This window comes from Catonella sp., assembly GCF_052169795.1.
In the GTDB taxonomy this organism is placed as follows: domain Bacteria; phylum Bacillota; class Clostridia; order Lachnospirales; family Lachnospiraceae; genus Catonella.
On the sequence record NZ_JBQNBU010000009.1, the window covers coordinates 1 to 50,063 of the forward strand.

Below are 50,063 nucleotides of genomic sequence, written 5' to 3' on the forward strand. Positions count from 1 at the left end.
TATTCTGCTTTTTAAATCCCCAAGCAACATGGACTGAAATCTCTGTATCAGGATATAAGGCATATACCATAAATCTATTGCCGGCATAAATTGTCTCTTCATTTCTAAGGTCAATAACTGCAACCTTTCCCTCAACCTTAACAAGCCTTTTAAGCTGTGCCTTAAAAAGTTCCTGCTGTTCAAAGTAAAGATCCACTCTTTCCTTTACATCCGGAAGTGCCAATATATCATTGATTGGGTGAATAAGGCAGTAATCAATAAGTTCCATCATTAAGTCATAGTTTGAAATCTTAAAGTCATGGAATCTTCCAAGACCTGTCCTTGCATCCATCACATAGTTAAGCAGAGTCCAACCCTCAGGCTCCAAAATATCATCCACTGTAAAATCAGCACTATCACCCTTATCTACAGCTTCCATTATTTCCTCTGATACTCTGGTTATTCTCTCAGCTCCACCATAATAATCGTATACAACTCTAGCTGCAGACTTTGCATATCCATCTATGATGAACTTTGTACTTGCTTCGCCTGCATCTACACGACTTAGCTCACTTTCATGGTGATCAAAAGCAAGACCTACCCTTGGGTCATATGGTAAGTTTGTAGTTATATCATTTTCGGTAATATCTACCTTGCCATCCTGTACATCTTTGGGATGTACAAATTTTATGTCATCAATTATATCAAGTTCTTTAAGTATCATAGCACATACAAGGCCATCGAAATCACTTCTTGTGACTAATCTCATTTTTCCCATAATATCCTCCAGATATTTTATAAACTAACCTATGTTAGTGTAGTATACCATAAATCAAACCTTTGTTCAATCCTAACTACTCTTTTATTTATCAAACTATAAAATTTGATACTTACTTTTATCTCAAATTCCCATAACCCTTTATCTTAAATGATTTAACTTATCCTTCACTATATCCAAAGCTTTTTCTAACTGATTATCCTCATTTCTCTCAAGTTTTCCATCCTTTAATGCTTCCTTATCAAGCTCTTCTACAATATCCGGTTCAATGCCTCTTCCATGAATATTTATACCATTTGGAGTGTAATATTTAGATACGGTTACCTTCATTGCCGTTCCGTCTCCAAAAGGAACTATGGACTGGACTATTCCCTTACCGAAGGTCTTGGTACCAACTAAGGTTGCCGCCTTATAATCCTTCATAGCCCCTGAGAAAACCTCCGAGGCCGATGCGGAATTTCCATTTACAAGGATAACTACAGGCTTGTCAAAGCTCAAATCATCTGTAGCTTCTTCATCAATCCTCTTCCCACTCTTGTCCACTGTATAGACAAGAAGGCCTTTTTTTATCATCCTGTCAAGCATTTCACAGGTTACATCTAATAATCCTCCCGGATTATCTCTCAAATCTACTACCAAGCCCTGCATTCCATCTTTTTCTAAGCTATCTATAGCCTCTTTAAACTGGGATGCAGTCACTTCATCAAACTCTGTAACAGCTATATATCCTATTTTCTTTCCTTCTTTTTCTTCCATTCTGTAATTAACTGTGTCTATCTCAAGCTTTCTTCTCTCTAAGTTAAACTCTATTTCCTTTCCGTTTCTTAAAACAGTTACCTTCACAAGGGTACCTTCTTCTCCCTTTATCTTAGCCACCACCTTAGAAAGTTCAAGTCCTGCTATCTTTTCTCCGCCAACCTTGTAGATTATATCTCCTGCAAGCATCCCCTCTTCTTCACCGGAGCCTTTTTTAAAAGTTTTTACTACGGTTATCGCTCCTGTACTTGCATTTTGGCTCACTACTACACCTATTCCACAGTAAGTTCCACTGGATGAAGTATTAAATTCCTCAAACTCCTCAGCATTATAGTATACAGTATACGGATCTCCCAAGCTGTCTGTCAGTCCCTTATACATTCCGTCTTTCAGCTTGTTATTATCTATCTCATTAAGATAGTAATGATCTATGGCATCATATATTTCAGCAGACTTCTTTTCTACCTCATTCCAGTCGATGGCAGCTCCGGTAGTGGTGTCCTTTCTTCTTACTACAGCTTCATCTGTAATCAACGATACCTTTTTCACTGTATCAAACAACAATCCCCTTACAAGCCTACTCTCAAAGGCAAGCTTAACAAAGCCTGCTACAAAAACTGCAGTTACAATTATTCCTACCAATACTCCTATAAAAAACTTTTTATTCTCTTTCATCAATCATCTCCATTATCTGATGCGTATCATTGTATTAAGGTGATACATAATTCATCGGATTCACATACTGTCCATTAAGCTTCACTCCAAAATGCAGGTGAGGGCCTGTCGACATCCCCGTACTGCCCACCAAGGCTATGTTCTGCCCCTGACTCACATCCTGTCCCACCGAAACTAAAAGTTTAGAAGCATGCATATACACAGTATAAAGTCCGCCACCGTGGTCTATAATCACATGGTTACCCATAGAATAATTATAAGCGGCAGCTATAACTCTTCCTTCCTTTGCCGCCACTATCGGTGCTCCTGCATTTACAGCTATATCTATGCCATAGTGAAAATTTCCCGAGCCGGGCATCACCACTCCCCTATAGCCATAACCGGAACTGATGTACCTGCTTGAGGGCATAGGCCAAATCATTCCCGAGGAAGAAGCCTTACCGGCTACAAAGCTATTATCTGTCATTTTTGCCGCCTGTGCCCTTCTTGCCGCTTCTCTCGCTGCCTCTCTAGCCCTTCTTTCTCTCTCCGCCCTCTCTGCTTCAGCAATGAGCCTGTCAATATATTTCTCTTTTTTTACTATTTCAAGTTCATATTTGCTTACTTTTTTGCCGGCTTCTTTAATAAGGGCTGCAAATTCCTCTATCTGAACATTTTTAGCCTCTGCAAGCCTCTCATTCTCGAGCTTTTGCTCTTTCAACTCATCCAACACAGCCGTCAGTTCAGTCAGCTTCTTCTCTTTTTCAGCTTTTTTAGCTTTAGAATACTCCTTTGCCTGCTTATACCTTGCCAACAGGGTATTGTCATAATCTGAAATTTTTGAAATATATTCACCTTGGTTAAGTAAATCTTCTACCGAAGAGGAACCCAGTATAATATCTAAATAATCAGACTCTCCATTCTCATACATGTATCTGATTCTTTTTTTCATAATATCATACTGTTCATCTTCTACCTTTTTTGCAGCCTTAACTTCTATTTCAAGCTTTTTTATTTTTTCCTCTGTTTTTTCAGCTTTTTCAGAATAATCTGCAATTTTAAGCTCTATACTCTGTTTTTTTTCATCCAAATCTCTTATTGCATTCTCAATCTTATCCCGCTTTTCCTTTAACTCTCCTACCCTTTCTTCCTGCCTTGCCTTCTCCGCTTCAAGCTTTTTCTTAGCAGCTTTCTGGTTGCTTATGGTATCCGCCAGAGGCATTGATATATTTTTAACAAATATTATTGAAAATATAAAGACTACTGCAAGGGCAAGTATTTTTTTCTTAAACATCTATATGCCTCCTCACAGTGAAAAAGCTTCCTACAAAGCCTATTCCTATACCTATCACAAGAGAAACCGGAACAAGTACCCTAAATTCATCCCTTATATCTATGAATACAAGGATGTTTACAAGGGTATTAAATCTCTCTGAAAGTACCTTTACAGCACTGTTGTAAATAAAGTACAAGAGTCCAAGCGGCAAAACGGCACCTATGATACCAATTACTACTCCTTCTATTATAAATGGAGCACTGATGAAAAAATCTGTCGCCCCCACCATCCTCATAATAAATATCTCTTCTTTTCTCACCGAAATTCCCATCGCAATAGTAGTGCTTATAAGAAAGACGGCAACAGCCAGCAGGAGGGTTATTATGGTCATAGATATTATGCCTATCAGTGAATTAATAGCCGAAAAACCGGAAGCAGTATTTCCATTACTGTTTACCTTTCTCACTCCCTCCAAGGTCTCAATGTAGCTTACAAGCTCTGCCTGCTTTTCTATCTTTTTTACATAAACTGTATAAGAATCACTCCCCTCCAGAGGATTGTCTTCTCCAAAGGTCTCTATTAGTTCCGGTTTTAGAGAAGTTTGCTTATATCTCTCCCATGCTTCGTCTGCAGAAATATAGACTGCATCCTTAACTTCCGTCCTTGCCAAAATTTTATTTCCAATTTCCTTTTTTTCCTCTTCAGTCAGCCCCTCATCAAAAAACACAGTGACGCCGACTCCTGTCTCTGCCGACCTCATCATATTGCTAAAATTACTTATAACAAAGAAAAAAAGTCCAAAAATAAATAGGCAGGCAGCTATGGTACCCACTGATGCCAAAGAAAACATCCTGTTTCTGTGAATACCCTTAAACCCCTCCCTAAAACTATAAATCAAAGTCCGAATCTTCATCATCTGCACCGTTCATCCAATCACTTACAATTTCGCCGTCTTTCAGTTCTATAACCCTTTTATCCATCGACTTTACTATTTCGATATTATGAGTAACAACCACCACCGTTGTCCCCCGTCTGTTTACCTCCTCAAGTAAATTCATAATCTCTCTGGAATTTTTGGGATCAAGATTTCCTGTAGGCTCATCCGCAAGCAAAATAATAGGCTCATTTACAAGTGCTCTAGCCAGGGCAACTCGCTGCTGTTCTCCTCCGGAGAGCTCCTTCGGATAGGACTTAGCCTTATCATTTAGTCCCACTATTTCAAGCATTCTTGGGACTGTATCGTTAATTTGCTTCCGTGGTTTTTCTATTATCTGCATTGCAAATGCAACATTTTCAAACACGGATCTGTCCTTTAAAAGCCTGAAATCCTGAAACACCATACCTATGTTTCGCCTATGTTTTGCTATCTGGCTATGCCTGAGCCTTTTTAAGTTTTTACCATTCACATAGACCTTACCCTCTGTTGGGCTTATCTCTCTCATCAAAAGCTTGAGCAGGGTTGATTTGCCGGCACCGCTGTCCCCTATAATAAAAACAAATTCACCCCGTCTAATCCTGATGTTAACATTTTTAAGTGAATTTGTTTCTATATTATTTTTGCTTTTATAATCTTTAGAAACATTGTCAAGCATTATAGCCGGAATATCATCCCTGTCTCTGCCATCATTTTCTGAAAATAGCTTCCTTTTCTCAGCAAGCCTCTTTTTTCTATCATCTTTGTCCATTAATACTCTAAACTCTCCATATACTTCATGTACTTAACTACCATAAGTGCAATCTTAAAAGTAATAGCATCGTCAAATACTCTTATGTCAAGATTAGTAGTTTTCTGCAGCTTGTCAAGACGATACACAAGGGTATTCCTATGAATGTAGAGCTGTCTTGAAGTTTCAGAAACATTCAGACTGTTCTCAAAAAACTTATTGATAGTTGACAAAGTCTCCTCATCAAACTCATCCGGCGACTTGCCGTCAAATATTTCCCTTATAAACATCTTACAAAGAGGCATAGGGAGCTGGTAAATAAGCCTTCCAATACCAAGGTTGTTATAACCTACTATATTCTGATCCGCATAGAAAATCTTACCTACATCAAGAGCCATCTTCGCTTCCTTATAAGACCTTGACACATCCTTAATCTCAGGAACTATTGTGCCGTAAGAAATGCTTACTGCCGACATAGCCTCTGAATTAAGCATATCAAGCATGGTCTTGGCAACCTTAGCCATTTCATCATAACCTTCACCCGGCTTAAGCTCTTTTACAATAATAATATCTTTTTCATCTACAGCAGTTATAAAGTCTTTTGACTTTCCGGTGAAAAGGCTGCGTACCGTCTCAAGTGCATTGGAATCCTTTTCATTTTTAGTCTCAATAAGAAATACTATCCTTCTGGCTTCTATATCAATATGAAGCTTCTTAGACCTGTTATAAATATCAACCAAAAGAAGGTTATCTAACAACAGATTTTTAATGAAATTATCTTTGTCATATCTCTCCTTGTAAGCAATAAGGAGATTTTGAATCTGAAAACTTGCAATCTTTCCAACCATGTATACATCATCATTATCGCCTCTTGCAATAATAATATACTCAAGCTGCTGCTCATCAAGGACTTTAAAAAACTGGTTGCCCGAAAGCACCTGACTCTCAGCCGGAGAATCCACAAAGTTAACTACAGCCTCTTCATACTGTTCAGCCTCTTCAAAGGTTGAAGCTAAGTTCTTTCCTTCAGTATCTGTAACGCAGAGATCAACTCTTGTAATACTTTTAAGACCTTCTATGGTGCTTTGTAAAATTTGATTTGATATCATTTAATTCACCCCACCTATTCATTTTTATAACCTTACTGTAATTTTACCATTCATTTATAGAAAAGTAAAGAAAAGCCGACCCTGTATTAAAAATTTCTCTAACCATACAACATTTATTATTACCATGTATAGTCGCAAATTTTTAACGGAATCGGCTAAATACTTATTATTTTATATTATAATGTAATTGCAAGACCTGATTCTTTATCAAATATATGCATCTTTGAAAGGTCAAGAGCAAACTTAACAGTATCTCCTACTCTTGCTGTTGTACGAGGATTTACTCTTGCTGTAAATTCTACATCACCAACCGGGAAGTAAAGGAATACTTCTGCACCAAGAAGCTCATATACCTTGATTGTTGCATCAAAGGTAGTATCAGGTGAGTTGTTGATGAATACTTCTTCATCATGTATATCTTCAGGACGGATACCGAATTCAACAGTCTTTCCATCATAACCGCCATTAAGAAGATTCTTAGCCTTCTCTTTAGGAAGCTTAATCTTAAATCCTGCAAATTCAAGAGTTGCACCCTCTCCATCCTTCTTCACTGTTGCATCTATGAAGTTCATCTCAGGAGAACCGATGAAGCCTGCAACGAACTTATTAACAGGATGCTCGTAAAGGTTCTGAGGAGTATCTACCTGCTGAATATATCCGTCTTTCATAACTACGATTCTGGTTCCGAGGGTCATAGCCTCTGTCTGATCGTGTGTTACATAGATGATGGTTGTCTCAAGTCTCTGATGGAGCTTACTAATCTCAATACGCATCTGTACACGAAGCTTAGCATCAAGGTTTGAAAGAGGCTCATCCATAAGGAATACCTTAGGATTACGAACTATGGCACGACCCATAGCTACACGCTGTCTCTGTCCACCTGAAAGAGCAGCAGGCTTACGATCAAGAAGTTTCTCAAGGTCAAGGATTCTGGCAGCATCTTTAACAAGTCTGTCTATCTCTTCCTTAGGAGTCTTTCTAAGCTTAAGACCGAATGCCATATTGTCAAATACTGACATATGTGGGTAAAGAGCATAGTTCTGGAATACCATCGCAATATCTCTATCCTTAGGCTCAACATCATTAACTCTCTTATCTCCAATCAAAAGATCTCCGCCTGAAATCTCTTCGAGACCGGCAATCATACGGAGTGTAGTAGACTTACCACAGCCTGAAGGTCCTACAAAAATAATAAATTCCTTGTCTGCAATCTCAAGATTGAACTCCTTAACTGCCTCAAAACCATTTGGATACTTTTTGGTAACATTTCTTAAAGATAAACTTGCCATAATGTCCTCCCTTATTTAAATATTTTCTTTTTAGATTTTAATCTATGTAAGATAATACTATCACTACAAAATCTATGTATAAATAATACACTATTGATACAAACTAAACTATTCTTTTTTTACACAAAATAAAGAGATGTTTTTTGTTACTTTTGTCATAAAAACATTAAAAGTATACAGAATACAGAAAACTTGCACAATTTTTTTCGTATTTATTGGGCAATATTTACTTCACTGCACTGTCATGTTTATATTCAATAAATCCCTCTCCAAATGCCTCCCTTACATCACTTACTATGATTAATGCCTTTGGATCCGTAATCGCAGCTATCTCTTTAAGCTTTACAATCTCCTTTTTGCCCACTACGCAAAAAAGCATGCTCTTATCTCTGTTAGTATACATTCCCCTTGCAGATATGGCTGTAACTCCCCTGTCCATCTCACTCATAATGAGCTTCGCTATCTTTTCATACTCATCTGAAATTATGTAAACTAATTTTGCAAATTTCACACCCTCTAACATAGTATCTGAAATTTTTGTAAGTACATAGATGGTTAAAATGCCGTACATAGCATTTCTAAATCCAAGTACGAAGGCACCTAAAACTACTATTAGACCATCCACCGCAAAGAGGATGCTTGGAACTGAATAATGCTTAAAAAACTTATGTAAAATTGCACTCACCATGTCTGTGCCGCCACTGGTTGAATTGGTAAGGAAAATAAGCCCTATACCCACACCGTCTAAAAGACCGCCTACAGCTATTGCCAAAAGATAATCTCCTCCGCATATATCATAGGTAGGGATGACATAGAGCCATACAGCAAAAGATACTGCCCCAAGAAATGTCTTTGCCACGAAGTCTTTTCCAAGCACTATGAGTGCTATAATAAATACCGGAATATTTAATACTGCATTACTGAGCCATACGGGAATATCAAGTCCAAAGCCTTCTGCAAAATATTTTATCACTATCGCAAAGCCTCCAAAACCTCCCATAACCATCTTCATAGGCTCGTAAATCAGCTTAACCGGAGCAGACATACAAAGTGTACCTACAAGAATCAGGATTATATCAAAAAGCCTCCTGTATTTTGAATTTTGTAATTGTGTAATTGTTTGAATCATTTTAATAACAACCTCTCTGTTTATTTTATTATTTTTCCGAGGACAGTATCTGAGATAATACATCCTTATTTACAATAGTTCCATTATCAAGCCTTTCCCCTTTAATTGTTATAAATTTAACATTCTCAGTCTTAACCTCATTTAGCTTCTTTAATAGATTTACATAAGTCTTCTTTTTAATATCTGTATACTTGTCATTATAAACAGCATTTACAAAGTCGGTCTTATCTTGATCGCTTCCATTTATAACTGTTGTTACAAATTCCTGTAAAAATACAGATTCACCTTGTTCATTAAAGTAAAATATTTTGTCTGCATCCTCTGCCCTTAAAAAGAGATAGTGCGACAGTCCCAGCTCAAAATAATTATCAAGCATAAGCATTCCGGCCTTTAATCCCTGCTTGTTTTTGCTATATTTGTAAAGGTGCGAAAGCCTTAGAACCTGTGGAAGATCTGCTATGGAAGTTGACAGTTCTTTGTATAACTCATTTGACACTTCAATCATTAAATCTCCTGCAAAATTGTAGAATCCGATTTTATTTTCCTGCTTGTCAAAATTAACAAAATACGCAGAACTTATCAGGTTTGCATCCTTCCTGTCACCAATGAAAATTATTCCACGCAATACTTCTTCCACCTCAGCATCCGGAAGAGCCTTGGTTAAAATTCCCGTCTGCCCGTTATTCTCTACTTTAGCCCTGCTTTTTATCGAATTATCAGGCTGATAATCTGCTTCCTTAAACTTGAAAATATATAAAGCAAGCACCGCTATCACTACCAGCATAATAATTATTGTTGTGAATATAAATACCTTTATTAACTTTTTAACCATCTATATCACTGCCTCTTTTTGCCAACCGATATAGGTATCTTTCTCTCAAACGCAGGTCCATAATCTTTGAGCAATGTTATTTCATCTATACCGAAGTCCATAACAGTATTGCCGTTTATAAGTACATTGGAATTCGGCGTGTAGTGAATTTCAGCCTCTTTGGTAGTAGCATTTCTTTTAATAACAAAACTTGAACCTTTGGAGGAAGATATGACTTTAGAATCAAACGGCAGATTAACAATACCTGTATTAAACTGATCGGTAAGTCCCAAATAATAAAGCACTTCACCATATTCTTTTATATCTCTGCCCATGGATGTGTATAAAACATACGGGAGAATATTATCCTCTCCGATATATGCCGAAGCCCCCTGCAGGTAGAAGCCCGTAAGTGTGCTTCCATCCGTAATTCTCTTTTGTATTACCTCCCTTACCGCTCCTCCTTGGATAGTAATATTCATGTCTCCTGCCTGAACTTTTCCTGCTTTTAAAGGATAGGTAAGATAGCTCACCCCATCTATTGATACAGGTCTGATGGACTGTTTAACCTTATTTCCATTATAAGATACCGTGTCGATGCTCACTATCGCACTGCCCGTAACATCTACATTCAAATTCGGCTCCTTCATCCCCTCTGCCGTTATATTATTACCATACCCATCCTTTACCTTAAGCAAAAGATAATAAGTACCGGGCAGGTTGTTGACCATAGGAGAACCCCCAAAATCTTTTATTTCATCATCTTTTTTCAGTTTTGTGATATTTTTATCAACTACCGGCTCATATATTAAAGCTGATGCAGTTACACTGTAAGTACATTTATAAATTCCCTTAAACTCTATTGATGTAATAATTGCAGGCGGTGCAATACTCACATTCTGAACTGCACTAATCTGATTGTTATAAACATCTTTATAGGTGAGTTTCATTTCTCCGGAAGTACCTAACGGTGTTGGGACATTCGGCATATTTGCAGGAAAGATTAAACTTATTTTTCCTGATTCAATAACCGGTATATTTACATTATTCCAAGTTGCCGTAAAACCGGTAACTGTTATATCGTCCCTGTTAGTAATCTCTTTACCGTTTCCATCAAAAATCTTAAAATACGCAGTTGCAAAAAACAATCCGTTTTTCTGCGTTATATCAGTCATAGTTGCATTTGACGATATTTCAATTTTTGCCGGTTTTGATTTATCGGCAGTCTGAGCAGGCTTATTATTCTCTTCTTTTTTAGGCTCTTCCTTTTTTGGCTCTTCTTTTTTAGGTGCTTCCTTCTTTGACTCTTCCTTTTTCGGCTCTTCCTCCTTAGGCTCCGTAATATTTATTTTAATCACATCACTTACTACATCATCTTCCGCCTTCTTCTTTTTCTTAGCTGAAGCCCTCACATACAAAACTCCTGCCTTATCACCGGCAGTAAATTCACCTTCTTCATCAATCTCGCCAAGTTTTGTTTTCTTCGTACAATCTTCATCTGCAAACAGCTGATAAAAAACCTTATCTGTTGTCCTTATCTTACTGTTTACCTCAACTGCTTCTTCAGCAGGCTCAATCTTCGCCCTAAATTTATGCGTGCCTCCAACTTCCAAGTTTACTTCATCGGTATTCTTTTTTTCATTAAAAATATTTACCTCTCCTGCCTGAGTTTCTGCTGTAAACCTGCATTTAAGGGTATAAGATTTATTTCCTTTTTTATAAGTGAAGCTTACAACGGCTTTTCCATTTCCCACTGCAGTACAGAGACCGTTTTTACTTACTTTTACCTTTTTAGAATTATCAGACTTCCAAGTACCTTTTATTCCTTTTTTTACTCCATTTATATTGTATTTTAACTTAATACCCTCTTCGCCGACATAAATTATTTTCTTAGAAACAGGCTTCTTAGAAATATACAGATAACTCTTAACTGCAGCCTGTGTATTCAGACTAAATATTGACGATATACATACTGCCACAGTCAAAACAACTGAAAAGACTTTATTTTTCATCTCATCTTCCTCCTATATCATTTTTTTATCACATAAAAATATGACGATGCTAATGCTTAGTATATCATAAATTAAAACTATTTACACTATTATATAAAATAGTTATAATGACTTTTATTATACACTAAAACTAAGGAGCATCATCATGAATAAAACAGTATTGGTAAGCGGTTCAAGCAGAGGGATAGGAAGAGCCATAGCCCTGTATTTTGCCCAAAAAGGCTGTAGAATTGCAATAAATTCAAGAAAGTCAAGTGACGAACTTAAGGAAACTGAAAATGAACTTCTTTCTTATAATGTTCCTGTATTCTCAATGCTCGGAGATGTAGGCAACTATGAATTTTGCCAAAATTTTATAGCTGAAACTAAAAAAATCTTAGGCTCTGTAGATATATTAATAAATAATGCCGGCATTTCCCACATCGGTCTTTTTTCAGAAATGACTCCTAATGAGTGGAACGAAGTTATAAGCTCAAACCTTACTTCCGTCTACAATCTTTCCTCCCTCGTAATTCCCGATATGGTACATAAAAAATCAGGCAAAATACTCAACATCTCCTCTGTATGGGGAAATACAGGTGCTTCTATGGAAGTTGCCTATTCTGCAAGCAAGGGCGGAATGAATTCACTTACAAAGGCACTTGCCAAAGAACTTGCCCCAAGCGGCATTCAGGTAAACGCAATAGCCTGTGGAGCTTTTGCCACTGAAATGAACAATTTTTTAGACGAAGAAGAGCTTAACCGCCTAATAGATGAAATTCCCTCTTCAAGACTTGGTAAGCCTCACGAGGTAGCCAAACTCGCCTTCGACCTCTGCAACGAAAATACTTATCTCACCGGTCAGATTATCGGCTTGGACGGCGGATGGTGCTAATTTTATTTAGCATTATTTAAATGATGTGGGTGTCAAAAGTATTTGACACCCAATGATACAGGATTGCTTCGGCTTCACCTCTCGCAATCCTTGCAAAAATATTCGTAATCCGCTCATTTTTTTGCAAAAAATGGCTACTTACTCATATTTTTTGCGTGTCAAAAGATAATAAATTCTCTTGCAAGCAAGCTTGCATCGAATTTTTATACTTTTGCCACTTGTATCATTAAATCATAATAAAACATATACTGCTGCATTACCGCTGCATAACCCTTGTACCTATCAAAGGGAAAACCATCTTCATAGTGTGCGGCAAGTATCTGTTTTACATGGGTATCTATAGGAAATGCATCTAACTGATGCAATCCGAATACGCAGATACAGTCCGCCACCTTTTTGCCTATCCCAAGTTCCTTCATAAGCAGTTTTTTCGCTTCTTCGTAAGGAAGTCCTATCAGGCTTTCAGGCATAAACTCTCCGGCAGCTGTTTTAACCGCCATTTTATGTATATACTCATCTCTATAGCCTAAACCGTATGAGTGTAATTCTTCTACGGATACCTTACTTAAAATCTCCGCAGACGGAAAACTTCCATCCTCAGTTAAGGCACAGAGTTTTGCTATACTGTTTTTTATGCGTGGAATGTTGTTGTTTTGAGAAATCATAAAAGAAATTATCATTTCCCATAAATCCTGTCTTAATATCCTTATTCCAAAGCCGTAATCTATTGCCGCCTTTAAGTATTCATCCTCCTCATCCGCCAGTGCCTTGATAGCGGCATAATCCGTTCCCAAGTCAAAATAATCGTACCAAACTGAATTAAATTCAGCTTCATTACAGTGGAAGGTAAACTCTCCATCATTTTCTTCTACGAGTGTAGTATGTTTCCTGAACCAAACTCTATAAACGCCTTCCGCTTCTTCCTTCATCCTGAAAATCTGACCTGAATCAGCTATCTGCTTAAGATTCAAATCAGTTAAATGTATTTTAAATATGTCACTCATAACTTCTCCTACTTCTCGCTATCTATAACCTGCTTAAACTTAGCTTTAATCCTTACCAGAGCATTGTCTATGGACTTCGGACTTCTTTCTAACAAATCTGCAATCTCTTTATAATCTTTACCCGAAAGAAATAAATCAAGTACATCTTCTTCCAGTTTTGAAAGAGATTTACTGAGCTTTTCTAATAAAAACAGAGTGTTTTCTTTGTCAATAACAAAGTCCTCAGGCTCAAACAGACTACTTGCACGAAGATTATTTATCAGTTTCATCTCCTCACTGTCTTCACTCGCATATAAGGAAACATAGGTATTAAGCGGTCTGTTTTTTCCTGCCTGTCCCGCCTTTATCGCATTATACATTCTACGCTCGCATACTAAACCGGCAAATGTAGAAAAACCCGCATTTTTACTACAGTCAAAATCCCTTACAGCCACAAAAAGTCCTATCATTCCTTCTTGAATAAGGTCTTCTCTGTCGCCCCCGAGGAGGTATAAGGTCTTTGCCTTATCCCTTACCAAATTTTTATACTTGTTTAAGAGATAGTCTTCCGCCTCCTTATCTCCTTTTTTAGCCCTTTCACACAGGTCTTCATCTGAAATTTTTTCATAATTCATACAGCTTCCATTTCCTTATTTTTGCATCATCCTCTGCCTTACAATCTCGTAGGAAAGTACTCCTGCAGCTACAGAAGCATTTAAGGAGTCAATCTGCCCAAACATAGGTATCTTTACTACAAAGTCGCATTTTTCTTTAACAAGCCTGCCGACTCCGCTTCCTTCTGAGCCGATTACCAAGCCTATTGCCCCTGTAAGATTGCAATTATACATCACATCCCCCGACATATCTGCACAGGCAAACCAAATTCCCTTTTCTTTAAGTTCTTCTATGGTACGGCTTATATTGGTAACTTTTGCAACCGGAGTGTAGTTAATCGCCCCGGCAGATGTCCTGGCTACAGTAGCAGTAAGCCCTACTGCGTGTCTTTTAGGAATAATTACCCCATGTGCTCCCGCCTGATTTGCCGTCCTTATAATAGCTCCAAGATTATGCGGGTCTTCTATATCGTCAAGGACTATAATAAAAGGAGGTTCTCCTTTTTCTTTTGCAGCATTTAAAATATCATCAACTTCTGCATAATTGTAGGCTGCCGCCATGGCAACAGCTCCCTGATGTTTGTCACCCTCGGCATATTTATTAAGTCTTTCTCTGCTTACAAAATTGATGATAATATTCATCTTTTTAGCAGTTCTGATTATTGACTGCAATGTACCGTCAGGATTCCCCTCCTGTATATAAAGTCTGTCTATATCTCTTTCCGACCTCAACGCCTCCAATACAGCATTTCTTCCGTATATTACAAGGCTCTCCTCTTCATTACCCTCAAATTTATCTCCCATATTTCTCCTCGTTTAATATAATTCATACTCTGATACTTATAACTTTGTCTTTACAGCCTGCTTAACAAGTTCTAAGATTCTTTCATTTTTTCCCTTTAAATAGAGAAATCCTATCAAAGCCTCAAACCCCGTAGCTATCCTATAGTCTATAATATCGGCATTTTTAGCTGAAGTATATGATTTTGCATTTCTGCCACGCTTATACACTGCTTCTTCTTCCTCTGTTAAAAGCGGCATAATTTTTTCCATAGCTTCCCTCTGTGCTGAAGCCTTGACCAGAGAACTTGCCTTATGATGAAGTTTATTTACCGGAGCATTCCCTTTTTCTACAATAATAGTACGAATTACAATTTCATAAACCGCATCTCCTATATATGCAAGCGTAAGGGGCGAAAAACTCCTTATATCCTTATCCGTGATTTCAAAAAAACTATCTATGCCACCTGCGGAAAGTCCCGATAAAGCTATATTCTCTTCCACTTAACTCCCTCTCTGGTATCTTCTAAGACTATTCCTTTTGATGTAAGAATTTCTCTTATCTCATCAGCCCTTGCAAAATTCTTAGCCTTTCTCGACTCAGTTCTTTCTTTTATAAGTGCCTCTATTTCCTCGTCTAAGATTTCTTTCTCTTTTACTACCTTAACTCCAAGCACATCAGATAAAAGCACTATAATCTCTCTTACCTTTTTAACAAGTTCCTTAGAACTCTCCGCACTTATCTCGGAGTTTGCCAGTTTCACAAGATTAAACACTGCAGATACTGCATCTGCCGTATTAAAATCTGCTTCCATAGCTGCTTCAAAATCTGTTTTATAGGCTAATGCCTTGTCATACACTTCTTTTTCAGTTTCTGTTAAATTTTTATCAATTGCATTTTCAAGCAGGAAATCCAGGTTTGCCACAGCATTTATAATTCTTTCAAGTCCTGTTTTAGCCGCTTCCATCAGCTCATGACTAAAGTTTATTGGTCCTCTGTAATGAGCACCTAGCATGAAAAACCTCAGTATGCCAAGGTCATATTCCTTACTCACATCCCTGATAGTTATAAAATTGCCAAGGGACTTACTCATCTTCTCATTATTTATCCTAAGATAACCATTATGCATCCAGTATCTTGCAAAATTTTTTCCGTTAGCAGCTTCACTCTGTGCTATCTCATTTTCATGGTGTGGAAAAATAAGGTCTTCCCCACCGGCATGGATGTCTATCTGCTCTCCAAGATACTTTTTGCTCATAACCGAACACTCTATATGCCAGCCGGGTCTTCCCTCTCCCCAAGGAGACATCCAAAAAGGCTCACCCTCTTTTTTAGGCTTCCAAAGTACAAAATCAAGCGGATCATCCTTTTCATCATTTATGGCAATTCTCGCCCCTGACTCAAGGTCATCAATATTTTTATTGGAAAGCTTTCCATAGCTGTCAAAGCTTCTTGTTTTGAAATACACACTTCCGTTCTTAGCATAGGCATGACCCTTTTTTATAAGTTCCTCTATCATTTCAATCATGCCCTCAATTTCTTCAGTCGCCTTTGGATTTTTGGTAGCCGGAAGAACATTTAAGCCTTCCATGTCCTTCTTTGCTTCTTCAATGTATTTCTCAGATATTTCTACAGCCGGTACTCCCTCTTCATTCGCTCTTTTTATTATCTTATCATCCACATCCGTAAAATTGGATACATAGTTAACATCATAACCCTTGTATTCAAAATATCTTCGAACAGTATCAAATATAATTATCGGTCTTGCATTTCCTATATGCATAAAATTGTAAACAGTAGGGCCACACACATACATCTTTACTTTACCCTCTTCTAAAGGTATGAACTCTTCTTCTCTATTTGTAAGTGTATTATGTATTTTCATTATTCTTCCCCTTCTTAAATTCTTCAAAACTCTGTGCTAATTTTTCTATCTTCTTTCTTAACTTACAATTTTCTTCCCTTAGTTCATTTATGTCTCCGGATACAGGATCAGGAAAATGAACCTGATCTAAATCTATCTGTTCACACTTAATATTGTTGCGTTTTACTATTCTTCCGGGTACACCTACAACTGTAGAATTAGGCGGAATGTCTTTAAGAACCACACTGCCCGCACCTATCTTAGTGTTGTCACCGATGGTAATATTGCCAAGCACCTTCGCTCCTGCACTTATCATCACATTATTACCTATGGTAGGATGCCTCTTTCCTGTCTGCTTTCCCGTACCTCCAAGGGTCACACCCTGATATATGGTACAGTTGTCACCAATTATTGCCGTCTCTCCTATAATAACTCCTATGCCATGGTCAATAAAAAAGTTATTCCCTATGGTTGCTCCCGGATGTATATCTATACCCACCTTATCCGCACCTTTTTGCATAATCTTTCTTGCAAGAAGATAATGCCCCTTTAAATACAGTTTATGTGCAATACGGTATCTTAACATTATTCGAAAACCGGGATACAGTAAAACCTCAAGCTTAGATTTAATAGCAGGGTCTCTTTGGATAATGGCAGCAGACTCTTCTTTAAAAAATTTAATAAATCCCATCCTTAGTGACAACCTCCACAGCCACCGCAGCTTCCACAACCGCCCATTATATAATCATCTTCATTTATCATTTCCTTAAGAAGGCATACAGCCTGTGCCTTCATTCCCTCACCGCTTCCTGTAAATCCGAGCCCCTCTTCCGTGGTAGCCTTGATATTTACCTGACTTTCCTCTATGCAGAGAGCGCTTGCTATATTTTTTACCATCTCCGGTATGTAAGGTGCAAGTTTAGGCTTTTCAGCCATAATTGTAGCATCTATGTTCTCTATAACATATAACTTATCTTCAATTATTTTTCTGACTGCCACCAAAAGCTTTATGCTTTCAATATCTTTGTATCTCTCATCAGTATCAGGAAAATGCCTGCCAATATCTCCCTCTGCCACCGCTCCTAAAAGAGCATCCATCACCGCATGAGTTAATACATCCGCATCAGAATGTCCTAAAAGTCCTTTTTCATAAGGAATATCCACTCCTCCGAGTATTAATTTTCTCCCCTCCACCATTCGGTGAACATCATATCCGCTTCCTATTCTCATTTATTCAACCATTCCTCTTTCTTTCCAATAACTTATCCACTCATTTAATGACCATGGCTCATAGTCCGAATACATACAGAAGCAGTTTAGCATATTGCATGGAATGTCTTTTCTACTTCCGTCTTTGTTAATCACACTGTATTCCCTTGTAATCTTTACAAACTTCTCTATAAGCCTTTGGTCATGCGTATCATGAACATGACCATAAATCATATAAGTCTTAGGTTCACCTGTTTTGGTACGCCTGTACTGACCATTGTAACACATAACAGGATAATGGCAAAGTATGATTTTTTTCCCATTATCTGAAATTTCTTTATATTCTTTAATCCATTCAAAACGACTCTTATCAAAATCAATCTTATTAACGAGTTTATAGTCATGATTTCCTATTATAAGGCTGAGTTTCCCATTCAACTTCTTAAGAACCGCATTTGTTTCCTCTGCTTTTCCAAAGGATAAATCTCCAAGTATGAATACCTCATCTCTTCTGTTTACCCTTCGATTCCACCTTTCTATAATGTAGTCATGCATCTCTTCTACACTGCCAAAACCTCTATTATCCATCTCTATATTTAATTTTTCATGAAAAAAATGCAAATCTGAAATATAATACTTCAAACTTCTTCCCCCTATTAGTACCCAAACATTCCACTTAAAGAATCATCATTTTCTATCCAATCACTTACACTGACTACTCTAAAATTATTCTTATCATCCCTTATATATACTCTTTCAACTCCTGCATTGATTATTACCCTTTTACACATAGCACAGCTGTTCGCATCTTTCACATAACTTCCATCTTTAGTTTCAATTCCTACCAGATATATATCACTACCTATAAGTTCTTCTCTGGATGCACTTATTATGGCATTTTGCTCTGCATGTACACTGCGACACAATTCATACCGCTCTCCTCTTGGAACTTTTAGTTTTTCACGCATACAAAATCCTAAGTCTGAACAGTTTTTTCTTCCCCTTGGTGCTCCTGTATATCCTGTCGCAATGACCTCGTCATTTTTCACTATAACCGCTCCATAATGTCTTCTAAGGCAGGTACTTCTCTGCGACACTACTTCTGCTATATCAAGATAATAGTTTATCTTATCTCTTCTTTCCATAAACCCTCCTCTTACTGCTGACAGCCGTACATCTCTCGGAGAGATTTTTATCTAATAAATAATTTCGAATAAATCTTCCATCAAACAAAAAAGGTGCCTGATTACATCTCTGTAACTCAGACACCTAATACCTAGCGAAGGAGGGACTTGAACCCCCGACACCACGGGTATGAACCGTGTGCTCTAGCCAGCTGAGCTACTTCGCCATATCAGCCTCAAGATTTCTCTCAAAACGACAAGAAACATTATAATGGATGATACGAAGTTTGTCAATAGAAAATTAAAATTTTTACTTTTCTTCCAATTCTTGATATACATACATCTTATATGTTATAATAACTATTTATTATAGTTAATTAATTATGGGAGGGATGAAGTTATGTTAAATGACAAAAGCATAAGAAAGCTATTGCTGTATCCTCTCTTTGCTATTTTAACACTTCACTTAATACGAATTTTATTTATAAATGACAATGTTTCATTTATTACCAGTGCTTCAATAGATGCTTTTATTATTTTTATTTTTGGAATTTCCATAAAATATATCGGTAAAAATAAAAATTACTATAAGGTTTATCTTATTGCTATTATCGCAGATGCTTTAGCAAGTCTTTTATACGGTCTGCCTCTAGGGCTTATAAGCCGTGTTGCAGATGTAATTTATCTTATTCCCAATTCCCTCTATGTAGGCTGTCTGATAGTATTTGTGCTGACTTCTCTAAAGAATTGGAATAAGTATCAGTTTTTTTCCGATATATTTATAATATCAATAATAGGCTTCATCATAGTATGGTCCTTATTTATAAATGGCAGCCACAACTTCGAAAAATTAGGCTACAGCAATCTGATTATTATAATTTATGTCTTCTTGGATTTTTTTATACTCAGTGTCTGTGCCCTGTTATTACTTTCCATCGGAGTTAAAAACATTCATAAAAAGCTTGTATTCCCTCTGCTTGCCATCCTTACCTACTCTCTTTCAGACTATGTATCTGCCTATAACATACTTTTTGAAGTGCCGTTAAACAGAGGTCTGCTTGATTTTTCATACAAGATTGCTTCTTTGTTTTTTACAATGGGTGCCGTATATGAAGCCAACCATCCCGATACAAAGACATTCCTTAACAGCACTAAGTTATCTCAAAATTTAAAAACACCTAAAAAAACCTTCATCTTCTTAGGAATAATAATATCTTTCCTTTTCATAGAGGGTTTTATAACATTAAAAATACTTCAGATTATAATCTTTAGCTGCATAATATATTGGGGATGTACTGCAACCATACGCTTTCATGAAGTGAGTAAAACTCTCCTTGAAGCGGAACAGGCAAATAGGACAAAACTTGAAGAACTGGTTGAAGAACGAACCAGAGATCTCACACTTTCATACAAAAAACTTGAAGAAATGTCTAATACCGACAGTCTTACAGGGCTTAGCAGCTATAAGCATTTTTCTGCTTTTATTGATGAAATGACAAAGTATGAACAGCCTTTTGTATTTATGTGTATAGACATTAACAGATTTAAATTTATAAACGATTCTTACGGGCATGATGTAGGTGATAAAGTGCTTCAAACCTTGGCAGACAGGCTTAGAACCATATGTCCCGATAACGGAGAGCTTTTCCGCATAGGCGGTGACGAATTCATACTTATTCTAAAGGGATATATTCCTTTAGATACCATATCCACATTTGCAGAAAAGATACTTGAATTGTTCAATTCTCCTTTATCAATAGAGCCATACCAGCTTAAGTTAAAGGCAAGCATAGGCATTTCCCTCTATCCTGATGATTCAAAAGATAAGGAAGAACTAATAAGATATGCCGATATAGCTAAATACAGCATTAAGAACAGCATAAATAAAAACTGGTATTCATTTTTTAAGAAGTCAATGCTGGAGGTCTTTAGCAAGCGACAGGAAATAGAACTTATGTATAAAAACGCTAATTCCGAACAGGAGTTCATACTGTATTTTCAGCCTCAGTTCAGCATTCATGATAAAAAGCTTATTGGAATGGAAGCTCTAATACGCTGGCTTCATCCTGAAAAGGGACTTATCTCCCCTATACACTTCATACCGGTAATTGAAGATACCGGAGACATTATTACACTCGGAAAGCTTATTATGCGTAAAGCTTTTGCACAGATTAAAATATGGAATGAAAAATACAACACCAATCTGAGAATCAGCATAAATGTTTCTCCTAAGCAGATAGAGGATGATAACTTTATGGAATGGTTTAATTCTCAGATGGATGCCTCCGGCATAAGCACTGATTGGATAGACTTAGAACTTACAGAAAGCAGTTATATGCATTTTAATGACGAAAACAAGCACATTTTTAATGAATTGTCCGATTTGGGAATAAAGACTTCCATTGACGATTTCGGTACAGGCTACTCTTCACTCAGCTATATCAAATCACTTAACTTCGACCGCTTGAAAATAGCTAAAGAGCTTATCGATAATATTGAAAATGACGAAAACTCACAGCTTATAATTAAAGCCATCATAATGATGTCTGACGGATTAAAATTAAAAACCATTGCCGAGGGTGTTGAAGACAAGAACCAGCTAAACCTCTTAGAGAAACTTGGCTGTGATGAAATACAGGGTTATATTTGGGGAAGACCTATACCGGCAGATGAATTCGAAGAGAAATATATAATCAATGCTAATTAGAAAGGAAGCAAAATGTCATTTGATGGAAGCGTAGTGGCAGGAATGACCCACGAACTTAAAAACTGCCTTACCGGCGGCTATATTACCAAGATTGCACAACCCGAAAAAGATGCCCTTGTACTCACTGTAAAAAATAACAGGACTCAGTACAAGCTTTTTCTCTCTGCCAATGCCTCCCTTCCTCTTGCCTACATTACAAGCGAAAACAGAAAATCTCCTATGACTGCACCCAATTTCTGTATGTTGCTCAGAAAGCATCTCGGAAATGCTAAGATTTTGGAAGTTTATCAGCCTGAATTTGAAAGAATCATTCGCTTAAAGACCGAGCATTTAGATGAAATGGGAGATTTATCAGTAAAGTATCTTGTAATAGAGCTTATGGGAAAATACAGCAACATCATACTTCTTGATGATGGAGAAAGGGTTATTGACAGTATTAAACATGTATCAATGCTTGTAAGTTCGGTAAGAGAAATCTTACCCGGAAAAGATTACTTTGTGCCTGCACAGGAAGGAAGAATTAATCCTCTTGAAGCAGATATTAGTTATTTTACCAATGTGATTGCAGCTAAGCCTACTTCCATAGGGAAAGCCGTATACACATCTCTTACAGGTTTTTCTCCACAGCTTGCCAATGAAATCTGTCTGCTCTCAGGATTGGATGCAGACCAATCCACCGCCTCACTTAGTGAAGCAGATATAAACCTGCTCTTCAAAAGTTTTTTAATTTTCATAAATTATATAAAAAACGGACAATTCAGTCCTATTATATATTATAGTAAAAACGGAACTCCAAAGTCCTTTGCAGTTTTTAAACTTCATATATACGATAACTTAGAAAATAAGACTTTTCCTGATATTTCTCCGCTGCTTGAGGAGTTTTATAATTCTAAGGATAAATCTGACAGAATAAGACAAAAATCAACAGACCTTAAAAAGCTTATTACAAATGCAATTTCAAGAACTGCAAATAAATTGGATATTTTTGCAAAACAACTTAGGGATACCGAGAACAGAGATAAGTATAGAATATACGGAGAACTTATCACAACCTACGGCTATCAGGCTAAAGACGGCGATAAGCTTCTTACCTGCACAGATTATTATTCAGGTAAGGAAGTTAATATAACCCTTGATACATCCATCCCTGTTATGGCAAATGCCAAAAAATATTTTGATAAATATGCAAGACAGAAAAGAACTTATGAAGCTGTATTAATACAGCAGGACGAAGCTAAGTTAGAGTTAAACCACTTGGATTCAATTAAAATGTCTCTCGACATGGCAGAAAATGAAGATGACCTTGCTGAAATCAGAAAAGAACTTGAAAATGCAGGCTATGCTAAAAAGACTGTACTAAGCGGTAAAAAAGGTAAGGCAAAAGAAGCAAAGGGAACTCCTCTTCACTTTATTTCAAGTGACGGCTTTGATATTTTTGTAGGAAAAAATAATATTCAAAATGATTATCTTACTTTTAAGCTGGCTTCAAACAGCGACTGGTGGTTTCATGCCAAGAAATGTGCAGGCTCTCATGTCCTATTAATAACCAACGGCAAAGAAGTTCCTGACAGAACCTTTGAAGAAGCAGGTAAGCTTGCAATACATTATTCTTCTGTCAACACCTCTTCTCTGCCTGCAGGTGACGGGACAAAGTACGAGGTAGACTATGTACAAAAGAAAGAAGTTAAAAAACCAAATGGTGCAAAGCCCGGCTTTGTAGTATACTATACAAATTATTCACTGACTGCTGATTCTGATATTTCAGGCATCAGGCAGATATAGGAGGAAGTTATGATAATTGCAGATATGCACACCCATTCAGCCTTTTCAGGGGACTCTGAAACTCCCATAGAAAACCAGATTGAAAAGGCTATATCTCTCGGGCTTAAGCATTATTGTATTACAGATCATGAAGATCTTTATTATCCCGAAACTATTGATGACAGCGGAAATTCTATAAATATTTTTAAACTTGATTTCCCTGCTTACTTCAATAAAATTAATAGGCTTAAAACAACCTATAAAGATAAGATAAATATTTTAACCGGAATAGAGCTCGGCTTATGCGAGAGAGCCATTCCTGAATATCAAAAACTCGTGACTGAAAATAATTTTGATTTTGTAATAGCTTCCGTCCACCTTATAGATGGTTTAGACCCATACTATCCTGAATTTTGGCTCTATCATGATAGAAAGGCTGCCATCACAAGATATTTTGAAATCATGCTTGAAATGATAACTAAATTTACCGATTTTGATGCCCTTGGCCATCTCGACTATATCTTCAGGTATATAAGGGATGAAGCAGGTAATCCTACTGACGGACATTATTCATATAGAGAATATGCCGACCTCATCGATCCCATACTTATGAAAATAATAGAGCTTGACAAGGCTTTAGAAATAAATACTGCCGGCTATAAATATGGACTTGAATCACCTAACCCTCATAGTAAAGTAATAAAACGCTATAAAAAACTTGGGGGCAAAAAAATAACCATAGGCTCTGACGGTCATAAACCTGAACATCTTGCCTATGATTTTGATAAATGTGAAGCTCTTTTAAAAGAACTGGAGTTTGACGGATATTATATTTATGAAAATAGAAAACCTGTTAAAATCAGCTTCTGATTATCTTTCCGCCACAGACAACCTCTCCTGCCTCGTTATAGACAACCAGGGTTTGACCGGGGGCAGAAGCTCGCTGTGGCTCTAAAAATTCTACTACTATATTCTCACCCTCAAAGCTCAAATTACACTTTCCTCCCTTATGATTATATCTTATTTTTGCCATGTATATCTTCTTTGAAGCTTCTATTTCCTCCCTTGTTTCAGCCATAAAATTAATTTTTTCTGCTAAAACCCTTGAACCGAAGAGTCCCTCATTATCCGAAAGCACCACCTCATTATTCTCCGGTCTTATTTCTTTTACAAACATAGGCTTGCCGAAAGCTATTCCAAGCCCCTTCCTCTGTCCTATGGTATAATGTACTATTCCTCTATGCTCACCCAGTATCTTACCCTCTAAATCTACAAAATTTCCTTTTTGGGCAACTATCCCGTATTCTTTTTCAAGATAGCCCGCATAGTCTCCATCCGGTATGAAACATATTTCCATACTGTCAGGCTTCGCAGCAATCTCTATACCTGCTTCAACAGCCATTTTCCTCACCTCATCTTTTTCATAACTTCCAAGAGGAAGCAGAGTCCTTTTAAGCTGCTCCTGTGTGAGATTGCAGAGAGCATATGTCTGATCCTTTGTTGCCGACTGAGAATTTACAATAGTATATCTCCCATTAGGAAGTTTCCTTATCTTCGCATAATGCCCCGTTGCTACAAAGTCCGCACCGAAATACTTTGCGCCCTCAAAAAGTGCTTTCCACTTCACCATCCTATTACATAGAGTACAAGGGTTAGGTGTCTGTCCATTCTTATATGCATCAGCAAAATAATCCATCACATTTTCTTTAAATCTGTCTTTTACATCTACTATTTTATATGGTATCCCTAAAGCATTTGCAACCTTTATTGCATCTTCTTTATCCCTTGCTCCAAGACAGTTACTGGTTGAAGCATCGACATCACCTTTATTCCATATATCCATAGTGACTCCGTACACCTCATAACCTGCTTTTTTAAGCAGATATGCTGCTACTGAAGAGTCTACACCTCCCGACAGGCCAACAGCTACTTTATTCGACATTTCTCACCTTTTCTGATTTTCACACATATTTTATATTGTGTGCAATCTTTTATTTTTTATTACAACTCATATTTCTTCCAGACATATTTTCTTCCAGTAAGTTCTTACCATCTCTTGCAAGTTCAGACAGCATTAAGCTGTCTACCGCCTGATTAATGCTGTCTGCAATCCTCTTCCACACAAACTTAGTCACACAGGTATCTGAACCTTCACAAAGTGAGCCGTCTATTTCTGCGCAGTCCACAGGGTTTAAATCCCCCTCCAAAGCTCTTAATACCTCTCCTACTGATATTTCTTCAGCCGGTCTTGCAAGCACATAACCTCCCTGTGCCCCTCTTAAACTATTTACTATTCCTGCCTTTTTAAGCATAGCTATCAGCCTTTCTAAGTAATTCTCAGAAATAAGCTGTCTTGCTGCTATACTGCTTACTGATGCCGCCTCATCATGCATGGCTATGTCAAGTACCGCTTTAAGGCCATACCTCCCCTTAGTTGAAATCTTCATCTTAGTCTCCTACACAAATATAAATAAAGCTATATTTCTTATAAAGCCTGATTTGAGAAATTTATTTTTAATTATACTGATTTTCCTTCCAAAAAATCCCATATATTTAAGCCTTACAAACTCTTTTACAATATTTAACTCTTCATTAGAAAGATTATCTCCAAAGTATCTCAAAAATTCCTCACCCTGCTCTATGTTTTGGTTAATCCTCCGCCTTATTTCATATATTTTACTAAGCCTCGCTCTTACATAAGAGTTAAAGCTCTCTCCACCAACTACATTGTTTCCATGTTGCCTGTAATACTCTGTAAATCCGTCCACATAGCCAATTTCGCCAAGTCCTGCTGCAATCAGTCCAAACCACCAGTCATGCATCTTTGCCTTTTTATATGGTATCAAACCTTTTTTCTCCGCTGCAAGTTCAGCCTCCAAAAGAGCCTTGTTAATCATAACTGTACCGCCAATTAGCTTATTTTCCATAAGCAGGTAATTAAGCGAAATTTTTGTCCTATCCACTTTTTCCGCCTCAAAATACGAAGAAGCTGTTATTGTTAAATTTTTATCAGTAATAGCTACATCCGAAAACACCAGTGCAGGTCTTCCCTTTTCTATCTCTTTTATCTTAACAAGTGAACGGCTGAGTTTATCTTTTACCCACACATCATCCTGGTCTGAAAAGCAAAAATACTCTGCTTCAGGAAAAAATCCTACTGCCTCCTTTATACCGTTAAAGAAATTACCGGCAGCTCCAAAATTTTTTTTGTTTTTTTGAAAATATATCTTATCAGGATATTTTTCCACATATTCGGCCACTACTTCTTCTGTACCGTCTTTTGAGCCATCATCAAACACAAATAGCTTCCACTCAGAATAATCCTGAGTAAGTATAGACTCTATCTGCTCTCTAATGTATTTTTCTCCATTATAAGTTCCCATTATTATAGCTATCATTTAAAATAATCCTTATTCATACAGAACTGTTGTACCAATACCTTTGGCAGTTTATCATATTTTTTACCAAGTTTATACCCGATTAGCTTTGCCGCACTGTGAAATACAAGCTTCGGTATCAAGTAAAATTTGCCCACTCTTATCAAATGAAATACTGTATCTTTAACCAATCTGCTGCCCTCTTTATAGGAGGAAACCTTTTCAAAGACTTCTTTGTACTCCCTATGTGATGCACCTAAGTCAAAATTCCTATGAAACTGCTGTCCCATAGTGTATTCGTGGTAATGCACCACCCTTGCATCCGCCTTGTACACTACCTTATATCCCATCTCCATAACCTTAGCCGCCATCAGCATATCTTCATTAAATACCGTTCTCTTAACAAAGCCTCCTGCCTCATTGTACACTTTCTTCCTATAAGCCGCACATACATCCGAATTAAACCAAGCCTTTATCCCCATAGTTTTTATATCTTCACTTGTTTTAATCCTATCCTTATTCGGATAATTAAATTCTCTTGTATATCTTTCTATTTCCCCTGCCTTCTCGTCTGTTTCCTGTCTGGCATAGGCTATTGCCACAGTTTCATCCTCAAAGGCTGAAATGAGATTATTAAACAATCTACCGTCTTTTGGTCTTGCATCCTGAGTCATACATATAAAAACCTCTGAATCCGACATATCAGCTCCCATCCTTCTGGTAGCTCCATGGTCAAATTCAGATTTCTTAATATGAATTACTTTTATCGGAATAATTTCCTCAAATTCCTTCTTCCAAAACTTCTCTTCTGTATTAATAATAAAAATGTTAACGGGTTTTACAGTCTGAGTGAGTATCCCCTTTAGCAACTCTTTTAATTCAGAACTTGGTTTGTATGTAGGTATTATAACATCAAATGTCATTATATTTCTTCTTCCTATTCTTAATTATGGATATTTAATTATACAGTATATCAAATTGTACCTAAACATGCAAACAGCCACAGAATATTTCATAAAGAAACATTTCTGCGGCTGTTCATCATTATTTAATAGGAATTCTCTAAGAAATTTCCTATAGTTTTTATTGATTATCTCTTAAGGTTAATAAGCTCTTCAAGAATTGAATCTGTAGTAGTTATAGTTCTTGAGTTAGCCTGGAAACCACGCTGTGTAGTAATCATATCTGTAAACTGAGCAGCAAGGTCTACATTAGACATCTCAAGCATACCTGTACTAATCTTACCTCCATCAGCAGTAACATCCTTACCTACACCATCAAAGCTTCCTGAGTTCATAGTCTCCACAAAGTTACTATTTCCTACTGCCTCAAGACCGCCCGGATTCTTAAAGCCTGCTACAGCAATCTGTCCGAGGAGTTTAAGGTCACCATTATCGTAAGAACCATAAATCTTACCTGAAGTATCTATGGTAGCACCCTTCATAGTTCCCTTCATCTTACCTTTTCCGTTACCGTCTACATCACCCATGGTGGACTCTATCTTAGAAGATGTAGAGCTTGCAAACATAGTGAGCTGTGAGAAATCCATCTCAATATTTTCAAACGGATTAGGAGTCTTTCCACCTATATTAAGATACATCTTTTTAATTTTATTTTCATCATCGGCTACTCCTGAAGCATCAAATTCTGATGATGTATCTGCTACAAGTGTCCTAAACTTACCTGTAGTTCCATCAAATACCATATTAAATTTACCGGACTCACTAAAGTTTGGCTCTCCATTCTCACCCATTTCTGCAGAACCTACCTCACCAAGTCCTTGTTTTTCTTGTGTAATTGTTGCTCCCCAACCTGTAGGCTCTTTGGTTATTGAACCATCATCACCTTTCTTTTCTGTATACATTATGGACTTACCATCCCTAAGTATGTCCTTAAGCTCTATATTATAGGCATTGTCCGATACAGAACTCTGCTTAATTACAAACTTGGCTGTATACTTATATCCTAATTTATCATAGAAGTTCATCTGGAAAGTACGCCCTGATGAACCTGATGCCATCTGGGTATCTCTCTTATCTATATTTCCTGAAATATAAGATGCTTTAGTAGCCTCAGGGTCTGTATACATATTCTCAGGTGACATTATATTAAGGTTAGACACTGGACCCGGCTTAGTCTTTGTAGGGTCATCAGGGTCTACCTGCCATCCCTGTACCTTAGCACCGTCAGAAGTGGTAAGAGTACCGTCAGCATCTACTGTAAATGCACCATTTTTTGTAAAATAAGTCCTTCCACCGTTCTTAGTGATAAAGAATGAATCCCCTGAAAGCATACAGTCGAACGCATTGTTGGTAGTCTGTGAACCGCCTGCTCCTGAAATATTTTTAGAAATAGCTGCTACATTGGCACCAAGACCTATCTGCTTGGAGTTGATACCACCTACATTTGTCTCCTTATTAGGACCTGAAGAAGCCTGTGTTGTCTGATAAAACACATCAGAAAACACTGTAGAACTGGACTTAAATCCTACTGTATTTACATTCGCTATATTGTTACCTATAACATCCATCTTGGTCTGGTGTACTTTAAGCCCTGCAACACCAGAAAAAAGTGATCTCATCATAATGTATGACCTCCATCGTAAACTTCTTATTATATAATAATTATTTAGCTTATTACTGCTCCATCAATATTTGTGAAAATCTTGTCTCCACTATCTCCTACAGCAGTGACTACCATATTGTTCTTTACATTTACTATAAATGCAAGTTCGTCAACTACTATAAGCGATTCATTGATTCCTTTCTGTCTTGCTCTGTCAGTTCCTTCTGAAAGTCTTGATATCTGTTCATTTGATAAATTGATATTACGACTGGCAAGCCTCTCGTTTGCGTGTTTGGAAAACCTTAGTTTTCCCGTTTCTTTTTCGGACTCATTTATAAGTATATCCCTAAAACTATGTCCTGTAAAGACGGCATTGTCTTTAACCTTGTTTTCTTTTAATTCTCGGTCAAGATATCTACCTCTAATCTGCTCAATAGATCCTAAACTTCCATTGTTTACTTTCATGACCTCACCTCATATTTAACTTATTCGGCAGCTTGGAGTAAAAAATATTATTTAATACCATCTTCATCCTTACCCCATGCTACCTTTATGAGGTCAAGGAGTTTGAGGTTTTTCAGACTCAGGTTTCTTATCTCCTTCAGGCTTTTTATCCCCTTCAGTCTTCTTATCTCCCTCAGGCTTTTTAGGTTCGTCCCCCTCTGTAACTGTTAGAGAAAGATTAGTATTATTATGTGTATTAAAATCATTCTTAAACTTAACATCTACTTTGTAGTATCCCGGCTTTAAGTCCTTAAATGCCTCCGGATAAACTGTTACAAGGCCATCCTCATCTACTGTGAAGTGCTTAGCAGGTATATCTTTTCCTGCTATATTGAGTCCAAGTGCAGTTGCCTTGCCGACACCCTCGCCCATATGTACTCTAAACTTCACAACGCCCGGATGATCCTTATTGAACTTCAGATTTTTATTTTCAACCTTAGGAATTACATTTCCCTTTAAATATTCAGGATTGATAACCGACTGTAAGTCGGAAGCAGGATACATATTTCCACCGATTGAAAGGTATGCCTTATTTCCTTTTATTGATACAAAGTCAACCTTTCCGCTTACAGTAGTTTCTTTTCCATCCGCACCCTTAGTAGCCATCACAACTTCCTGTCCGATAAGACTGAAAGCCTGTGCATTGGCCATAGTAGTATTCATATTCTGCATCTGCTCAAGAGTTGAATAAGTTGCAAGCTGCGATACCCACTCTGTATTACTCTGAGGCTGCAGCGGATCCTGATTTTCCATCTGAGCACAGAGGAGTTTCAAAAATGAATCCTTGCCTAGCTTATTCATCTCATCAGCAGTTTTTATTTTTTTTATATTTTTAGTCTTATTGATAACACCATCTTTTACCTGGGCTTCAAGACCTTTATCAGTTCTTGTAGAACTGTAGTTTGTGCTAAAATCTGCCATATTTTGCCTTTCTATAATCTTGCTATGCTCCAAGATTTATATTGCTGCCTGTTCCATCTTCCGTATAGGCTCTGATTGCTTCCTCCGGCGAAACTGATACCATCTCAATTCCATCCTCTCCATCAATAGCAAAATTTCTATTTCTCTTATTTTTCTTTCCTTCTTCTCCGGCACTCTTTCCTTGATTTTCTCTACCAATTCCATTTTCTGAAATCATTACAGATACACTCTCCACCTTAAGTCCCTGATTTTCAAAATTTAGCTTAAGTGTGGCTATCTGACTTTCAAGGGCTGCCTTAGCCTCAGCTGTTTCTACTCTAAACTCAGCCTGCATAATACCATGTTTAGCTGATACATTTACAGCCACCTTACCAAGGGTTTCCGGAGTAAGTAAAAACTCAAGACTTGTCTTATCAGGAGCATGAAGATCTTTTATCTGATTTGTAACCTGCTCAAGTATCGCCTTAGCTGTTGTTCCTTCCGGAAGTGACTCTGTTCCTTCAAGTTCCTTTACACTTGCTGCAATATTTTCAAAAAGTTTCTGTGCTGAAACTTCTACAGCTCCTGCTGATATATTCCGCTTATCTCCACTTGAATTTTTATCATTACCGTCAAACTCAAACACAGGTTCTTGCGAATTTGTCCCATTTACATCTCCTACTAAGGGAATCATTACAGCCGACTCTTGCGTATCTTCTTCAATAACCTTGTCAGTCTCTGTTTCTTTCCTTGTTGTAACAAGCTCTGCAGTTTCAGACTTCTCAAACATTTTAGCAAGAATTTCACCAAGGCTTACCGATTCTTTTTTCTCAGACTCAATTAGCTCTCTTGTTGCCTGATTCTCATCTGCGACTCCTTCTGTCATTCCGGCAGTCATTTGCTCCATATCATCCAGATAACTGTTTAAGACTTCAGAAATCCCCTCTAAATCCTTAAACGCCTCATTATTTGTGAGGATAGCTGAAATATTATCAAGTCCGTTCATCTCAGTAACAAACCCTTTCCAGCTATCAATGTCCAGCAAATTATCAGATGTTAAATCAGCTCCTATCATAAAATCTTTAATAACAGTTTCATCAGCCCCTGTTTTATTAGAAATATCAGCTATAAGACTAGCAAGTATTGCCATTAAAGCCCCTATGCCTTCACACTGCTCTTTACCATCATCTTTTAGTTCTTTTGTAAATATCTGTTTTACAGACTCTTTATCCGCCTGACAGGTACCGTCTTTTACATTGTATAAAGCCCCACCCTTATCATCAGTTGTTCTGTTATTCGCATTATTTACAGCTTTATTATCAGCATTTGCAGTTTGTATATTCCCTCCTTCCTTTGACTTTTTTTCAAAAGCATTACTAACTTTTGATTCTCTTGCATTAGCTTTAGTCATAGCTGAATTATTTTCTTTATTCAGTATGTCTGAAAAAGATGCATCAGTACTACCAGTCTGTGCCTTCGCCTTAGCATTTGCTGATGGTAAAACAGTATTCAGATTGACCTGTGCTGCCATCATAAAAAATCTCCCTCCTATCCTCAATATGTAAGTGTAAGATACACTTCATATATATTATCGGATAAAAGAGGGAGAAAATCAACCCTATTTTCCTTGTAGTAATGAAATTTTTTTTGTTACCTTCGCTGCCATATTAGTATCCATTTTAGCTAAAATAGCTCCTGCCTCTTTAGTTTTCATATGCAGTAAAATCTTAGATACTAAATCTAGGTCTCCACCCATTCCATTTAGAATCTTAGCCGCTTCTTCAGGTTTCATACTCTTATACATCTCTGCCTGCTCTATTAATTTTCTTTCAATTTCCTGCTGCTCTACTACCTGCCTGTAAATTTCAGCTGCATTATCAGGACTGATTGTTTCATAATATTTCTTATACTCTTCTATGTCCGGAGCTTTATTATTAAAAACTACCTCTTTATCAAATTTATCCTTTTCAGCCTGAAATTGCAACTGGTTTTCTTCAAAAGTCTTAAGCCTTGCTACCTCTGCCTCAAGCTGTGCAAGATAATTTGCATCACCTTTTCTACTTACATTAGCAGCTGCAAGTGCAGATTCAAGTTCTTTTATTCTAGCCATAGCCTCAGGAAGATTCTTATATGGATAATTATTTTCCTCTGCCGCCTGCTCATCAGGTATAGCGGGTAATATTTCATTAATTCCCGGTATGTCCTTAAGAATAGGTCTAAGCACTGTAGAACCAAATTCACCTACATCATACTTAATAAGAAATGCGAATATTCCGAGCCATATTGCAACTATAAAAAGCACAATTATAAGTGTAAGTATCTTACTTAATATACCCTCTTTCTCTTCGCCCTTTTCTCCGTCTTTTTTCTTCTTATTTTTCTTACCAGCCGGCTGACTATCTTCCACTGTCTCTTCTAAGTTGTCTAAGTCATTCATCTCATCCATATCAGCCCCTACCTCCACTCTTCTTCATTTCTACTTGTTCCATATTTATAAGCTACCAGCTCATCCACCAGCTTAGCTTCTTCAGCATTCATTTCTTTTATGAACTTACCAAAGGCCTTTTCTTTAAGCTTTTCTTGAATTTTTCTTTCTTTCATAGCCTCAACCATCTTGTCCTGTTCAATTTTCACCTTACCCTCAGCCTTTTTAACTTCAATCTTTTGTAACCCTATAAAATAATCCATACTTTCATAAGCTAAGGCACCCCTTTTTATTGCATTAACATCCAGCTTATCCTTATAAGATGCCCTAAGCTTATTCTCATAATCCTGTTTTCTTAAATACAGACCATTCAACCTGTCTTCTTCATCATTAAGGTTTATCCTTGCCGTAGCTAAAGCCATTTTCTGCTGTTCTTCAAGTTTACTTTTCAAATCAAGAATATTTTGCATCCCATACTTAAATTTTGCCATATTTCACCTTATTCAACACTATTCAGTCTCTGCAAATATTGACCGTAATCCTTCAATTTCATCACCCAGCAAAAATTTTTCATCCGTACTCTGCATTAAAAAAGCATTAACTTCTTTAATCTTACTTATCGCAAAATCAATATCAGCATTAGCCCCCGCTTTATATGCCCCTATATTTATAAGATCCTCAGCTCCATTATAAGTAGCAAGCACATTTTTCATAATACCCGCCAACTTCTTATGTTCACTCGTTACTATGGATGACATACACCTTGAAATACTCTGCAAAACATCAATGGCAGGATAATGATTTTTCTGAGCCAAGGCTCTTGAAAGGATGAAATGACCATCAAGTATACCTCTTGCAGTATCTGCTATAGGCTCGTTCATATCATCTCCATCAACAAGTACTGTGTATAAACCTGTAATAGATCCTCTCTCTGCATTACCTGCCCTCTCCAAAAGTTTTGGCATTTCAGAATATACACTTGGCGGATATCCCCTTGTAACCGGCGGTTCTCCACTTGCAAGACCTATCTCACGCTGTGCCATAGAAAATCTTGTAAGGGAATCCATCATTAAAAGTACATCCTCACCCTTATCTCTAAAAAATTCAGCTATTGCTGTAGCTGTTTTAGCAGCCTTTTTCCTTACAAGAGCCGGCTGATCCGAAGTGGCAACTACTACTACTGAACGCTTCATTCCTTCCACACCTAAGTCACGCTCTATGAATTCTCTTACCTCTCTGCCTCGCTCTCCTATGAGAGCTATTACATTTATGTCAGCCTGAGTATTTCTTGCAAACATTCCCATAAGGGTACTCTTGCCTACACCGGAACCTGCAAATATACCTACTCTCTGACCCTTTCCTATGGTTAAGAGGGAATCTACAGCCTTAACGCCAAGCGGCAGTATATCTTCTATCATCTGCCTTGAAAGCGGATCCGGCGGCATAGCTTCTACCGAATAACTGTCTTCTTTTTCAAAATCAAGTCTTCCATCTATAGGACGCCCCAAGCCATCTACAGTCATTCCAAGCATTCCGTAGCCTACATCAACATGAAAGGGAGCTCCTGTGCTTTCAACAAGACTCCCTACTCCTACACCTTCTACATCTCCATAGGGCATAAGCAGAATACGATTGTCACGAAATCCGACAACTTCTGCATAAGTTCCCTTATTCTTTTTATTATTAGAATAAATTATACATAAATCATTTATATTAGCATTCGGTCCAAGCGACTCAATCGTGAGTCCTATAAGCTTTGTGACCTTGCCGTATTTTTTTTCTAAAGGCTGTTCTAAAAGGGAATAATACTTATTTATGTCTAACAATACTATACCCTCCTATCATGATTATATTATTTTTTACTTCCTGCCAATAGCATTATAGAATTAACCAAGGTTGTGAGCCTTGTATCAAGTCCGGTGTCTATTACACAGGAGTCAGTCTCTATTTTACAGCTGTTAAGCGGCAGTACATGATCTGCAATTATTTCAATATTTGCATGATTTCCAACAATTTCCCTAATATAACCCTCTCTGGAACTTACATAGTCAAACTGTTCTTTAGGAACATGAATTGTATAACTGTGGCTTATCTCTGCATTATTTATAGCCGATACGAGCATATTATATATTACTGATTCATACTCTTTTGCAACTATCCCCGTCAGCCTTTCAACATAGTCAATTACCAAACCTGCAAAAAGAGGTTCTAATCTTTCTTTTTCAAGTTCAAATTCTTCCCTAAGCCTTTTTCTTTCCTCTTCAAGTTCTCTGTACTTAATATCAAATTCAGCCTGAGCCTTCTCACTGCCTTCCTTATATCCGGCTTCTATAGCCGCCTCTCTTAGGCTTCGTTCCTTTATTTTTGCCTCTTTTATTGCCTGACTCATTACCTGCTGTCTCATTTCCTCAGCTTCTGACAGAATTTCATCTGCACGCCTTCTTGCCTCTTCCTCAATCTCTTCCGGAGTAAGCTTTGGAGGTTCTTTAACCACAAGTTCAGGAACAATTTCTCCTAAAAGCTCCATTCGTTCTTCTGCTTCCCTTGCAGCCTTTTCCTCCTGTGCCTTAATAAGCGAAGCAAAGTAAGAATCCGCTCTGGAATTAGAATCTATTACAAAACCGTCGGTCTCTCCTCTGGCTCTTGAACTTTTAATAATATTAGACAATTATCTCGTCTCCTCCACCTCGTGAAATAATGATTTCTCCTGAATCTTCCAGCTTTCTAATAATATTAACAATCTTCTGCTGTGCCTCTTCAACATCCTTAACACGCACAGGTCCCATAAATTCCATTTCTTCCTTTATCATAGAAGCAAGACGCTTTGAAAGGTTTGTAAATATAGCTGTCTGTACCTCTTCGCTGACATTCTTGAGAGAAATAGAGAGGTCATTGTTATCAACATCACGAAGTACACGCTGGATAGACTTATTGTCAAGCAGCAGAATATCTTCGAATACAAACATCTTTCTGCGAATCTGATCTGCAAGCTCAGGTTCTTCAATTTCAAGAGTCTCCATAATATGTTTCTCTGTACCACGATCAACAGTATTAAGAATTTCTACAATACTGTCTACACCACCAACAATAGTATAATCCTGATTTACAAGAGAATTCAATTTCTTTTCAAGCACATCTTCCACTTCCTTTATAACATCAGGTGAAGTTCTGTCCATAGTTGCTATACGCCTTGCAACATCAGGCTGTTTTTCAGGCGGTAATGAAGATACTACTGCCGCCGCCTGTGAAGTAGGCAGGTATGAAAGAATAAGGGCAATAGTCTGCGGATGCTCATCCTGAATAAAGCTTAAAAGCTGTGAAGCATCTGCCTTTCTTACAAATTCAAACGGTCTTACCTGTAAGCTTGCTGTCAGCTTGCCAATAACAGACTGTGCCTTATCCGGTCCAAGTGCCTTTTCAAGAAGGTCTCTCGCATAATTAATACCACCTTCAGAAATATACTGCTGTGCAAGACAGATTTCATAGAATTCATCTAATACCGCATCCTTTATTTCCGGTGAAACACTCCTTGTATTTGCAATTTCAAGGGTAAGTTCTTCTATCTCATCATCCTTAAGATACCTAAAGACTGATGAAGATTTTTCCGGTCCGAGTGCAATCATAAGAATTGCACCCTTCTCCACTCCTGTGTATTCTGCATAAGTCTTAGACATTATTTACCCCCATTCATCACTCAGCCAGTTACGAAGAAGCTGAGCTGTAGCTTCCGGATTTTCATCCACAAATTTCTCTATCATCTTCCTTGTCTCAGACTTATCTGAGAATTCAATATCATCAAGTGACTGATTTTCTTTAGTTGTAGCTAACAGCTGTTCCACTGAAAGCTCCGGTTCCAGTTCGACAACTTCAACCGGTGCAAGACCTCTAAACACTACAAATATAAGTAATGCAACAATGAGGACAGCGAGCACAATCATAAGAATATTTGTAAATGTGAAGAATCCTCCCGCCTCATCAGGTTGGAACAGAGGTACCTGCCAAGCAAGCACCTGAATATTTGCCTCCGGAACTCCGGTAGCCCTCGAAACAAGGGTTATCACATTCGCAGGTACAGTAAGCTCCTTTGCTTCCTGATTGGCAAACATAAATTCGTCAAAAGTTGTTCCTTCAAGCTTGCCATTTTTCTTCATTTCTGACTCATTATAGTTGATATAAGATATTAAAGTAATAGCAATTGATGATTCATTAGGCTTAATCGCTCCCATAGCAGCCTCTGTATTAGTTACCTTCTTATTAGGTAAATAATCATTTTCCTTTATGGAAACATTTCCTTGATTATTCCCTCCTGACTGAACCATATAGTCAGTTTCACTATTGGAGTCAGTACCCGGTATTCCACCATTTCCATTTGAATTCTGAGCCTCATAGTTATAGTCATGTGACTTCAAACCCTGCTCAGCTCCCTCAGGCGGAGTATATTCTGTATATACCGAACTAATTTTATTCATATCAAATATAAAATTAGCTGCTACCTTTGCATCGTCATAGGCAGGAAGTCCTACAAGAATTTTATAAATTTCCTCTTTCTTAACTCCGGTTACATTTTTCTCATAATCACTTATGGAATTAATTCCACCGCTAAATATATCATTGTCAGCACCATTGAACAAAAGATTTCCATTCTGGTCCGCAATTGTAATAGCTTTTGTACTATCGTTTCCTACTGCTCCTGCAAGTATATTTGCTATAGTTTTTGCATTATCCTGTTTAAAATTACTTGTTACAGTTAAAATTACACTCACCGATGTATCTTTAGTTTCCGCAAAAAGAGTATTCCCTATAGTCGGCGAAGTAATTGAAACTACAGCATCTTCAATATTATCCATCTTTAACAGAACCTGCTTTAACCAGTCCTGTTTATATAGGTTCGCCTTTAACTTCTTCTCACTCTCTGTGGTAGAAAACCCATTGTCAAAAAGCTGATCTAAAGACATTCCAATCGAAGGAATATCATTCTTAGCCAAGACAAGCAAGGCGTTCGAATAATCTTTTTGGTCTACAGATATAGTAAGTGCATCATCAGACAACTCATAATCAATTCTGTTATCTTCCAACAGATCTTTTATTTTAGCTGCATCTGAAGCTTTTTCTGCTCTCATAAGTGTTGTCATAACCGGTCTTGTTACAAAATAAGACACCAGTATAATTGCAAGAAAAACTCCTACTCCAACAGCAAGCATTAGTATCTTTTGTACTGGCGAATATTTATTCCAAAATTCCAAAAAACGGGCAGGAATCTTCCTCAATCTTTCTAAAAGCGTATTCATCTACAATTTTCTCCTCAGCAGTATAAATTTTAAATTAGAACTGCAGATTCATTATTTCCCTGTAAGCTCCCATAACAGCATTCCTAATCGCTACCGTATACTGCAGAGAAATATTTGCTTTCCTCTGTGCTGTCATAAGGTCAGCTATATTGTCAGAATTACCAAGTGCAAATTTCATTTCTTCCTGCTCTGCTGCATTCGTAAGATCATTGGTCTGTTTAACCATATCAAGGGCGGATTTAAATATATTTTCAAATCCTTCACTTCCACTACCCTGAACTAAGCCTGCCTGTGAATTTTTTGTATTAATTCCATTAATATGTTTCAGTGGGACTAAACTACCTATTGCAGCAATATCCATTATTCTCATCTCCAAAATAATATTATTAAACCATTACCGGTCTGTTCTACTGTGCTCCACCCATTTCAAGAGCTTTCATAATCATGCTCTTAGTAGCATTAAAAGCAGTTACATTTGCCTCATAAGACCTGGTTGCATCTATCATATCAACCATTTCCTGAACAGTATTCACATTTGGATAACTTACATATCCGTCCTCATTCGCATCCGGATGAGACGGGTCATACACCATCCTAATCGGACTTTTAGTGTCATCATAAATGTTAGTTACCTTAACTCCATTTCCAACTCTTCCTGCTGTTCTAAGGAGGATTTGAGAAAATCCTGTTACATCTTTTTCCTGAAATACTACATTCTTTCTCCTATACACCTGTCCATTCTGATCCCTTGTAGTATTTATATTAGCTATATTCTGTGCAATTACATCCTTTCTAAGCTGCTGTGCAGTCATACCTGTAGCACTTATATCCATTGCTCCAAAAACCGACATTTATAATACCTCTCCTTTATTTTTATATTTTTTTAAGTAGCCGATGTTAAAGCCAGCTTAAGTCTGGAAAACTCCTGTGTCATAGAATCTAACAGTGTATAATATCTTATCTGATTTTCTGCAAGATAAGTATTTTCTGTATGAATATCTACATTGTTCCCATCCGCACGATAACTAAGACTTGCATAATCTGTATAAGCCGTACCATCCAGCCTGTTCAAATCAGTATTTGCCACTCTATGCCTGAGGTTTCCCCCTCTAATCAGTTCCATTGCAAGATATGATTCAAACTGAACATCCTTCCTCTTATAGCCCGGAGTATCATTATTGGCAATATTATTTGAAATCATGTTATGTCTAAGCCAGCTCGCATCCGCAGCCTTCCCTAAAACATTAATAAAATTATATGCATCTGATGCAATCATATTACACTCCTATAATCAAATATGGTTACCGACTTCTAAAATTTATAATTATTTCTATCAGTCAATTGTTTTGCAAGGTTAGAATAATTATACTCCAACATATCTATTATAAATATTTTTCTGTAAAATTACAACCTAATTCCAAAATTAGTTTAAAAAAAGTTATAAAAATTAAACTTCCTGCCCTTCAAAATATATTATTATCGGCTGTTTCTTTTAATATTATAAAATACTGCAACAAAAAAGTACAAAGAAACTCAGTTTTAAACCAAATCCCTTTGCACCCACAAATGCTCCATCATTTGTTGTTTACTTTAGTCAATTCATCAAATACCACATCATTAAGCACTTTAATATAAGTACCTTTCATTCCCGAGGATCTTGATTCAATAACTCCTGCACTCTCAAACTTTCTTAAAGCATTTACAATAACAGATCTTGTAATCCCAACTCTGTCAGCTACCTTACTGGCAACCAACACTCCTTCATTTCCGTTCAGTTCACCCAAAATATGGGTAATGGCCTCAAGTTCCGAGAATGATAAGGTATTTACTGCGGATTTAACAATCTGAATTTTTCTGCTCTCCTCAGCATTCTCTTCATTTACTGACCTCATTATCTCAAGTCCTACTACAGTTGTGCCATACTCAGATAAAATAATATCATCAATATTGTATGTTTCATTTTTCTTATAGATAAACAAAGTTCCAAATCTGTCACTGGCTATATCTATCGGTATGATAATAGCCTGATACTCACTTACTCCTTCAAATTCAAAGCCTAAGGTTGTAAGATTAACATTTTCTTTGGTAGATAGGATACTGAGCAGTCTCTCATTCAGGTTACTATCTATATAACATCCGACATCATCCTGAATCAGCTCTCTTATCGCCGGTATGTCCTCTCTGTTCTTTATCCCTAAAACTTTTCCTTTTCTGCTAAGCACTATAATATTGGAGTCTAATATTTCGCTCAGCACTCCGCAGATATCGTTGAAGACCACCATGTGAGAATCGTTGTTGTGCAGTAACTTATTGATTTTTCTTGTTTTATCCAATAACTGAACACTCATTCCTAGCCCCTCCTGATGTTCTCTAATAAAAGAGATAAATTTAAGTTGTATAAAGATTGTACCACATAATTGTATTAATAATCAAGATAAATTAATTAATTGCTCAAATTATTAATTTATTTTCTCACGCATCGTGTATTGTTCTTCATTAATTATCATTTATCATTAATTGTTTTGGTTTTTACAACAACTTTTTGGCACTCTTTATTGGCACATAAGAGCTTACCGCCCTTCTCAACGGTATAAGAACCACATACAGGGCATTTTATTTCAGAAGGCTTCTGCCAGCTTATAAATTCACACTCAGGGCTTTTTTCGCATGAATAAAAAGGACGACCTTTTTTTGTTTTTCTTATAACAACTTCCGAACCGCAATTCGGACAGGATATTCCAACCTTCTCTAAATAAGGCTTGGTAAACTTACATTCAGGAAAGCCGGGGCAGGCTAAAAATTTACCATGTGGCCCATATTTAATAACAAGGTTTCTTCCACAGTTTGGGCAAAGTTCTTCAGTAACTTCATCCTGAATCTCAATTTTTTCAAGATTTTCTTCTTCTTTCTTAACCTCTCTCTCAATGTCAGGATAGAAATTCCTCACAATTTCTTTCCAGGCTATATCACCTGTTTCAACTTTATCAAGCAATCCTTCCATTGTTGCTGTAAAATTGGCATCCACTATCTCCGGAAATGCAGCATTCATAATCTTATTTACAACTGTACCTATTTCAGTAATAAAAATAGCTTTATTTTCTTTTGCCACATATCTTCTTGCAAGAATAGTGGTAATAGTCGGAGCATAGGTACTAGGCCTTCCAATCCCCAGTTCTTCTAAAGCTTTAACAAGGGAAGCTTCCGTAAAATGTGCAGGCGGCTGGGTAAAGTGCTGGACTTCATCAAATTTTTCAAACTTAAGCTCAGTTTTCTCATCTATACTCTCAGAAATACTGTCCTCTTCTTTTTCAAAGTCAGCCTCTACATATACCGACATAAATCCGTCAAACTTAAGTTTTGAAGCAGAGGCTGTAAATGTATATTTACCGGCTGCTATTTTTACTGACTTTATATCATAGACAGCAGGCTTCATTCTGCTCGCAACGAACCTCTTCCATATGAGGGCATACAGTCTGAACTGGTCTCTCGAAAGAGAATCTTTTACAGCAACCGGAGACAAGTCCGTATGTGCAGGTCTTATTGCCTCATGTGCATCCTGAATTTTTTTACCCTTATCCTTTGAACCCTGTGCTTCTGCAAGATACTTTTCTCCATATGACTTGCCTATATATTCTCTTACAGCCTTGTCAGCTTCCTCAGAAATTCTGGTTGAATCTGTACGCAGATACGAGATAAGTCCGACAAGTCCCTGTCCTTTAATCGCCACTCCTTCATAGAGCTGCTGTGCTACTCTCATTGTTTTTTGAGTAGAAAAATTAAGGCTTTTTGAAGCTTCCTGCTGCAATGTACTGGTTGTAAAAGGAAGCGGAGCCTTTCTCATTCTCTCTGAATTTTTTATCTCCGTAATTTTATAATCCGCCTTTTTCAGGTTTTTTATAACCTCATCCATTTCTTTTTTGGATGAAATAGTGAGTTTTCCTGTTTCATCTCCATAAAACTTAGCTATTACAGGTTTTTTAATGCCCTTAGCACTAAGATGTGCATCCAGAGTCCAATACTCTTCAGGAATGAAATCATTTATCTTATCTTCCCTGTCACTTATAAGTTTCAGAGCAGCAGACTGTACCCTGCCGGCAGAAAGCCCTCTTTTTACCTTTTTCCAAAGGAGTGGACTTATGCTGTAACCTACCATTCTGTCCAATACTCTTCTAGCCTGCTGTGCATCCACCAAATCCATGTCTATATCTCTTGGTGACTTAATCGCATTTTTTACAGCCGCCTTCGTAATTTCATTAAATGTAATTCTTTTATATTTACCCTCTTCTAACTTCAGTGCACTTACTAAATGCCAGGATATAGCTTCTCCTTCACGGTCCGGGTCAGTTGCGAGATATACTTTATCCGACTTTTTTACAGCCTTTCTAAGTGTAGCAAGCAGCTCTCCCTTGCCTCTTATGGTTATATATTTTGGTTCATAGTCATTCTCGATATCAACTCCCATCTGGCTTTTGGGCAAATCCCTTACATGTCCCATGGAAGCTATTACTTCATAATTTGTACCGAGATATTTTTTGATTGTCTTAGCTTTTGCAGGTGATTCAACTATTACCAAATACTTAGGCATCTTTATCTTCCTCTCTTTAACACTTATCTCATATATACAATGGAACAGCTATGTAATATTCAAAACTTGTCCGTCTTACATATCCCTTAAATTCAAGCCCAAGAAGAACCTTGAAAAGCTCACCTTCATCAAGTCCTGTCTCAGCTAAAATTTCAGAAATATGCTTCGGTATTAAACAGAGGGTAGCATACACTATTTTCTCTCCACTTTCAAGTGTTAAATTTTGAACACATTCCTGTTTTGTGTTCAAAACAGGAAAATCAAAATCTTCCAATATATCATTTACATCATTTACAAGCTTGGCTCCAAACTGTATTAATTTATTGGTACCTCGGCTTAAAGGCTCTTCACTCCTTCCCGGCAGGGCATAAATATTTTTACCTTGTTCAAGCCCCATATCTGCCGTAATAAGACTTCCACTTTTTTCTCTGGCTTCTACAACAAAAACCCCGTCAGAAATTCCGCTGATTATCCTGTTTCTTTGAGGAAAGTTTGCCTTCATCGGCTGTACTCCCATGGGAAATTCTGAAATCACCGCACCTTTGTCTATAATTTTCAGATATAATTCAATATTGTTAAAAGGATAACAAACATCCACGCCACAACCTAAAACCGCATAAGTTCTGCCCTTCTTCCCCTGTAATGCTCCTAAATGTGCCGCAGAGTCAATGCCTAATGCCATTCCGCTCACTATGCTTACTCCATTATCGGAAAGTTCTTCAGACATTTTTCTTGCGTAGTACAATCCTTTTTCAGTTGCATCCCTTGAACCTACTACACTTATTATCTTTTCTTTATTATTTGGCAGTTCCCCTTTATAAAACAACCCTATCGGAGCGGAGCATATATTCCTTAGCTTATCAGGATAAGCCTTATCAAAATAATTAATATACTTAATTCCTTTTTCTAGCATCTTCTCATATTTCTCAATTATTTCCGATTTATCCGATAATGCTTTAAGTCTTAATAAATGTCTTTCCCCCATCCCCTTTATCTTAGTACATTTCCCTTTACTTATAGCCTCATAGGCCTCATACAGGCTGCCATAATTAGCAACCAATATGTCATATTTTATCTTTGCCGTATGCCCTTCAAGCGAGAGCCAGAACATAAGTAATTCTTCTCTCATCCCCAGAACCTCTCAATCATCTCTCTATAATGGATTGCTTCTGCTACCTCAAGTTCGGTCACTTCTCTCTTTTCCCTTGTATCAGCTATTGTTCTTGCAACCTTCAACACTCTATAATATCCTCTGAGGCTCAGATTAATATTTTTATAGGCTTCTTCCAATAGTGTCTTAGTCTTTGAATCTATCTTACAAAACTCATCTGTCATCTTAGAATCCATTTGGGAATTGAAATGAATTTTTTCATTTTTAAATCTTTCTTCCTGAATATCACGGGCATTGCATACTCTTTTTCTAATATCTTTCGAACTCTCTACCTCTTTTTCCTGCTTATTAAAAATACTTTCAAAACTTATTCTTTTAACTTCCGTTACTATGTCGAACCTGTCTATCAACGGTCTGCTCACCCTTGATAGATAATTTTTTATCTGTATATCATTACAATGGCAAAGTTTTCTATCAGGGTAGAATCCACATTTACAAGGGTTCATAGCTGCTGCCAACAAAAAATCTGCCGGATATGTGGCTGTACCGTTTACCCTGCCTATAGTGATTTTCTTCTCTTCAAGAGGCTGCCTTAAAATCTCTATCGTCTGCCTGTTAAACTCAGGAAGTTCATCTAAAAACAGAACTCCATTATGAGCAAGGCTTATCTCCCCCGCCCGTATCTTACTCCCTCCACCTGCAAGGGCAGGAAGTGATATTGAATTATGCGGTGCTCTGAAAGGACGGGTTTCTATAAGTCCCCTCCCCTCATCTAAAAGTCCCGATATGCTATAAATCTTGGTAACTTCCAGACTTTCTTCCCTCGACATGGGAGGCATAACAGACGGAATACGGCTTGCCAGCATACTTTTACCTGAGCCTGCCTGACCTATCATAAGAATATTATGCATGCCGCTCACTGCTATTTCCAATGCCCTTTTTATTCCATCTTGTCCATGTACTTCTGAAAAATCGGGCAGTTTTTTATCTTGCTCAATATATTCAGCCTCCTCTAAAAACATTCCTCGCTCCGCCTTCTTCTGTACTAATTCTAAAACTTCCAAAAGACTTGAAGCACCTATAATCTCAATTCCGTCTACCAACTTAGCCTCCCTATAATTAGGATTTGGAAGGATGAATCGTTTAAGTCCGGCTTCCTTTGCTGCACAGACCATGGGCAATACACCATTTACAGATTTTACCTCCCCATTTAAGCTGAGTTCACCTGCAAAAGCAGTTTCCATAAGGTAGTCTTGGTCAAGAGCCAGGCTGGCTGCAAGCACCGATACTGCAACTGCAAGATCAAATGAAGTTCCATCTTTTTTAATATCTGCGGGGGACATATTTACAAGAATTCTCTTAGGTTCTAAACAAAAACCTGAGTTAAGAATAGCTGCTCTTACTCTCTCTCCTGATTCTCTTACTTGCGTAGAAAGAAAACCCACCATGTTAAAGGAAGGCAGTCCATTTCTGATATCCGCTTCTACACTGGTAATAATTCCGTTGATACCGGATAAAGCAACACTTTTTACACTAGAAAACATAATTAAATCTTTTTAGTAAAATTAAGAAATAGTCATACTAATTATAATATCTTTAGCTTAAATTGTAAACAATTAACTGAAATTTTTTTCATTAAATATATTGCAAGTCCAACTCCTCATAGTGTATGATACTTAAATATTATTAAATTTTTATAAAGGAGTAAAAATGTTAAAGACAATAGCAATCATTCTTTTCGTGCTTATGTATGCTCTTATGGTTTTCCTACCCGCAAAGTGGAGGGCTTTCATAGCCTGTGGTACTGCTGCCATATTTTTAGCTATAGGCATACTGCCAATAGGAGAATTTCTCCATGTCATAGACTGGAATATTCTGCTTATGATTTTTGGTACGGTTATAATCGTAGATTATTTTATTCAGTCTAAAATGCCTAATCTAATTGCGGATCACATACTTAATCTTTCTCCAAATGTAATGTGGACTACCATTTTTATGTCTCTTTTTTCGGGTATAATTTCAGCTTTTATAGACAATGTGGCTACAGTATATATGGTTGCTCCGGTTGCTCTTGCAATTTGTAAGAAACTTAAGATTTCTCCCGTTGCTATGATAATTTCCATAGCTGTTTCTTCTAATTTACAGGGTGCTGCTACTCTTGTAGGCGATACCACTTCTATTATGCTTGCCGGTGCTGCAAAAATGGATTTTATGCACTTTTTCTTTATGAATGGAAAGCCGGGTATCTTCTTCGCAGTCGAACTTGGAGCACTATGTACCATACCTATCATGATGATTTTATTCCGTAAGGATAAAATGTCCGTGTCTTCAAATGAACATACGGATGTTAAAGACCTTATTCCTACTATAGCTATGGTCGGTCATATAGTCTTCCTTGTAGCCGCATCATTTATACCGGAAAAGCCTGAAATAACAAACGGTGTTATCTGTATGGTCTGGGGTATTGTCTGTGTGGTTTGGGAATATTTTGCCACTAAAGATAAAGAAACTATGATAGAAAACATTAAAAATGTTGATTATGCCACAATGGCTCTCTTAGCAGGGCTTTTTGCTGTAATAGGAGGCATTCAGGAGCAGGGGATAATTAAGGATCTTGCAGCCATTATAACCCATATCGGAGGCGGTAACCTCTTCCTGCTCTTTACTATTATAGTATGGGGATCGGTACTCATATCCGCTTTTGTAGATAATATCCCTTATGTAGCTACCATGCTGCCTGTAATTGCAAGTGTTTCAAATGAAATGGGAACCAAACCTTATCTGCTTTTCTTTGGTCTGCTTGTAGGTGCTACTCTTGGAGGTAATATTACTCCTATAGGTGCTTCTGCAAATATTGCAGGTATTGGACTTCTTCGCAAGGAGGGCTATGAGGTTTCATTTAAAGATTTTATGAAGATAGGTGTTCCATTTACCCTTGCTGCTGTTATGGCAGGATATCTGTTTATATGGTTTGTGTGGAGATAAAACAACCGGTCTTCCAAAATTATGTAAATAGCTTAAAAGTATAGAGCTGAATGATAGTATTTCCAGACTCGCTCCGGTTTTTCTACGAAAAACCTAATGCGCTCGCTTAGGAATATATCATTCAGCTCTATTTATATACTATTATAGTTTTTTATTCTATCTCCATTTCAATTTTAACTATTTGCAGATTTTTATCCATTTGTTTTATCCGAAAAAAAGTTAGGTATGAGCTGTTTATCTTATTTCCAAATTATCTCTTCTTTTTAAGAACCTGTACTTTCATACAGCCTAAAAGCTTTTTCAAACATATACACAGAAATAATCAAAAATACACCTGAGACCGCTATGCCCAACGCAAATATCCAAGCTATATTTTTTATCTGAATAATCGGAAAATAACTGATAAAGCCAACAGGAATTATAACAGTAAATATAAATCTTATCACCGGATTATACACAGTTAGGGGATATTTGCACATATCAACCAATGAAAACAGAAATTTAATAGGCATAAGTGTATCCTTATATCTAAAACCTAAAATATTAATTAAAAGGCAAAGAGAGAATATTATCATCACTCCCGGAAATACTGATAAAAACAGCATTATACTTGTAAATAAACCACAGTTAAGCCTAATAATAGATATAATAAAAACCACAAGGTTTACTGTTACATTTGGAAATTCTTTTATGTCTATATTTTCAAAGATTATATAAACCAACTTATTTACCGGCTTCAAAAGCACCATATCAAGTTCCGCATCTCTTATATATATACCTGTAAAGCTGATAATTCCCGGCAAAATCATCCACGATACAGCCTGTATAAATACTATAAAAAAATACAGGTAAGCTGCTTTCTCACTTTCAAGACCTCCCACAAGGCTAAAATTACTTAATATAAATTCAATCAAAAATATGCTTATTACTGCTTTAATTATGCAGGAAATAAGTCCTAAGTAAAAATCTTTTTTATACATTTTTAGCATAGACAGCTTTGTAAAAAATAATTTTATATAAATTCCCATCTCAGCCTCCGAAAATATCTAACTTTGAAATTGCCCTCTTGTATATAATTTTTGTGACTATACTAAGTAAAATAAACCACAATATTTGAACAAGAAGTTCATAAATATCCGTCTTTCCTGTAAGCCAGACTGAAATCGGAAAATCTACAACATACCTGAACGGAAGTATCTTTGTAATCATTATCAGCCATTCCGGCATAAATTTAATCGGAAGCAAGGCTCCTGACAAAAATAAATTTACAAGATCAAAGGTCAGAAATATTCCCCAGATATTAGTTGTCACAAAGCTTACAAGCCCCACAAGATAAAAAAGGTTAAAGGCAATGCCATAGCTTAAAATTAAAACTAATATAAATAACAAAATATTTCCGCAAGGTACTAAAGAAGTACTGAACAATGCAATAAATATTATCGGCAAGCCCATAAATATCAGGGTAAATATCACATCTCCGAAAGCATATAACAGATAATATGTCCTAAAGCCAAGCGGTTTTAGGAAGACATTGATAATTTCTCCTCTTTTTACTCCCCAGCCTATTTCCATAGCAATCCATCTCGGAATAATGCTCTGAATCAGAAATGACACAACAAAATAGGTAAGAATTGTTCCTCCTGTAAAGCCGTTATATTCACGTTTCCCACTATACAAAGAACTCCACAGGTAATAATAGCTTATAAACTGGGTTATCCCGGTAAGAGCATAGAAAAACAGCTTTATTTTGTAGGCTGAGCTTGCTTTTATGGAAATAGCCATAACTGACAGGTATTTTTCTAACTTAACTAACAGGCTCATTTATATATTCCCCTTATTATATCCTCCAAACTGTCACTGTTTATCGTGAAATCTGTAGGTTTTATTCCTTCATTTTTTAATTCTTCCATAATTTCAAAAATATTTATTTTTTCTTCATTAAATGAAAAATTTATAGAAATTTCTCCCCTGTCAGCTTTGAAATCCATAAATTTATTTGCCCATTTCTGTTCAGATAAATAAATTATTTTGTCTAAATCAGTTTTATTTCCTAATAAAAGCCTTACATTCTTTGTACCGCCATAGAGCTTTCTAAAGTCCTTTAATGGTAAATCGTGAAGAATATTTCCCTTTTCAAGAATGATAATTCTTTCACATACATCTTCTATATCTTTCATGTCATGTGAAGTAAACAGCATAGTTGTATTAAACTCTCTGTTTACTTCATTTAAGAGTTTTTTGATTTCATTTTTAACTATAAGGTCTAAGCCTATGGTTGCTTCATCTAAGAATAAAATTTTAGGGGAATGTAACAGAGATAAGGCTATATTACATTTCATCTTCTGACCTAGCGAAAGTTCTAATACCCTCTTTTTCATAAGTGGAACAATATCCGTATATTCATTAATAAAATCCATTCTGTCATTGTAAGTCTTACCTGAGAGTTTATACAGGCTTTTATTAAATATGAAAGAATCTTCCACTTTCAAATCCCACAACAACTGATTTCTCTGTCCAAAAATTACTCCAATATGCTCCACATAGTTTTTTCTTTCTTCAAAGGGATTGAAACCAAGCACACTTATCTCTCCTCCGGTAGGTTTAATAAGTCCTGTAAGCATTTTTATAGTAGTAGATTTGCCTGCTCCGTTAAGTCCTACATAACCGACTTTTTCACCTTCTGTTATGCTTAAATCTATGCCCTTTATTACTTTTACGGTCTCTTTCCCTGTTTTTACAAAATATTCTTTTGTAAGATTTTTTACTGTTAAAATTTCTTTCATAAGTTTTCCTTTATTATTTTTTACTTTCACCAAGTATATCAACCATTTCACCGGGTGTCACAATAAAATCTTTAATTGGGTAATGTTTCTGATTTCCGGTAACTAAATATGAGTTATCATCCCGCTTTTCCATAGCCACCTCATAAAATATTAAATCATCCATATC

The 50,063-nt window shown here is 36.9% G+C and carries 48 protein-coding genes and 1 tRNA gene; 5 read left to right on the forward strand and 44 right to left on the reverse strand.

The window, feature by feature from the left end:
- The 10 genes from ACTTKP_RS02430 to ACTTKP_RS02475 form a co-directional block, all read right to left on the reverse strand.
- A partial coding sequence (locus ACTTKP_RS02430) for an exopolyphosphatase (protein ID WP_442552309.1) occupies window positions 1-757 on the reverse strand: 757 nt, incomplete at its 3' end.
- 141 nt (window positions 758-898) lie between these two features.
- Window positions 899-2,188 (reverse strand): S41 family peptidase, encoded by a 1,290-nt coding sequence (locus ACTTKP_RS02435; RefSeq protein WP_442552310.1) that lies wholly within the window; start codon window positions 2,186-2,188, stop codon window positions 899-901.
- Window positions 2,189-2,222: 34 nt separating this feature from the next.
- Complete coding sequence (locus ACTTKP_RS02440) at window positions 2,223-3,461, reverse strand: murein hydrolase activator EnvC family protein (protein WP_442552311.1); 1,239 nt, start codon at window positions 3,459-3,461, stop codon at window positions 2,223-2,225.
- The gene (ftsX, locus tag ACTTKP_RS02445) at window positions 3,454-4,359 is read right to left on the reverse strand and encodes a permease-like cell division protein FtsX (RefSeq protein ID WP_442552312.1); all 906 of its coding nucleotides are present in this window, start codon (window positions 4,357-4,359) and stop codon (window positions 3,454-3,456) included. The genes ACTTKP_RS02440 and ftsX overlap by 8 nt, the downstream gene beginning before the upstream one ends.
- On the reverse strand, window positions 4,331-5,035 hold the full coding sequence (ftsE, locus tag ACTTKP_RS02450) for a cell division ATP-binding protein FtsE (protein ID WP_442552357.1): 705 nt from the start codon (window positions 5,033-5,035) through the stop codon (window positions 4,331-4,333). Before ftsE ends, ftsX begins: the two co-directional genes overlap by 29 nt.
- A 92-nt stretch (window positions 5,036-5,127) precedes the next feature.
- On the reverse strand, window positions 5,128-6,216 hold the full coding sequence (locus tag ACTTKP_RS02455; protein WP_442552313.1) for a PucR family transcriptional regulator: 1,089 nt from the start codon (window positions 6,214-6,216) through the stop codon (window positions 5,128-5,130).
- A gap of 176 nt (window positions 6,217-6,392) precedes the next feature.
- Window positions 6,393-7,505 (reverse strand): ABC transporter ATP-binding protein, encoded by a 1,113-nt coding sequence (locus tag ACTTKP_RS02460; protein WP_442552314.1) that lies wholly within the window; start codon window positions 7,503-7,505, stop codon window positions 6,393-6,395.
- 226 nt (window positions 7,506-7,731) lie between these two features.
- Window positions 7,732-8,634 (reverse strand): YitT family protein, encoded by a 903-nt coding sequence (locus ACTTKP_RS02465; RefSeq protein WP_442552315.1) that lies wholly within the window; start codon window positions 8,632-8,634, stop codon window positions 7,732-7,734.
- Between the two features lie 28 nt (window positions 8,635-8,662).
- The gene (locus ACTTKP_RS02470) at window positions 8,663-9,466 is read right to left on the reverse strand and encodes a hypothetical protein (protein WP_442552316.1); all 804 of its coding nucleotides are present in this window, start codon (window positions 9,464-9,466) and stop codon (window positions 8,663-8,665) included.
- A 5-nt stretch (window positions 9,467-9,471) separates the two neighbouring features.
- Window positions 9,472-11,457: an Ig-like domain-containing protein gene (locus tag ACTTKP_RS02475; RefSeq protein WP_442552317.1), complete on the reverse strand. Its 1,986-nt coding sequence runs from the start codon at window positions 11,455-11,457 to the stop codon at window positions 9,472-9,474.
- Between the two features lie 142 nt (window positions 11,458-11,599).
- Between ACTTKP_RS02475 and ymfI the strand changes: the two genes are divergently transcribed.
- Entirely contained in the window at window positions 11,600-12,331 is a 732-nt protein-coding gene (ymfI, locus tag ACTTKP_RS02480) for an elongation factor P 5-aminopentanone reductase (protein WP_442552358.1), read from the forward strand.
- Between the two features lie 203 nt (window positions 12,332-12,534).
- Here ymfI and ACTTKP_RS02485 read toward each other — a convergent pair whose 3' ends face one another.
- The 10 genes from ACTTKP_RS02485 to ACTTKP_RS02530 form a co-directional block, all read right to left on the reverse strand.
- Window positions 12,535-13,335, reverse strand: a complete 801-nt coding sequence (locus tag ACTTKP_RS02485) for a DNA-3-methyladenine glycosylase family protein (protein ID WP_442552318.1) — start codon at window positions 13,333-13,335, stop codon at window positions 12,535-12,537.
- An 8-nt stretch (window positions 13,336-13,343) separates the two neighbouring features.
- A complete protein-coding gene (locus ACTTKP_RS02490) occupies window positions 13,344-13,949 on the reverse strand; it encodes a sigma-70 family RNA polymerase sigma factor (protein ID WP_442552319.1) in 606 nt (201 codons plus the stop codon).
- Window positions 13,950-13,964: 15 nt separating this feature from the next.
- On the reverse strand, window positions 13,965-14,732 hold the full coding sequence (rlmB, locus tag ACTTKP_RS02495; RefSeq protein WP_442552320.1) for a 23S rRNA (guanosine(2251)-2'-O)-methyltransferase RlmB: 768 nt from the start codon (window positions 14,730-14,732) through the stop codon (window positions 13,965-13,967).
- Window positions 14,733-14,768: 36 nt separating this feature from the next.
- Window positions 14,769-15,170, reverse strand: coding sequence for a Mini-ribonuclease 3 (locus tag ACTTKP_RS02500; RefSeq protein ID WP_442552359.1), 402 nt, complete (start codon window positions 15,168-15,170; stop codon window positions 14,769-14,771).
- A gap of 26 nt (window positions 15,171-15,196) precedes the next feature.
- Entirely contained in the window at window positions 15,197-16,594 is a 1,398-nt protein-coding gene (cysS, locus tag ACTTKP_RS02505) for a cysteine--tRNA ligase (protein ID WP_442552321.1), read from the reverse strand.
- A complete protein-coding gene (gene cysE, locus ACTTKP_RS02510; RefSeq protein WP_442552322.1) occupies window positions 16,581-17,264 on the reverse strand; it encodes a serine O-acetyltransferase in 684 nt (227 codons plus the stop codon). The genes cysS and cysE overlap by 14 nt, the downstream gene beginning before the upstream one ends.
- A gap of 2 nt (window positions 17,265-17,266) precedes the next feature.
- Window positions 17,267-17,803 carry a 2-C-methyl-D-erythritol 2,4-cyclodiphosphate synthase gene (gene ispF, locus ACTTKP_RS02515; protein WP_442552323.1) on the reverse strand — a complete coding sequence of 179 codons (537 nt, stop codon included), beginning with the start codon at window positions 17,801-17,803 and terminating at the stop codon, window positions 17,267-17,269.
- The gene (locus tag ACTTKP_RS02520; protein ID WP_442552324.1) at window positions 17,804-18,424 is read right to left on the reverse strand and encodes a metallophosphoesterase family protein; all 621 of its coding nucleotides are present in this window, start codon (window positions 18,422-18,424) and stop codon (window positions 17,804-17,806) included.
- 14 nt (window positions 18,425-18,438) lie between these two features.
- The gene (locus ACTTKP_RS02525; protein ID WP_442552325.1) at window positions 18,439-18,927 is read right to left on the reverse strand and encodes a deoxycytidylate deaminase; all 489 of its coding nucleotides are present in this window, start codon (window positions 18,925-18,927) and stop codon (window positions 18,439-18,441) included.
- A 132-nt stretch (window positions 18,928-19,059) separates the two neighbouring features.
- Window positions 19,060-19,133, reverse strand: a tRNA-Met gene (locus ACTTKP_RS02530).
- Between the two features lie 173 nt (window positions 19,134-19,306).
- On the opposite strand from ACTTKP_RS02530, the gene ACTTKP_RS02535 reads away from it, so the two are divergent.
- The 3 genes from ACTTKP_RS02535 to ACTTKP_RS02545 are packed head-to-tail and all read left to right on the forward strand — an operon-like array spanning window position 19,307 to window position 24,244.
- Complete coding sequence (locus ACTTKP_RS02535; protein ID WP_442552326.1) at window positions 19,307-21,613, forward strand: putative bifunctional diguanylate cyclase/phosphodiesterase; 2,307 nt, start codon at window positions 19,307-19,309, stop codon at window positions 21,611-21,613.
- A gap of 12 nt (window positions 21,614-21,625) precedes the next feature.
- On the forward strand, window positions 21,626-23,395 hold the full coding sequence (locus ACTTKP_RS02540) for an Rqc2 family fibronectin-binding protein (RefSeq protein ID WP_442552327.1): 1,770 nt from the start codon (window positions 21,626-21,628) through the stop codon (window positions 23,393-23,395).
- Window positions 23,396-23,404: 9 nt separating this feature from the next.
- Window positions 23,405-24,244: a histidinol-phosphatase HisJ family protein gene (locus ACTTKP_RS02545; protein WP_442552328.1), complete on the forward strand. Its 840-nt coding sequence runs from the start codon at window positions 23,405-23,407 to the stop codon at window positions 24,242-24,244.
- On the opposite strand, the gene mnmA is transcribed toward ACTTKP_RS02545, so the two are convergent.
- The 21 genes from mnmA to ACTTKP_RS02650 form a co-directional block, all read right to left on the reverse strand.
- Window positions 24,234-25,316, reverse strand: a complete 1,083-nt coding sequence (gene mnmA, locus ACTTKP_RS02550) for a tRNA 2-thiouridine(34) synthase MnmA (protein WP_442552329.1) — start codon at window positions 25,314-25,316, stop codon at window positions 24,234-24,236. The genes ACTTKP_RS02545 and mnmA overlap by 11 nt on opposite strands.
- Window positions 25,317-25,365: 49 nt before the next feature.
- A complete protein-coding gene (locus ACTTKP_RS02555; RefSeq protein WP_442552330.1) occupies window positions 25,366-25,821 on the reverse strand; it encodes an RrF2 family transcriptional regulator in 456 nt (151 codons plus the stop codon).
- A 9-nt stretch (window positions 25,822-25,830) separates the two neighbouring features.
- Window positions 25,831-26,772 (reverse strand): glycosyltransferase family 2 protein, encoded by a 942-nt coding sequence (locus ACTTKP_RS02560; RefSeq protein WP_442552331.1) that lies wholly within the window; start codon window positions 26,770-26,772, stop codon window positions 25,831-25,833.
- Window positions 26,769-27,674 carry a glycosyltransferase gene (locus ACTTKP_RS02565; protein WP_442552333.1) on the reverse strand — a complete coding sequence of 302 codons (906 nt, stop codon included), beginning with the start codon at window positions 27,672-27,674 and terminating at the stop codon, window positions 26,769-26,771. The genes ACTTKP_RS02560 and ACTTKP_RS02565 overlap by 4 nt, the downstream gene beginning before the upstream one ends.
- A gap of 167 nt (window positions 27,675-27,841) precedes the next feature.
- On the reverse strand, window positions 27,842-29,335 hold the full coding sequence (locus ACTTKP_RS02570; protein ID WP_442552334.1) for a flagellar hook protein FlgE: 1,494 nt from the start codon (window positions 29,333-29,335) through the stop codon (window positions 27,842-27,844).
- A 44-nt stretch (window positions 29,336-29,379) separates the two neighbouring features.
- On the reverse strand, window positions 29,380-29,781 hold the full coding sequence (locus tag ACTTKP_RS02575) for a TIGR02530 family flagellar biosynthesis protein (RefSeq protein WP_442552335.1): 402 nt from the start codon (window positions 29,779-29,781) through the stop codon (window positions 29,380-29,382).
- A gap of 93 nt (window positions 29,782-29,874) precedes the next feature.
- Window positions 29,875-30,741 carry a flagellar hook assembly protein FlgD gene (locus ACTTKP_RS02580; protein WP_442552336.1) on the reverse strand — a complete coding sequence of 289 codons (867 nt, stop codon included), beginning with the start codon at window positions 30,739-30,741 and terminating at the stop codon, window positions 29,875-29,877.
- Between the two features lie 22 nt (window positions 30,742-30,763).
- Complete coding sequence (locus ACTTKP_RS02585) at window positions 30,764-32,254, reverse strand: flagellar hook-length control protein FliK (protein ID WP_442552337.1); 1,491 nt, start codon at window positions 32,252-32,254, stop codon at window positions 30,764-30,766.
- A gap of 84 nt (window positions 32,255-32,338) precedes the next feature.
- Complete coding sequence (locus tag ACTTKP_RS02590) at window positions 32,339-33,166, reverse strand: MotE family protein (protein WP_442552339.1); 828 nt, start codon at window positions 33,164-33,166, stop codon at window positions 32,339-32,341.
- 8 nt (window positions 33,167-33,174) lie between these two features.
- Window positions 33,175-33,636, reverse strand: coding sequence for a flagellar export protein FliJ (gene fliJ / locus ACTTKP_RS02595; RefSeq protein ID WP_442552340.1), 462 nt, complete (start codon window positions 33,634-33,636; stop codon window positions 33,175-33,177).
- Between the two features lie 18 nt (window positions 33,637-33,654).
- Window positions 33,655-34,971, reverse strand: a complete 1,317-nt coding sequence (gene fliI, locus ACTTKP_RS02600; protein WP_442552341.1) for a flagellar protein export ATPase FliI — start codon at window positions 34,969-34,971, stop codon at window positions 33,655-33,657.
- Between the two features lie 26 nt (window positions 34,972-34,997).
- Entirely contained in the window at window positions 34,998-35,813 is an 816-nt protein-coding gene (locus ACTTKP_RS02605) for a FliH/SctL family protein (protein ID WP_442552342.1), read from the reverse strand.
- Window positions 35,806-36,819: a flagellar motor switch protein FliG gene (gene fliG, locus ACTTKP_RS02610; RefSeq protein ID WP_442552343.1), complete on the reverse strand. Its 1,014-nt coding sequence runs from the start codon at window positions 36,817-36,819 to the stop codon at window positions 35,806-35,808. Before fliG ends, ACTTKP_RS02605 begins: the two co-directional genes overlap by 8 nt.
- A 3-nt stretch (window positions 36,820-36,822) precedes the next feature.
- Window positions 36,823-38,433 carry a flagellar M-ring protein FliF C-terminal domain-containing protein gene (locus ACTTKP_RS02615; protein WP_442552344.1) on the reverse strand — a complete coding sequence of 537 codons (1,611 nt, stop codon included), beginning with the start codon at window positions 38,431-38,433 and terminating at the stop codon, window positions 36,823-36,825.
- A gap of 34 nt (window positions 38,434-38,467) precedes the next feature.
- Window positions 38,468-38,794 (reverse strand): flagellar hook-basal body complex protein FliE, encoded by a 327-nt coding sequence (locus ACTTKP_RS02620; protein WP_442552346.1) that lies wholly within the window; start codon window positions 38,792-38,794, stop codon window positions 38,468-38,470.
- Between the two features lie 46 nt (window positions 38,795-38,840).
- Window positions 38,841-39,284 carry a flagellar basal body rod protein FlgC gene (gene flgC / locus ACTTKP_RS02625; protein WP_442552347.1) on the reverse strand — a complete coding sequence of 148 codons (444 nt, stop codon included), beginning with the start codon at window positions 39,282-39,284 and terminating at the stop codon, window positions 38,841-38,843.
- Window positions 39,285-39,316: 32 nt separating this feature from the next.
- Window positions 39,317-39,709: a flagellar basal body rod protein FlgB gene (gene flgB, locus ACTTKP_RS02630; RefSeq protein WP_442552348.1), complete on the reverse strand. Its 393-nt coding sequence runs from the start codon at window positions 39,707-39,709 to the stop codon at window positions 39,317-39,319.
- 298 nt (window positions 39,710-40,007) lie between these two features.
- Window positions 40,008-40,781 carry a GTP-sensing pleiotropic transcriptional regulator CodY gene (gene codY, locus ACTTKP_RS02635; protein WP_442552349.1) on the reverse strand — a complete coding sequence of 258 codons (774 nt, stop codon included), beginning with the start codon at window positions 40,779-40,781 and terminating at the stop codon, window positions 40,008-40,010.
- Between the two features lie 155 nt (window positions 40,782-40,936).
- Window positions 40,937-43,018, reverse strand: a complete 2,082-nt coding sequence (topA, locus tag ACTTKP_RS02640) for a type I DNA topoisomerase (RefSeq protein ID WP_442552350.1) — start codon at window positions 43,016-43,018, stop codon at window positions 40,937-40,939.
- 28 nt (window positions 43,019-43,046) lie between these two features.
- Window positions 43,047-44,147, reverse strand: coding sequence for a DNA-processing protein DprA (dprA, locus tag ACTTKP_RS02645; protein WP_442552351.1), 1,101 nt, complete (start codon window positions 44,145-44,147; stop codon window positions 43,047-43,049).
- Window positions 44,144-45,673: a YifB family Mg chelatase-like AAA ATPase gene (locus ACTTKP_RS02650; RefSeq protein WP_442552352.1), complete on the reverse strand. Its 1,530-nt coding sequence runs from the start codon at window positions 45,671-45,673 to the stop codon at window positions 44,144-44,146. The genes dprA and ACTTKP_RS02650 overlap by 4 nt, the downstream gene beginning before the upstream one ends.
- A 166-nt stretch (window positions 45,674-45,839) precedes the next feature.
- Here ACTTKP_RS02650 and ACTTKP_RS02655 point away from each other — a divergent pair, with 166 nt between their 5' ends.
- Window positions 45,840-47,114 carry an SLC13 family permease gene (locus ACTTKP_RS02655; RefSeq protein WP_442552353.1) on the forward strand — a complete coding sequence of 425 codons (1,275 nt, stop codon included), beginning with the start codon at window positions 45,840-45,842 and terminating at the stop codon, window positions 47,112-47,114.
- Between the two features lie 263 nt (window positions 47,115-47,377).
- Here the strand turns inward: ACTTKP_RS02655 and ACTTKP_RS02660 are convergent, their stop codons facing one another.
- Genes ACTTKP_RS02660 through ACTTKP_RS02670 form a run of 3 tightly spaced genes read right to left on the reverse strand, consistent with a single transcriptional unit; the run spans window position 47,378 to window position 49,897 of the window.
- Window positions 47,378-48,142, reverse strand: coding sequence for an ABC-2 family transporter protein (locus tag ACTTKP_RS02660; RefSeq protein ID WP_442552354.1), 765 nt, complete (start codon window positions 48,140-48,142; stop codon window positions 47,378-47,380).
- 1 nt (window position 48,143) lies between these two features.
- Window positions 48,144-48,935 carry an ABC transporter permease gene (locus ACTTKP_RS02665; RefSeq protein ID WP_442552355.1) on the reverse strand — a complete coding sequence of 264 codons (792 nt, stop codon included), beginning with the start codon at window positions 48,933-48,935 and terminating at the stop codon, window positions 48,144-48,146.
- On the reverse strand, window positions 48,932-49,897 hold the full coding sequence (locus tag ACTTKP_RS02670; protein WP_442552356.1) for an ABC transporter ATP-binding protein: 966 nt from the start codon (window positions 49,895-49,897) through the stop codon (window positions 48,932-48,934). The genes ACTTKP_RS02665 and ACTTKP_RS02670 overlap by 4 nt, the downstream gene beginning before the upstream one ends.
- Between the last annotated feature and the right edge of the window lie 166 nt (window positions 49,898-50,063).

Excerpts from the sequence above, each read along its gene's own strand:
- dprA (WP_442552351.1), bottom strand. The coding sequence starts at position 44,147 with ATGAGAGAAGAATTACTTATGTTCTGGCTCTCGCTTGAAGGGCATACG.
- ACTTKP_RS02615 (WP_442552344.1), bottom strand. The coding sequence starts at position 38,433 with ATGAATACGCTTTTAGAAAGATTGAGGAAGATTCCTGCCCGTTTTTTG.
- fliJ (WP_442552340.1), bottom strand. The coding sequence starts at position 33,636 with ATGGCAAAATTTAAGTATGGGATGCAAAATATTCTTGATTTGAAAAGT.
- ACTTKP_RS02570 (WP_442552334.1), bottom strand. The coding sequence starts at position 29,335 with ATGATGAGATCACTTTTTTCTGGTGTTGCAGGGCTTAAAGTACACCAG.
- cysE (WP_442552322.1), bottom strand. The coding sequence starts at position 17,264 with ATGGGATTTATTAAATTTTTTAAAGAAGAGTCTGCTGCCATTATCCAA.
- ACTTKP_RS02455 (WP_442552313.1), bottom strand. The coding sequence starts at position 6,216 with ATGATATCAAATCAAATTTTACAAAGCACCATAGAAGGTCTTAAAAGT.
- ACTTKP_RS02650 (WP_442552352.1), bottom strand. The coding sequence starts at position 45,673 with ATGTTTTCTAGTGTAAAAAGTGTTGCTTTATCCGGTATCAACGGAATT.
- ACTTKP_RS02620 (WP_442552346.1), bottom strand. The coding sequence starts at position 38,794 with ATGGATATTGCTGCAATAGGTAGTTTAGTCCCACTGAAACATATTAAT.
- ACTTKP_RS02490 (WP_442552319.1), bottom strand. The coding sequence starts at position 13,949 with ATGAATTATGAAAAAATTTCAGATGAAGACCTGTGTGAAAGGGCTAAA.
- ispF (WP_442552323.1), bottom strand. The coding sequence starts at position 17,803 with ATGAGAATAGGAAGCGGATATGATGTTCACCGAATGGTGGAGGGGAGA.
- fliG (WP_442552343.1), bottom strand. The coding sequence starts at position 36,819 with ATGTCTAAGACTTATGCAGAATACACAGGAGTGGAGAAGGGTGCAATT.
- ACTTKP_RS02660 (WP_442552354.1), bottom strand. The coding sequence starts at position 48,142 with ATGGGAATTTATATAAAATTATTTTTTACAAAGCTGTCTATGCTAAAA.
- ACTTKP_RS02460 (WP_442552314.1), bottom strand. The coding sequence starts at position 7,505 with ATGGCAAGTTTATCTTTAAGAAATGTTACCAAAAAGTATCCAAATGGT.
- ACTTKP_RS02665 (WP_442552355.1), bottom strand. The coding sequence starts at position 48,935 with ATGAGCCTGTTAGTTAAGTTAGAAAAATACCTGTCAGTTATGGCTATT.
- ACTTKP_RS02470 (WP_442552316.1), bottom strand. The coding sequence starts at position 9,466 with ATGGTTAAAAAGTTAATAAAGGTATTTATATTCACAACAATAATTATT.
- flgB (WP_442552348.1), bottom strand. The coding sequence starts at position 39,709 with ATGATTGCATCAGATGCATATAATTTTATTAATGTTTTAGGGAAGGCT.
- ACTTKP_RS02535 (WP_442552326.1), top strand. The coding sequence starts at position 19,307 with ATGTTAAATGACAAAAGCATAAGAAAGCTATTGCTGTATCCTCTCTTT.
- topA (WP_442552350.1), bottom strand. The coding sequence starts at position 43,018 with ATGCCTAAGTATTTGGTAATAGTTGAATCACCTGCAAAAGCTAAGACA.
- ACTTKP_RS02545 (WP_442552328.1), top strand. The coding sequence starts at position 23,405 with ATGATAATTGCAGATATGCACACCCATTCAGCCTTTTCAGGGGACTCT.
- ACTTKP_RS02440 (WP_442552311.1), bottom strand. The coding sequence starts at position 3,461 with ATGTTTAAGAAAAAAATACTTGCCCTTGCAGTAGTCTTTATATTTTCA.
- ACTTKP_RS02555 (WP_442552330.1), bottom strand. The coding sequence starts at position 25,821 with ATGAAGATTTCAACTAAGGGGAGGTATGGCCTTAAAGCGGTACTTGAC.
- ACTTKP_RS02590 (WP_442552339.1), bottom strand. The coding sequence starts at position 33,166 with ATGGATGAGATGAATGACTTAGACAACTTAGAAGAGACAGTGGAAGAT.
- ACTTKP_RS02585 (WP_442552337.1), bottom strand. The coding sequence starts at position 32,254 with ATGATGGCAGCACAGGTCAATCTGAATACTGTTTTACCATCAGCAAAT.
- ftsE (WP_442552357.1), bottom strand. The coding sequence starts at position 5,035 with ATGCTTGACAATGTTTCTAAAGATTATAAAAGCAAAAATAATATAGAA.
- ACTTKP_RS02525 (WP_442552325.1), bottom strand. The coding sequence starts at position 18,927 with ATGGAAAGAAGAGATAAGATAAACTATTATCTTGATATAGCAGAAGTA.
- rlmB (WP_442552320.1), bottom strand. The coding sequence starts at position 14,732 with ATGGGAGATAAATTTGAGGGTAATGAAGAGGAGAGCCTTGTAATATAC.
- ftsX (WP_442552312.1), bottom strand. The coding sequence starts at position 4,359 with ATGATGAAGATTCGGACTTTGATTTATAGTTTTAGGGAGGGGTTTAAG.
- ACTTKP_RS02540 (WP_442552327.1), top strand. The coding sequence starts at position 21,626 with ATGTCATTTGATGGAAGCGTAGTGGCAGGAATGACCCACGAACTTAAA.
- ACTTKP_RS02560 (WP_442552331.1), bottom strand. The coding sequence starts at position 26,772 with ATGATAGCTATAATAATGGGAACTTATAATGGAGAAAAATACATTAGA.
- codY (WP_442552349.1), bottom strand. The coding sequence starts at position 40,781 with ATGAGTGTTCAGTTATTGGATAAAACAAGAAAAATCAATAAGTTACTG.
- ACTTKP_RS02465 (WP_442552315.1), bottom strand. The coding sequence starts at position 8,634 with ATGATTCAAACAATTACACAATTACAAAATTCAAAATACAGGAGGCTT.
- mnmA (WP_442552329.1), bottom strand. The coding sequence starts at position 25,316 with ATGTCGAATAAAGTAGCTGTTGGCCTGTCGGGAGGTGTAGACTCTTCA.
- ACTTKP_RS02655 (WP_442552353.1), top strand. The coding sequence starts at position 45,840 with ATGTTAAAGACAATAGCAATCATTCTTTTCGTGCTTATGTATGCTCTT.
- ACTTKP_RS02435 (WP_442552310.1), bottom strand. The coding sequence starts at position 2,188 with ATGAAAGAGAATAAAAAGTTTTTTATAGGAGTATTGGTAGGAATAATT.
- ACTTKP_RS02670 (WP_442552356.1), bottom strand. The coding sequence starts at position 49,897 with ATGAAAGAAATTTTAACAGTAAAAAATCTTACAAAAGAATATTTTGTA.
- ACTTKP_RS02575 (WP_442552335.1), bottom strand. The coding sequence starts at position 29,781 with ATGAAAGTAAACAATGGAAGTTTAGGATCTATTGAGCAGATTAGAGGT.
- ACTTKP_RS02475 (WP_442552317.1), bottom strand. The coding sequence starts at position 11,457 with ATGAAAAATAAAGTCTTTTCAGTTGTTTTGACTGTGGCAGTATGTATA.
- ACTTKP_RS02485 (WP_442552318.1), bottom strand. The coding sequence starts at position 13,335 with ATGAGTGACATATTTAAAATACATTTAACTGATTTGAATCTTAAGCAG.
- cysS (WP_442552321.1), bottom strand. The coding sequence starts at position 16,594 with ATGAAAATACATAATACACTTACAAATAGAGAAGAAGAGTTCATACCT.
- flgC (WP_442552347.1), bottom strand. The coding sequence starts at position 39,284 with ATGTCGGTTTTTGGAGCAATGGATATAAGTGCTACAGGTATGACTGCA.
- ACTTKP_RS02565 (WP_442552333.1), bottom strand. The coding sequence starts at position 27,674 with ATGACATTTGATGTTATAATACCTACATACAAACCAAGTTCTGAATTA.
- ACTTKP_RS02580 (WP_442552336.1), bottom strand. The coding sequence starts at position 30,741 with ATGGCAGATTTTAGCACAAACTACAGTTCTACAAGAACTGATAAAGGT.